The 57,671-nt window shown below is 45.4% G+C and carries 38 protein-coding genes and 1 pseudogene (1 of these 39 cut by a window edge); 21 read left to right on the top strand and 18 right to left on the bottom strand.

Features of this window, described 5'->3' with window-relative positions:
• Both ligA and QUA38_RS01815 read left to right on the top strand, forming a co-directional pair.
• A protein-coding gene (gene ligA, locus QUA38_RS01820; protein ID WP_333158692.1) for an NAD-dependent DNA ligase LigA crosses the window boundary here: on the top strand, window positions 1–575 show its 3' end. The gene continues 1,576 nt to the left of window position 1, outside the view; 575 of the gene's 2,151 nt are visible here — the last part of the coding sequence; its start codon lies beyond the left edge, outside the window; it ends in the stop codon at window positions 573–575.
• A gap of 379 nt (window positions 576–954) precedes the next feature.
• The gene (locus tag QUA38_RS01815) at window positions 955–1,368 is read left to right on the top strand and encodes a hypothetical protein (RefSeq protein WP_333158690.1); all 414 of its coding nucleotides are present in this window, start codon (window positions 955–957) and stop codon (window positions 1,366–1,368) included.
• A 285-nt stretch (window positions 1,369–1,653) separates the two neighbouring features.
• Here QUA38_RS01815 and QUA38_RS01810 read toward each other — a convergent pair whose 3' ends face one another.
• Entirely contained in the window at window positions 1,654–11,076 is a 9,423-nt protein-coding gene (locus tag QUA38_RS01810; protein ID WP_333158688.1) for a CHAT domain-containing protein, read from the bottom strand.
• Window positions 11,077–11,987: 911 nt separating this feature from the next.
• Here QUA38_RS01810 and QUA38_RS01805 point away from each other — a divergent pair.
• The 3 genes from QUA38_RS01805 to atpC all read left to right on the top strand — a co-directional run bounded on the left by QUA38_RS01805 (window position 11,988) and on the right by atpC (window position 14,975).
• Complete coding sequence (locus tag QUA38_RS01805; RefSeq protein WP_333158686.1) at window positions 11,988–12,788, top strand: PEP-CTERM sorting domain-containing protein; 801 nt, start codon at window positions 11,988–11,990, stop codon at window positions 12,786–12,788.
• Between the two features lie 138 nt (window positions 12,789–12,926).
• The gene (atpD, locus tag QUA38_RS01800; protein WP_333143861.1) at window positions 12,927–14,384 is read left to right on the top strand and encodes a F0F1 ATP synthase subunit beta; all 1,458 of its coding nucleotides are present in this window, start codon (window positions 12,927–12,929) and stop codon (window positions 14,382–14,384) included.
• Window positions 14,385–14,567: 183 nt separating this feature from the next.
• Complete coding sequence (gene atpC, locus QUA38_RS01795; RefSeq protein ID WP_333158683.1) at window positions 14,568–14,975, top strand: ATP synthase F1 subunit epsilon; 408 nt, start codon at window positions 14,568–14,570, stop codon at window positions 14,973–14,975.
• Window positions 14,976–15,066: 91 nt separating this feature from the next.
• Here the strand turns inward: atpC and QUA38_RS01790 are convergent, their stop codons facing one another.
• The gene (locus QUA38_RS01790) at window positions 15,067–15,366 is read right to left on the bottom strand and encodes a DUF7734 family protein (protein ID WP_333158681.1); all 300 of its coding nucleotides are present in this window, start codon (window positions 15,364–15,366) and stop codon (window positions 15,067–15,069) included.
• Window positions 15,367–15,775: 409 nt separating this feature from the next.
• Between QUA38_RS01790 and QUA38_RS01785 the strand changes: the two genes are divergently transcribed.
• Together QUA38_RS01785 and QUA38_RS01780 are read left to right on the top strand one after the other, a co-directional pair.
• On the top strand, window positions 15,776–16,081 hold the full coding sequence (locus tag QUA38_RS01785) for a hypothetical protein (protein WP_333158679.1): 306 nt from the start codon (window positions 15,776–15,778) through the stop codon (window positions 16,079–16,081).
• Window positions 16,082–16,367: 286 nt separating this feature from the next.
• Window positions 16,368–19,352 carry an ATP-binding protein gene (locus QUA38_RS01780; protein WP_333158677.1) on the top strand — a complete coding sequence of 995 codons (2,985 nt, stop codon included), beginning with the start codon at window positions 16,368–16,370 and terminating at the stop codon, window positions 19,350–19,352.
• Here the strand turns inward: QUA38_RS01780 and QUA38_RS01775 are convergent.
• Window positions 19,349–20,419 carry an IS630 family transposase gene (locus QUA38_RS01775; protein WP_333158676.1) on the bottom strand — a complete coding sequence of 357 codons (1,071 nt, stop codon included), beginning with the start codon at window positions 20,417–20,419 and terminating at the stop codon, window positions 19,349–19,351. The genes QUA38_RS01780 and QUA38_RS01775 overlap by 4 nt on opposite strands.
• Window positions 20,420–20,507: 88 nt before the next feature.
• Between QUA38_RS01775 and QUA38_RS01770 the strand changes: the two genes are divergently transcribed.
• Window positions 20,508–20,942, top strand: coding sequence for a hypothetical protein (locus QUA38_RS01770; RefSeq protein WP_333158674.1), 435 nt, complete (start codon window positions 20,508–20,510; stop codon window positions 20,940–20,942).
• Window positions 20,943–20,990: 48 nt separating this feature from the next.
• On the opposite strand, the gene QUA38_RS01765 is transcribed toward QUA38_RS01770, so the two are convergent.
• From QUA38_RS01765 to QUA38_RS01745, 5 genes are all read right to left on the bottom strand, one after another.
• Complete coding sequence (locus QUA38_RS01765; protein ID WP_333158672.1) at window positions 20,991–21,263, bottom strand: peptidoglycan-binding domain-containing protein; 273 nt, start codon at window positions 21,261–21,263, stop codon at window positions 20,991–20,993.
• Window positions 21,264–21,483: 220 nt separating this feature from the next.
• Entirely contained in the window at window positions 21,484–21,765 is a 282-nt protein-coding gene (locus QUA38_RS01760; RefSeq protein ID WP_333158671.1) for a peptidoglycan-binding domain-containing protein, read from the bottom strand.
• Window positions 21,766–22,280: 515 nt separating this feature from the next.
• A complete protein-coding gene (locus QUA38_RS01755; protein WP_333158669.1) occupies window positions 22,281–23,735 on the bottom strand; it encodes a hypothetical protein in 1,455 nt (484 codons plus the stop codon).
• 268 nt (window positions 23,736–24,003) lie between these two features.
• Window positions 24,004–24,624: a DUF3177 family protein gene (locus QUA38_RS01750; protein ID WP_333158667.1), complete on the bottom strand. Its 621-nt coding sequence runs from the start codon at window positions 24,622–24,624 to the stop codon at window positions 24,004–24,006.
• A gap of 402 nt (window positions 24,625–25,026) precedes the next feature.
• The gene (locus tag QUA38_RS01745; RefSeq protein WP_190662788.1) at window positions 25,027–25,263 is read right to left on the bottom strand and encodes a Calvin cycle protein CP12; all 237 of its coding nucleotides are present in this window, start codon (window positions 25,261–25,263) and stop codon (window positions 25,027–25,029) included.
• Window positions 25,264–25,567: 304 nt separating this feature from the next.
• Between QUA38_RS01745 and QUA38_RS01740 the strand changes: the two genes are divergently transcribed.
• Together QUA38_RS01740 and QUA38_RS01735 are read left to right on the top strand one after the other, a co-directional pair.
• On the top strand, window positions 25,568–25,816 hold the full coding sequence (locus QUA38_RS01740) for a hypothetical protein (RefSeq protein WP_333158665.1): 249 nt from the start codon (window positions 25,568–25,570) through the stop codon (window positions 25,814–25,816).
• 190 nt (window positions 25,817–26,006) lie between these two features.
• Entirely contained in the window at window positions 26,007–27,260 is a 1,254-nt protein-coding gene (locus QUA38_RS01735) for an FIST N-terminal domain-containing protein (protein ID WP_333158663.1), read from the top strand.
• Window positions 27,261–27,423: 163 nt separating this feature from the next.
• Here QUA38_RS01735 and QUA38_RS01730 read toward each other — a convergent pair whose 3' ends face one another.
• Window positions 27,424–29,529, bottom strand: coding sequence for an iron uptake porin (locus tag QUA38_RS01730; RefSeq protein ID WP_333158661.1), 2,106 nt, complete (start codon window positions 29,527–29,529; stop codon window positions 27,424–27,426).
• A 1,000-nt stretch (window positions 29,530–30,529) separates the two neighbouring features.
• Here QUA38_RS01730 and QUA38_RS01725 point away from each other — a divergent pair.
• Window positions 30,530–31,474, top strand: coding sequence for a hypothetical protein (locus QUA38_RS01725; protein WP_333158659.1), 945 nt, complete (start codon window positions 30,530–30,532; stop codon window positions 31,472–31,474).
• A gap of 141 nt (window positions 31,475–31,615) precedes the next feature.
• On the opposite strand, the gene QUA38_RS01720 is transcribed toward QUA38_RS01725, so the two are convergent.
• Together QUA38_RS01720 and QUA38_RS01715 are read right to left on the bottom strand one after the other, a co-directional pair.
• The gene (locus QUA38_RS01720; RefSeq protein ID WP_333158657.1) at window positions 31,616–33,703 is read right to left on the bottom strand and encodes a hypothetical protein; all 2,088 of its coding nucleotides are present in this window, start codon (window positions 33,701–33,703) and stop codon (window positions 31,616–31,618) included.
• A 128-nt stretch (window positions 33,704–33,831) separates the two neighbouring features.
• Window positions 33,832–35,403, bottom strand: a complete 1,572-nt coding sequence (locus QUA38_RS01715) for a CHAT domain-containing protein (RefSeq protein WP_445305019.1) — start codon at window positions 35,401–35,403, stop codon at window positions 33,832–33,834.
• 250 nt (window positions 35,404–35,653) lie between these two features.
• Here QUA38_RS01715 and QUA38_RS01710 point away from each other — a divergent pair, with 250 nt between their 5' ends.
• From QUA38_RS01710 to QUA38_RS01680, 6 genes and pseudogenes are all read left to right on the top strand, one after another.
• Window positions 35,654–35,827, top strand: coding sequence for a hypothetical protein (locus tag QUA38_RS01710; protein WP_333158653.1), 174 nt, complete (start codon window positions 35,654–35,656; stop codon window positions 35,825–35,827).
• Between the two features lie 723 nt (window positions 35,828–36,550).
• Window positions 36,551–38,254: pseudogene (gene ltrA, locus QUA38_RS01705) on the top strand (group II intron reverse transcriptase/maturase).
• Between the two features lie 562 nt (window positions 38,255–38,816).
• Entirely contained in the window at window positions 38,817–40,817 is a 2,001-nt protein-coding gene (locus tag QUA38_RS01695; protein ID WP_445305017.1) for an FAD-dependent oxidoreductase, read from the top strand.
• A 292-nt stretch (window positions 40,818–41,109) separates the two neighbouring features.
• A complete protein-coding gene (locus QUA38_RS01690) occupies window positions 41,110–41,796 on the top strand; it encodes a class I SAM-dependent methyltransferase (protein WP_333158647.1) in 687 nt (228 codons plus the stop codon).
• Window positions 41,796–42,866 (top strand): aromatic ring-hydroxylating dioxygenase subunit alpha, encoded by a 1,071-nt coding sequence (locus tag QUA38_RS01685; RefSeq protein WP_333158645.1) that lies wholly within the window; start codon window positions 41,796–41,798, stop codon window positions 42,864–42,866. Before QUA38_RS01690 ends, QUA38_RS01685 begins: the two co-directional genes overlap by 1 nt.
• A gap of 159 nt (window positions 42,867–43,025) precedes the next feature.
• Complete coding sequence (locus QUA38_RS01680; RefSeq protein WP_333158643.1) at window positions 43,026–44,708, top strand: DUF262 domain-containing HNH endonuclease family protein; 1,683 nt, start codon at window positions 43,026–43,028, stop codon at window positions 44,706–44,708.
• A gap of 102 nt (window positions 44,709–44,810) precedes the next feature.
• On the opposite strand, the gene QUA38_RS01675 is transcribed toward QUA38_RS01680, so the two are convergent.
• On the bottom strand, window positions 44,811–45,284 hold the full coding sequence (locus QUA38_RS01675) for a hypothetical protein (protein ID WP_333158641.1): 474 nt from the start codon (window positions 45,282–45,284) through the stop codon (window positions 44,811–44,813).
• Window positions 45,285–45,467: 183 nt separating this feature from the next.
• Between QUA38_RS01675 and QUA38_RS01670 the strand changes: the two genes are divergently transcribed.
• Window positions 45,468–45,848, top strand: coding sequence for a transcriptional regulator (locus QUA38_RS01670; RefSeq protein WP_333158640.1), 381 nt, complete (start codon window positions 45,468–45,470; stop codon window positions 45,846–45,848).
• 16 nt (window positions 45,849–45,864) lie between these two features.
• Here QUA38_RS01670 and coaBC read toward each other — a convergent pair whose 3' ends face one another.
• From coaBC to QUA38_RS01645, 5 genes are all read right to left on the bottom strand, one after another.
• Window positions 45,865–47,064 (bottom strand): bifunctional phosphopantothenoylcysteine decarboxylase/phosphopantothenate--cysteine ligase CoaBC, encoded by a 1,200-nt coding sequence (gene coaBC / locus QUA38_RS01665; RefSeq protein ID WP_333158638.1) that lies wholly within the window; start codon window positions 47,062–47,064, stop codon window positions 45,865–45,867.
• Window positions 47,065–47,208: 144 nt separating this feature from the next.
• The gene (gene isiD / locus QUA38_RS01660; protein WP_006632739.1) at window positions 47,209–47,421 is read right to left on the bottom strand and encodes a protein IsiD; all 213 of its coding nucleotides are present in this window, start codon (window positions 47,419–47,421) and stop codon (window positions 47,209–47,211) included.
• A gap of 45 nt (window positions 47,422–47,466) precedes the next feature.
• A complete protein-coding gene (locus tag QUA38_RS01655; protein WP_333158636.1) occupies window positions 47,467–48,090 on the bottom strand; it encodes an alpha/beta hydrolase in 624 nt (207 codons plus the stop codon).
• A 508-nt stretch (window positions 48,091–48,598) separates the two neighbouring features.
• Complete coding sequence (locus tag QUA38_RS01650) at window positions 48,599–50,689, bottom strand: CHASE domain-containing protein (RefSeq protein WP_333158635.1); 2,091 nt, start codon at window positions 50,687–50,689, stop codon at window positions 48,599–48,601.
• Window positions 50,690–51,064: 375 nt separating this feature from the next.
• Window positions 51,065–52,975: an ATP-binding protein gene (locus QUA38_RS01645; RefSeq protein WP_333158633.1), complete on the bottom strand. Its 1,911-nt coding sequence runs from the start codon at window positions 52,973–52,975 to the stop codon at window positions 51,065–51,067.
• Between the two features lie 358 nt (window positions 52,976–53,333).
• Here QUA38_RS01645 and QUA38_RS01640 point away from each other — a divergent pair, with 358 nt between their 5' ends.
• Complete coding sequence (locus QUA38_RS01640; RefSeq protein ID WP_333158632.1) at window positions 53,334–53,531, top strand: hypothetical protein; 198 nt, start codon at window positions 53,334–53,336, stop codon at window positions 53,529–53,531.
• Between the two features lie 537 nt (window positions 53,532–54,068).
• The gene (locus QUA38_RS01635; RefSeq protein WP_333158630.1) at window positions 54,069–54,914 is read left to right on the top strand and encodes a cyanophycinase; all 846 of its coding nucleotides are present in this window, start codon (window positions 54,069–54,071) and stop codon (window positions 54,912–54,914) included.
• Between the two features lie 161 nt (window positions 54,915–55,075).
• On the opposite strand, the gene QUA38_RS01630 is transcribed toward QUA38_RS01635, so the two are convergent.
• Window positions 55,076–55,324: a hypothetical protein gene (locus QUA38_RS01630; RefSeq protein ID WP_333158628.1), complete on the bottom strand. Its 249-nt coding sequence runs from the start codon at window positions 55,322–55,324 to the stop codon at window positions 55,076–55,078.
• 845 nt (window positions 55,325–56,169) lie between these two features.
• Here QUA38_RS01630 and QUA38_RS01625 point away from each other — a divergent pair.
• Window positions 56,170–57,671 (top strand): alpha-amylase family glycosyl hydrolase (locus tag QUA38_RS01625; RefSeq protein WP_333158626.1); only part of this gene is annotated, 1,502 nt, incomplete at its 3' end.

The following is a 57,671-nucleotide window of genomic DNA, read 5'->3' as shown; positions in this document are numbered from 1 at the left end:
TGAGTTTGGAACGCATGGGTAAGAAGTTAGCAGAAAAGTTGGTAAGTGCGATCGCCCAATCGAAAAATCAACCTTATTCGCGGGTACTTTACGGCTTGGGCATCCGCCACGTCGGTAGCGTCAACGCTCAATTGCTGACAGAAAGGTTTGCAAATGTCGAAGAGTTAGCAGCGTTATCGGCGGCCTCGATTGAGGGGGTTTACGGCATCGGCCCGGAAATTGCTCAAGCTGTTTATCAGTGGTTTCGAGTTCCGGCAAATCAAAGTTTAATTGCACGGTTGAAAACTGCAGGCTTGCAATTGCAGTCAGAGGTAAAAAATCAAAATTTAGCCAGCACAAATTTACAACTGGCAGGCAAAAGTTTTGTGCTGACTGGAACTTTACCCACCTTGAAACGAGATGAAGCTAAAGATTTGATTCAAAAAGCAGGAGGTAAAGTCACAAGTTCTGTGAGTGCTAAAACAGATTATGTGGTTGTGGGAGAAGATGCGGGTTCTAAGTTGGAAAAGGCTCAATCTTTGGGGATAGAACTCCTTTCTGAAGCTGAGTTATTAGAACTGCTATCGACACCATAAAGGATTGGCAAAAGTCAAGATATCTCTCTTTTCTCTTTCTGTGCGCCCTCTGCGCTCTCTGCTGTTCGCAAAAAAAGCGGTGATTAACTTCAGCCGTTTTCAAATAAAATCCCCAACAATTCTATTACCGTCGATGCAAAATAGCCGATCGCGAATTGGGCAATACGTCAAAAGGAATAGAAATCGCGTTAGCGAAGCCCGCCCCTACGGGGGCTACGCCAACGAAGAGGATCGCACTTGCTGAATATACATACTTCCCGGACGGTGCTGCCCAAATCGGTTGTCGGTACAGGCTAGTTTTGCTAAAATTTGATAAAGTTTGCAATAGCGATGGCAATTGCCAGGTTAGCCAAATCCCAGCAATCATAGGAGATACATTATGTCTGAAATTCCAGCAGAACAAACACAAACAAACTTGACAACTCCAGAAATAACTACCGAAAGCTCAATTTCTGGGGTGGAAAACGTGAAAAACAGTTTGGGAAATGTCCTAAATAGTTGGAAATTGAAAGTAGGATTAGGAGTTGCTGTACTGTTTGCAGTGTCGCTATTTGCATTCTACTGGCAGCATATGATTGCAGTCGTAGGCATGAAGAGTTGGTCGGCGCGATCGGGAGCTAACCCGATCGAATGTATGGTAAGAGATACTAATAACGACGAGTATGTCAGTTGCAGCGCCCTCCTCGACCAGCAGATTGTCCCTCTTGAGTGCAGTTCGAGTTTGTTCAATATAGGCTGTCGAGTCAATTACGGAACTGCGGCTCCAAATCCGAGACAGACCAACCCTAGATAGAGCATCTCCGGGTTTCTGAGAATTTTTGACTTGCTCTGACTGAAATACGGATACAATCCCCACAGGAGTCGCGGTGAGAAAAAAAGTTTGGACGTTAGTTCAAGCCCCCAGATTCATCTGTGGGGTTGTATTTAAAATCTAAAATTTAATTAATTGCCCGTAATAACCCATCATAAAACCTCTTCGTATTGAGGACTTTAGTCCTCATAAAACTCGCTAGGACTTTAGTCCTCATTTCAACCTAGAATGATTAATTTTACCCAACACGAACTAAAGTATGGCAGCTTACCAAGGACTTCCAATTAGAGTGAAACTGCTCCAGTAGTAAGGATGAGAAAAATCTTGGTTTTCTTGTTGTAGGTTAGTCGGTAAATTCAAGTTGCCCGCTGTTGTAACTAACTGCCCGTTTGCGAGCCGAACTTTACGAGCAATCATCGCCTGTTGAGCAAGTTGCAGAGTTTCTGCCTTAGTTGTGGCTCCTCGCAACTGGTGGTAAAATTCGCTCATCAACCCCAAAGTGCCTCCATCGTCAACATACCACAAACTCCCTAAAGCAGATTTTGCGCCGGATTTGACTGCTAAACCTCCAAAACCTAACTCGGCTTCCCGATCGCCCAAAGCAGTTCTACAAGCACTTAATACTAATAAGTCTACCTGCGGATTGCGCCAATTTAAACTCTCCATACGATCAATCGGCAATTTGGAATTCCATAGTTGAATGTAGGAATTGCTTGGTTTTCCCGGCTGGAATTCAGCGTGAGTTGCTAGGTGAACGATCCGAAATCCTCCCTTGGCGTGTGCTGAGTTGAGATTATCTAAAGTGAATGTGGAATTGAGGAAAGATGGGCTCTGCCACTGAGCCGAAATCGCCTGCAATTCGATCGGCACACTGGGCAAGGGGTTCTGATCGACAAATTCAGACCGTCCCATTGGTAGCACTGTGGCGTCTCTAATTGCTCTATAATCGGTATTAGTCGAACTAAAACTCGGAATTAGGCTAAAATTGTATTTTTCAATCAAGAAGCCTTTACCGTCGTGCAAAGCGGCAAAGGGCAGGCTCCGCAACCCCGGATCGACTGATAGTAACAAAGTCTGAATTCCTAAGTTTTGTAAGTCTGTTTCTAGGGGTGCGATCGCCCATTTATATAATTGCTGGGCGGTGGCTAGATAAGTGGTAGTAGTGCGTTTTGCGGGATTCGTGATTTCATTGCGAAACTCCTGGACTGTGGGGAATAAAGCTGCTCTATTGGCTTCTGTAACGCTGTAGTGAATCGGTCGCCCGACGGGAGGAACTAAAATTAGTTCCAGTCGATCTTCTCGCGAGACTATGTAGATAATACCAGACCGCTTGCCGATTTGCTGTTCAATATTTTTTAAAGTTTGTTGGAAGGTCGAAATCAAGACATTTTCCTCTGGCAGGTTGGGTTTTACCCCCAAGTATTCTCCAAATTCTTGATTCCTCATTTCTTCAATTCCCCAGACTATATTCTGTATGTCGTTGACTTCAAAAAGTCGATCGGGAGACGGAAGATATCCCAGAACTAAATTAGCAGTAGGGTTGACTATTGATCCTTGTTTGGATGCTGGTGAGGGTGGTACTAAATCGCTGGGTAATTTACTGGTGATAGTGCGATCAATGGTTAAAATTCGATCGGCTACACTACCGGGCTTGTCTAGCGATGAATTTTTGCCACGGCGTTGCAAGTCTCCTGCATCTAGGGTTGATGGTTGCCGTGCCGGTTTTGCTGTGGCTGCGGGCGATGCTGGTGTTGCTGGTGTGGGGACGGGTGCGATCGGGTTTAAGGACTCTTGTACAGATTCTAGGGCTGACGTTACCTGCTGATTTTCCTGCTGAATCCTCGGCTGATTGATGACCGTTTGCTGATTTTCCTGCTGAATCCTCGGCTGATTGATGACCGTTTGCTGATTTTCCTGCTGAATTCTCGGCTGATTGATGACCGTTACTTGCTGATTTTCCTGCTGAATTGCTTCCGTTACCTGCTGGTTTGTTCCGGTTGTCCGGGGAATTGTCGGGGGAATTGTTTGTGGAACGGTTTCCGTTGTCAGGGGAATTGTTGGCGGAATTGTTTGTGGAACGGTTTCCGTTGTCAGGGGAATTGTTGGCGGAAGGGTTTCCGTTGTCAGGGGAATTGTTGGCGGAATTGTTTGTGGAACGGTTTGCGGAATTGTTTGCGGAACGGTTTGCGGAATTGTTTGCGGAACGGTTTGCGGAACGGTTTGCGGAATTGTTGGCGGAATTGTCAGGGGAATTGTCGGCGGAATTGTTTGTGGAACGGTTGGCAGAACAGTTGGCGGAACGGTGGGCGGAACAGTTTCCGTTGTTGGCGGAATTGTTGGCGGAATTGTTGGCGGAATTGTTGGCGGAATTGTTGGCGGAATTATTGGCATCGGGTCGATCGCGTCATCAGTCGAAAATGCAATATTACCAACACTACTAGAACGCGGAAACGACTGCGATGTAATGCTAGATTGTCCCGTTGTAATTGCACCCGCCGTACCGTTGCTAGCAGCATCCCCCACCACAAACGGTTGAATCGGCGTCCCTCCATCTCCCCCAGCGTGTGTAATTGCGATATTTCCGTCACCTGTGCCGCCTGCAGTAGAAATGCTAGCAAATCCCGTCGGCGAAAGTGGTGTGGAAAAAGCACCCGTAGCGCGGAAAAAATTGCCTGTTATTGCTGTGACATCGCCACCGGTGCCACCAGTGCCGCCTTGGGCATTGATAAACTCTACTTGAATATCGCCGATCGGATCTAAGAATACATTGCCGGCATTTCCGACTATAGCGCTAGAGTTAATTTGTGCGGCCGTAATTGAAGTTATCGCCTTAACCGCTATGTTTCCGCCACTGTTGCCCGATGTATTCAAATTGCCTGCGGTGAAATTGTTACCGCTTGTAAAGAGAATTTCGCCGCCATTAGTAGTAATATTTTTAACACTTATATCGCCCTTGGCAGTAATATCGACTTTGCCTGCGGTGACATCTCCCGATAAGTTAACTTTTTCCGTGTTTGGTGCTGTCAATTGTTGCGCGTTAATTGTCGAGTTTCCTGTCACATTGCCAGCATTGTCGATCGCAACATTTCCTAACTTGCTGGTGGCGCCCACCGAACCGTTGAAAGTGATGCTGCCACTACCGGAGGCTAGAGTTAAGTTGCGGGCATTAATGCTGTCACTGTCGATCGCCCCCAAAGCAATATTTCCCCCTGCGGTACTAAATACCGCATCCTTTGTCAAAACCAAAGTATTGCTAATATTAATGTTGCCGTTATTCGTCGTAACATTTCCGCCTAATTTAGTATTTAAAGCCGTAACGTTAAAACCAGAATTGCTTTTAACATTTCCGATAAATTCCGCATTTGCTGCCGCAACATTCAAAACAGACAATGGCGTTGTTTCGCCGATATTTCCTTGCAGCAGGACATTACCATTCGCGGCATCTAAGCCCAACAGATGATTGCCGTCGATCGCACCTTTTATATTAATACTACCAACGCTGCTTTTGAGATCGATCTGGTTTCCTAGTTGAACGTTGCCAGTCAAATCTATATTGTTAGTTGTATTGATGCCATAGTTCAAATTAATGCTTGAACCTTGGAGAGCAACACTGCTGTTGTCAAGTGCGGTGATAGTTCCATCAAGTGCGATCGAACCAGTTCCCGTTTGAATATTTACTGGGTCTAAAAATGTGAGATTATAGGGAATACTAATATTGGCGCTGCTATCCGATCGCCCGATGGCGATCGAGCTAAATCCATTTTGAATCAAATTAAGTTCTGAGGCAGTCAAATCTAAAGCGCTAGTATTGTTATCAATTCCGCCAACAACAATATTTTGTCCGGCTGTTGCGGGTTGCAGCGTTAGCGCGCTAGTACCCGAAACATTCCCAGAAAAATCAATTTCACCTGCAGTTAAAGTCAGCGGGCTAGGACCTGCCGATAAACTCGAACCGAAAGCAATAGTTGCATCTCCGAGTGTAAAATTTACAGGAGCTTTTAATGTCACCGTATCGCTAAAACTAATGTTATCATTAGTTGTGGCAATATTTCCGTTAACCGCAACAGTTCCACCGCCACTTTGAATAAATGCACCATCTAAATTCAGGTTATTCTCAATATTGAGATTTACCTTATTGGTGATTGTGAGCGTGCCGTCATTGGTGGTTGTTACAGTTCCTTTTAGATTGACATTATCAGCCGCAATACCCAGATTACCAGCTACGTTAACTGTATTGTTGAAAGTAATGTCGCTGCCTGAAAGAATCGAGTTTTTGGCAACAGTGACAGCATCTGCATAAGTTTGACTGCCGGTTGTAGTGACATTGCCACCTAAAGATATCTTGCTGTTGGCAGTTAAATTAGTGAGAGGAGTTGTTTCGCCGATCGCACTTTTGAAGGTAAGATTACCGCTAGCCGTCTTCACCGTCAAATCGCTGGTACCGTCTACAGTATTATTGAAAGTAATGCTGTCACCTGAAATAATCGGATTGTTAGCAATTGTAACTGCATCTCCGTAGCTTTGACTGCCGATTGTAGTGACATTGCCCTTGAGTTGAGTTGTGCCGCCAGCATCTGTAGTCAAACTCGCGGCATTGACTGTTTGATTAAATGCGGTTGTTCCTGTAGAGTTAGCTGTTAAATTGCCGATCGCACTTAAACTCCCAACTTCACCATTGAAGGTAACATTACCGCTAACCCCATTCGCCGTCAAATCGCTGGTGCCGTCTACAGTATTATTGAAAGTAATGCTGTCACCTGAAAGAATCGGATTGTTGGCAATTGTGACAGCATCTCCATAAGTTTGAATGCCGGTGGTAGTGACAGTTCCATTCACTTGAGTTGTGCCCCCAGCATCTGTAGTCAAACTTGCGGCATTGACTGTTTGATTAAATGCGGTTGTTCCTGTAGAATTAGCTGTTAAATTGCCGATCGCACTTGCAGCACCAACTGCACCATTGAATGTAAGATTACCGCTAACCGCCTTCGCCGTCAAATCGCTGGTGCCGTCTACAGTATTATTAAAAGTAAGGTCGCTGCCTGCGATAATCGGATTATTGGCAATTGTAACTGCATCTCCGTAGGTTTGAGGGCCGGTGGTTGTCACATTGCCATTTAGTTGAGTTGTGCCACCAGAATCTGTAGTCAAACTCGTGGCATTAACTGTTTGATTAAATGCGGTTGTTCCTGTAGAGTTAGCTGTTAAATTGCCGATCGCACTTGCAGCACCAACTGCACCATTAAATGTAAGATTACCGCTAACCGCCTTCGCCGTCAAATCGCTGGTGCCGTCTACAGTATTATTGAAAGTAATGTCGCTGCCGGAGAGAATGGGATTGTTGGCAATTGTAACTGCATCTCCATAAGTTTGAGCGCCAGTTGTAGTGACATTTCCCTTGAGTTGAGTTGTACCCCCAGCATCTGTAGTCAAACTCGCGGCATTGACTGTTTGATTAAATGCGGTTGTTCCTGTAGAATTAGCGGTAATATTTCCTAATGCCTTGGTATTGCCAAGTGTACCATTGAATGTAACATTGCCAGCACCCACATTTACAGTCAAGTCGCTGCCAATGTTATTGGCATCAACAGTATTATTGAAAGTAACGCCGCTGCCTGAAATAATCGGATTAGTGGCAATTGTGACAGCATCTCCATAAGTTTGACTGCCGGTTGTAGCGACATTGCCTTTTAGTTCAGTTGTGCCCCCAGCATCTGTAGTCAAACTCGCGGCATTGACTGTTTGATTAAATGCGGTTGTTCCTGTAGAGTTAGCGGTAATATTTCCTAATGCCTTGGTATTGCCAAGTGCACTATTGAATGTAACATTACCAGCACCCGCATTTACAGTCAAGTCGCTGCCAATGTTATTGGCATCAACAGTATTATTGAAAGTAACGCCGCTGGCTGAAATAATCGGATTAGTGGCAATTGTGACAGCATCTCCATAAGTTTGACTGCCGGTTGTAGTGACATTGCCATTGAGTTGAGTTGTGCCACCTGCATTGGTGGTGACGCTGGCTGCATTAACGGTATTAAAGGTAGTTGTACCTGTACTATTGGCGGTGAGATTTCCTAACCCTGTGGCATTACCAATTGCACCAGTAAAGGTGAGATTTCCTACACCCGCATTTAAAGTGAGATTTTGAGCGCCTGCTGTTGTAGCCTCAAGCTTTTGATTAAAGGTAATATTACCACCGCTCGCGGTTCCTGAAGTGTTGATGGTGGTATTGGGTTGAGTGAGGATGACGTTTGTTGGGAAACTGATATTGCTACCACTTCCAGTTTGAGCAGAGGCATAAATATCACCACTAAGGGTAATATTGCTCGTACCCGGATTAAAAGTAATTGTTCCTGCATTACTGCTGCTAGAAGTTGAACTTGTACGGGAATCGATCACACCTGTAGTAATCCCATTTGGAGCAGTTAAGGAAATTGCTCCTCCATTTCCTGACTGAGAATAGGAATTCACAAATTTGCCAGTGGTGTCAATCGCCCCTGTTCCTCCGGTAACAGTGAGGCTGATATTCCCTCCCGTACCTGCACCTGATGAAGAGGAATCTAGATTACCAGTAGTAATGTTACCACCAGCAGTTGAGAGGGCGATCACTCCTCCATTTCCTGAATTGTTGGAGAAGGAATCCAGAAAGCCAGCAGTGGTATCAATCGCGCCTGTTCCTCCGGTAGTGAGGCTGATATTCCCTCCCGTACCTGCAGCACCAAAACCTGTTGCTAAAGAATTCACTTTGCCAGTGGTAATGTTACCGCCAGTCGTTGAGAGAGTGATCGCTCCCCCACTGTTTCCAGTAGCCCCTAGAGAGCCAGCAGTGGTGTTGATGTCACCATTTCCTCCAGAAACCGTGAGGGTAATGCTTCCTCCCGTATTTATACCTGCTGAAAAGGAATTCAAATTGCTAGTGGTAATGTTACCGCCAGTCGTTGAAAGGGCGATCGATCCCCCTTTTCCTGGAGCGGCTGTAGTGGTAAAAGAATCGAGAGGGCCAGCAGAGGTGTTGATGACACCATTTCCTGCGGTAACTTTAAGGGTGATATTTCCCCCCGCAATCCCTAAGTTGGAGGAAGAAGAATCCAAATTGCTAGTGGTAATGTTACCACCAGCAGTGGAGAGGGCGATCGCTCCCCCACTTGAGGTGAGAATGCCTGTAGAGGTGTCGATGGCACCATTTCCTCCAGAAACAGTGAGGGTAATGTTTCCTCCCGTAGTCCCTGCACTTGATGAAGTGGAATCCATAGAGCCAGTGGTAATGTTACCATTGGCAGTTGAAATGGCGATCGCTCCTCCATTTCCTGAAGCTGAAGTGGCATTCAAATTTCCAGGAGTAGTGTTGATCGCGCCTGTTCCTCCGGCAGTGAGGGTGATGTTACCTCCCGTACCTACACCTGATGAAGAGGAAGTTAGATTAGCAGTAGTAATGTTACCCCCAGCAGTGGAGAGTGCGATCGCTCCCCCATTTCCTGATAAGGAAGAGGCATCCAGAGAACTAGCCAAAAAACTCGTGTTAATAGAACCATTTCCTCCAGTAACAGAAAGGGTAATATTTCCTCCTATACCTGTACCATTGGAATTGGAATACAAATTTCTAGTGAAAATGTTACCGCCAGCAGTTGAGAGGACGATCTGTCCCCCATTTCCTAAAGTGGAACTGGAATTGAGATTGCCAGCCAAGGTACTAATAGAACCTGTTCCTCCGCTAACACTGAGGTTGATGTTGCCTGCGGTACCTGTACCCTGAGCATAGGCAAACAAATTTTGAGTAGTAATGTTACCACCAGCAGTTGAAATGGTGATCGCACCTCCATTTCCTGAAACGGAATCAGAAGCCAGACTTCCAATAGTAATGTCACCTCCAAAAGTGGTGAAGGTGATGTTTCCTCCTGTACCGACACCAGTGGAAAAGGAACTCGTGTAGACATTAGGACTGCTAATGTTACCGCCAAAAGTGGTGACGCTGATCGCTCCCCCATTATTCCCTGAACTGGAATAGGAGCTCAGACCAATACTGAGGTTAATATCACCATTGGCTGTCAGAGTAATATTTCCACCTTGGACGTTAATGGATTGATTGACAAATATTTGATTATTGGCATTCAGGGCGATCGCCCCATTTCCACCATTACTAATCTGCTGATTAACAGTAATATTGTTATTCGCTTGCAGTGTCAGCGAGTTGCTATTATTCCAGAAAACGGGAGCATTAACTGTAATGTCTCCTGCACTGGTAGAACCCGATGCAGTAGAAATCGTAACATTGCTTGCTCCCAGTTGCGTTTGCAGCGTTCCGTTATTAATCGTAGAAGTGGGGCCAGCCGGAGCAAATGTTCCGAGTGTGAAAGTGCCACCGGCATCAGCGGCGGCACTGATAGTGATGTCTGTAGGATCTAGCAATAGCGTCCCTGCAATGCCACTCGGCGATCGCAAATCAACTAATCCTTGAAAATCCAGCGATTGCTTTCCCGACACTTCCGCAAAGCCGCCATTCCCAGAAAATAAGCCACCTCTGGCCGTAATATTCCCATTAAAGCGAGTAGTTTCATCCGCCCAAACTATAACTCGCCCGCCATTCCCATTACTAATAGCATCAGCATTAATCGTCGAGTCGCCGCTGACAAAAGTCCGCGAAGCATTGGGCACTGTCCCCAAACCCTGATAATCTCCGCCAATCAGTACATTGCCGCCGCCGTTAATCCCAGAAGCATCGATATTGCCCGCAATAACTCCTACTTTGTCGCCTAAAATATTTACAGTACCGCCAGTGTTGCCAGAGACATTGAGACTGCCAGATGCGATCGCAGTTCCCGCAGTTCCCGGCACAGAAACATTCCCCGTTAACACAACTTCACCATTGGGATTTACCGTCAAACCGGTTGCCTGTGCCACACCTTTTCCAGTCAGTAACTCCGGCAAAGATAACACTAGCTGCGTCCAATTATTCGGCAGCGAACTTTGATTTGCTGTCGGCTGAATATCCAAGCTCAATAAATTTCCAGCTTGACTAATGCGTACCAAATTGTTACCAGGTACGGCGCTGATGAGAACATTGCCGTTAGGCGCAGTTAGCTGACCCGTATTGACAACCGTACCGCCGATCAAACTTAAACTTTGACCGGGTGTCACCGTCAGATTGCCTGCATTAACAATGCTTCCCCCTGGAAAATTTGTAAACGCAAAACTATTCGGTGTCCCGATTAAAGTTGCCCAATTGTTATTGCCGATCGCACTAAACCACTGATTGTTCCCAAAACCAATCCCTGTCGCTGTAGTAGCATTAAAAGATCCCGGCACGTTCAGATTCGCATTCGGTCCGAAAATCATGCCGGCCGGATTCATCAAAAATAAATTAGAATTGCCACCCGTAACTTGAATTAAGCCATTTATTAAAGAAGGATTACCTCCAGTAATCCTTCCCAAAATATTTTGAATATTGGGATTTGTCAGAAAGTTAGCCGTTTGAGCCTCGCTAAGGCCAAACTGAGTAAAACTGTGAAAAAGATTAGCCCCATCTCCGCTGAAAGCCCCCCCGGAAATGTCGTAGCGGTTGCCGTTGGGAGTAACAACTGTGTTAGTGCCATCTGGTGCCGGGGCGATGGGTTGCGCGTTGGCAGATCCCGTCGCTGCACTCAGCCAGCTAACAATGAATAACCATCCGAGCAAATGTAGTCTGTTGGCTGTCATTGTGTTTAAAGATTCTGCTTAAAGTGCGATTGTATTTATTTATTTATCCTATTTTTACTCATAAAAATTACTCATGTCAATAGGAGCCACCTATTTTGGGTTGCCGAATAATTAGGATGGACAAGGAAATGTATGTGTTTAATTACTAGGATTTACGTAGAAACATTTTTTTTCTACAAGTCAGGCTCGGCCAATGAAACTTGGTTTATTGTTTCGACTTTCACTGCTTCCCTCACGCAATTATATTAAAAAACATGGTTTATGCGTCCGGGACTGTGGGGGAAAATATGGCGCGGAATGCGAGGGTTAGGGGTTTAAAAAAAATTGGAATTTTAGTCAATACTACGTAAGTACCGATCGCCGGTTATACAGCTTGCTTAGAGTCGCAAAAAACTCGATCAAATCCCTAATCGCGGTCGCCGCCGCTTCTTTCTGCATAGGCCGAGCAGCTTGCAGCCCGCTTTCAGGAACAACGAACCGAACCGCACACTTTCTCTCAAAAACTTTATATTTTATGGATGAACTTTACCAAAACTTTATAAAGGTTGAGTAAAATTTTTATGTATTTTTGATGAAAGCCAATAATTGTAAGTCTTGCACTCAACTTTAGACCGTTACCGAAACGAAGTAAATGTAGTAGGTTGGAAGTCTAGGCAGGATGAAAATCTTGCTCTGACAGATTAAACTGTGCCAATCTGGTGTCAGTGAAAACTCTTAGAAGAAGCACTCATTTACTCCAAAACACCCTTAAGTGAGATATGTATGTAGACTCACTGGTGTGGAGCGTCTTCTTTAGGTTTGACGATCGTCCTAAATATAGCAGGGTCGCGATCGTCGATTCGCGTCACGGGAACATGGCATTTTGTGCATTTTGTGCCTTACTACCTAACAATACTGGAGGAATCAGGGTTATGACTACCTTAACGCTAGTCAAAAAAACATCTTTTACAGTCGTCAGCTTGGCAACCACAATGTTGCTCAGCATCTGCACGCCCGTCCGAGCTTTCATGTTTGGCACTGGCGGCATCCAGTTCGATCAAGATACAAAGATCAACTTTAGATTTAACAACTCTCGCAGCCCTTACCAGTCAAGCTTGTGGGTGGCCCAAGCTGAGTCAGGAAACAATGGCTACACCAACATCGCCCGACTGTTTTACGAGACTCAACCCTCAGATAACGGCTCTGCCAACAACTGGGAAGCAACCTTCGGCAACGCAGTCACCTCGGACAACGGCTCCATCACCCAAAGCTTCACATTTTTGCAGGATCAAATTTATGCCCTGCTACTGTGGAGCGACACAGGTACTGGCAAGCCTTTCGAGCAATACGTCTCCTCGAGTACCTTCATGAACAGCCCCCAATGGTGGGCCGCCGGCACCCAGTTCCGCAGAGAGGAATGTCTGGTAGCGGGATGTCAGCTTGCTGTGTTTGGTGACTTTATGCTCGACTACAACTCCAGCGACTCATTTGCCAACGTCAACGGCGGTAAAGGCCCAGAGCAATTTTCATCGCTCATAATGGCCGAACTGGCTAATGGCACAAAAATCTCCTTCGACGATGCCCAACCAGGAACCGAGCTTGACTTCAAAGACTTCACCGTGTCGGCTGAGTTAGTCCCGGAATCTGTCCCCGAACCTCTCACAGTGTTCGGGACTATACTGGGGATCGGAGCTTTGGCTGCAGCTCGCAGGAAAAAAAAGCGAGGGCAGTAACCATAAAAATGACTATTAACCAGCCCCATACAAATCTAAATAGTGCGTCTGTTCAGTGGTACTCTGAGAAATAGCATTTCTAAATGTTAAGACTTTTTCCATAACGGGAAAAATAGCATCCTAACAAAGGCACTATTCATGGTATCCACCGCAACAAAAACGAACGTAGGCTACATCACCCAAATCATTGGGCCGGTTGTAGACGTAAAATTCCCAGGCGGCAAACTGCCCCAAATCTATAACGCTCTCACGATTTCCGGCAAAAACGAAGCAGGTCAAGACATTGCCGTTACCTGCGAAGTTCAACAACTGCTCGGAGACAGCCAAGTGCGTGCAGTTTCCATGAGTACCACCGACGGCTTGGTGCGCGGCATGGAAGTAGTAGATACCGGGGAATCGATCCAAGTTCCCGTCGGAATCCCAACTCTCGGCCGGATTTTTAATGTCATCGGCCAACCCGTAGACAACCTCGGCCCGGTCAATACTTCCGAAAGTATGCCCATCCACCGCAACCCGCCGGCTTTCACCGAACTTGAAACCAAGCCTTCGGTGTTTGAAACTGGGATCAAGGTGATTGACCTGCTGGCCCCCTACCGTCGCGGTGGCAAAATCGGTTTGTTCGGCGGCGCAGGCGTCGGCAAAACCGTGATTATGATGGAACTCGTGAACAACATCGCCAAGGCTCACGGCGGCGTGTCCGTGTTCGGTGGTGTGGGCGAGCGCACCCGCGAAGGTAATGACCTCTACAAAGAAATGATCGAGTCTGGGGTTATTAACGAAGAAGACCGCAGCAAGTCAAAAATTGCTCTGGTTTACGGTCAAATGAACGAGCCGCCTGGTGCTCGGATGCGCGTGGGCCTGTCGGCTCTGGCGATGGCCGAATACTTCCGTGATGTCAGCAAGCAAGACGTGCTGCTGTTCATTGACAATATCTTCCGGTTTGTGCAAGCGGGTTCTGAGGTATCGGCTCTGTTGGGTCGGATGCCTTCGGCTGTGGGATATCAGCCGACTCTCGGTACAGATATGGGCGACTTGCAAGAACGGATTACTTCGACTACCGAAGGTTCGATTACTTCAGTTCAAGCTGTGTATGTACCTGCGGATGACTTGACTGACCCCGCACCGGCTACGACTTTTGCTCACTTGGACGCTACAACTGTGTTGTCTCGCGGCTTGGCTGCGAAGGGGATTTATCCGGCTGTTGACCCGCTGGATTCTACGTCTACGATGTTGCAAGTTAGCGTTGTCGGCGAAGAGCACTATGGTGTTGCTCGTCAGGTGCAGTCAACTCTGCAACGCTACAAAGAATTGCAAGACATTATTGCAATTTTGGGTTTGGACGAGCTGTCGGAAGATGACCGCTTGACAGTTTCTCGCGCTCGCAAAATTGAACGGTTCTTGTCTCAACCGTTCTTTGTAGCAGAAGTGTTCACCGGTTCCCCTGGCAAGTACGTCAAGCTGGCAGACACCATTAAGGGCTTCCAGATGATTTTGGCTGGCGAACTTGACGAATTACCGGAACAAGCTTTCTATTTGGTGGGCGATATCAACGAGGCGATCGCCAAAGCTGAAAAAATGAAAGCTGACGCCAAGTAATTTTAGTCATGAGTCAGTAGTCAGTAGTCATGAGTCATGAGTCAGTAGTTATTAGTTATTTGTTATTAGTTATTGGTTATTGGTAACAACTGACAACTGACAACTGACAACTGACAACTGACAACTGACAACCGACAACTGACAACTGACAACTGACAACTGACAACCGACAACTAACAATTTATGACATTAACTGTGCGCGTAGTGGCCCCAGACAAAACTGTTTGGGATTCTAATGCTGAAGAAGTAATTCTGCCGAGCACCACAGGCCAATTGGGTATCTTGAGCGGTCACGCTCCGATGTTGACAGCTTTGGATACCGGAGTGATGCGCGTCCGTCCTGGCAAGGAATGGGTGTCTATTGCTCTGATGGGCGGCTTTGCAGAAATCCAAGAAAACAAAGTTACTATTCTTGTCAACGGCGCTGAAAAAGGCGAAACCATTGATAAAGAAGCTGCTCGTACTGCTTACACCGAAGCAGAAGCTCGTTTGGACAAGGCTACTAGCGGCACTTTGCAAGAGCAAATTCAAGCTAAGCAAGCAATCAAACGCGCGAGAGCTCGTTTCCAAGCTGCCGGCGGCACGCTCTAGCGCTAAGGGTAACGACATAGTGCTTTTGTAGTAGGGACACAACAATGTTGTGTCCCTACTGTTTTTCTCGCGTTGTGTCCCTAATGTTTCGCTAAACTCCCGCCTCGGACAATAGAGATTGCATTGTTTGCCAAGATAACCCCTGCTGAAGATAGCGGGGGTTATTTGGATTGTAGGGGCTCTCCAGGCGATCGACACTGACAATTTTTGCTTCCTCCGGCAAAACAGGAACTTCTGGATCGAAAGCGGTCGATCGCGTCAGGGAACTAGAAAAGCCTTTAAAAATAGCAATTTCATCGAATTCGCCGTCAATTTGGGCTTTGACGATCAAAACTTCGTGCGATCGTTTTACCGTGTATTGTTCCAAGCGACGAGCAATAGAGTCAGCCATAGCAAATCTCTCTTTCCTGAAATCTGCTATAATATAGCTTAATTTTGCGGCTAATTTCAGGGACAGCCCGCTAAAATCTTATTTTTAATTCTACCTTTTTTAACAGCAGGAAGTAAGCGGACAGAATATAAATCCTGTAAAAAACATCCGCAATATTTTCATCCGCCCAAACGTACTTGTCCGAGATTTTATGAGGCACAGAAACACTACGTTTCAATTATCCTTGTCAGTAAAAATATTATTAAATGGCGTTTTTTTTGGGGATGTACGCTGCTATTTATGCTAGTTTTTTGCTTGAGATTAGCTCTGGTAAGTGGCAATTCAAAGCTAATAAATAACTACTGTTTACGGGGCGGTAATTATAGTTATTGACTCTATTTTAGAGCCTTTGGGCGAGCCAGAAAAATATATGTGCCGATTTGTCGATCGAGCCACAGTAAAAGGGAAAAAATCTGCCGCGTCGGTGTTTGAAATTTATGATGCAGAAACAGAACAAAGCATTGAATTAAAACAGGAAACTGCTGCTGAGTTTCAAAAAGGTCGGGAGCTTTATCTCGAGCAAAATTTTATTGGATTGCAAAAATTATTCAGTAAGATTTGCGAAAGAAATCCTCAAGATAAGTTAGCAGCAATTTACTATCAGCGCTCTCTAAAGAATGGAATGTATGGAGTGCCTGAAGGATGTTCGGGGATAGAAGCTTTGGATGAAAATTAGTACAAATAACCTTTATTATGAAAAGTAGTGATACAGATATATTGTATGTGAGCATCGGTAGGGGCAGGTTAATGTCTTGTCCGGCGCGGGGAATAGGACACGGGAATGCCGTGTCCCTACAGTTCGCTTTGACGTTTAATAATTTGGTATAAGATTGAGGATTGTAGAAACGATATCACGTCTTCCTTGCGTAAGTTGTGTTTAAGTACAAAATGGTTTATAATACTTACCTGCGGTAAGTCTTCGCTCCAAGTATTCCCTGGGTTGTTCAACCTAGACTAATGTTATGTCCACTCTTTCTCTCAAGCACTTAGTGGCAAAACTTTCAAGAAAAGCAACGCTGCAAACCGTACTCATAGTTCCGTTTGTCTTGCAAGTATTTGCAGCGGTCGGTATTGTAGGATACTTATCATTTAGGAACTCTCAAAGAGCAGTGAATGACCTTGCGGATCAGTTGATGGGCGAGGTGAGCAATCGCATTGAGCAAAATTTGAGAACTTATTTGCAAACTCCGCACCAAATCAATCAAAGCAAGCTGGATGCAGTGAAACTGGGTTTTGTGAACATGAAAGACTTGTCAGCTTGGGAAAAGTATCTGTGGCGACAAGTGCAATTATATCCTTATATCAATTTTACGTCGATCGCTAATCAAGATGGAGAATATCGCACAGGCGAAAAGATGTCTAACGGCACTTTATTGATTAACGCATCAGGTCAATCTAGAGGTTTTGATTTTTATTCTTACAATACTAATGATAGGGGCGATCGCACGACAGTAGCAGCCTACGTCAAAAACTTCGACATCCGACAGCACCCTTCCTACAGCTATGCGGCTCTAGAAGCCAAACCAACTTGGAGTTCAGTGTATGTATCCTTGCTAGAACCCACATTGATTCTCAGCGCGCTGCAACCAGTTTACAACAGCCAGAAACAGCTAGAAGGAGTATTAATTGCTGCTTTGCGTCTCGACAGTATCGGTCAATTTTTAACCAGCCTCAAAATAGGTAAATCCGGTCAAACTTTTATTATCGAAAGAAACGGCACGCTGCTGGCAACTTCCACACCCGAAAAACCTTTCCGCACGCAAAACGGTAAAAAAGAACTGTTTAAAGTGACAGAAAGCAGCGATACCGTAACGCAAACAACAGCTAAATATTTAGCAAGTCACTTTCAAAACTTGCACCAAATTACCAAATCCCAGCAAATCAATTTTGAGATAAACGGGAAGCAGCAATTTTTAAAAGTCCTGCCCTTCCAAGACGGCAAAGGTTTAGATTTGCTGATTGTTGTCGTTGTTCCGGAAGCCGACTTTATGGAACAAATTCATACCGGCAACCGAACTACAGTTTTGCTATGTCTGGCAGCGTTGGGCATGGCAACTGTGTTAGGAATTCTCACTTCTCGCTGGATTATCCAACCTCTTATAAAATTAAAAAATGCAGCCATAGCTTTGTCTGAAGGACAATTTGACCAAACTGTAAAGCTCGATCGCTCCGATGAGTTGGGCGTACTTGCCGCGGCTTTTAACAGCATGGCAGCACAACTCCAAGCATCTTTTACTGCCTTAGAAACTAAAAATACCGAATTGCAGCGACTCGACAAACTGAAAGATGAATTCTTAGCCAATACTTCCCACGAACTCCGCACTCCCCTCAACGGCATTATTGGGATTGCAGAATCTTTAATAGACGGTGCTACCGGACAACTGCCAGAATCCACAAATTTTAACTTAGCTTTGATTACATCATCGGGAAAAAGGTTATCTTCTTTAATTAACGATATTTTAGATTTTTCTCAGCTCAAACACAAAACTATAGAACTGCAAATTAAGTCCGTCGGTCTTCGAGAAATAGTCTCTGTAATTGTCACTTTGTCTCAGCCATTAGTAGGAAAAAAAAACTTGCAATTGATTAACTCAGTTGCTCCTGAATTGCCGCCAATAGCAGCCGACGAGAATAGGTTGCAGCAAATACTTTACAACTTAATCGGCAATGCGATTAAATTTACCGAAAGCGGCCGAGTTGAAATTTCAGCAGAATTGGTAACGGGCAACGCACAATCATCGCCTAATTCCCAATTAGCCATTACTGTATCCGACACGGGTATTGGCATCCCCGAAGATAAATTAGAGCGAATTTTTGAATCCTTTGAACAAGCTGACGGTTCCACGGCTAGAGAATATGGTGGCACTGGTTTAGGGTTAACGGTTGCCCAGCAATTAGTGGAATTACACGGAGGTAAAATTTGGGTATCTTCAACTGTAGGCGTCGGTTCCCAATTCATCTTTACTTTGCCCGTATCTGAGAGTCAGCCGGATTTTAGCAGCAGGCAGTCGTCTTTAAGCGAGGCATCTCCCATTTTTATCACTCCTGAATTAGCCCGCCAATCCTCTCTAATAAGTTCTCCTGTATCAGAGAATAGCGGCTTCCTAGAAAGTGAAAAAATAAAAGTTTTAGTAGTCGATGATGAACCAATTAATATTCAGGTGATCATTAACAGTCTTTCTATAGAAAACTACGAGATTACTCAAGCGAGCAACGGCTTAGAAGCTTTAAATCTGATAGAATCAGGATTTAAGCCGGACTTAATTTTACTCGATGTAATGATGCCGCAAATGACTGGTTATGAAGTCTGTCGAGAAGTTCGCAGAAAATACTCGCCTTTAGAAATGCCGATTCTGATGCTGACCGCCAAAAATCAAACTACTGATTTGGTAGAAGCTTTTAACTTAGAAGCAAATGATTATGTAACGAAACCTTTTATAAAAAAGGAATTGTTGGCGAGAATTAACACGCAAATTTGCCTAGCAAAACTGAATGCAGCCTACGGCAGGTTTGTGCCGCACGATTTTCTAAACTTGCTGGAAAAGCCGAGTATTATTGAAGTGAAACTAGGCGAAAATCAGGAAAGAGATATGACAGTGCTGTTTGCTGATATTCGCTCGTTTACGGCGCTTTCAGAACAGATGACACCGCCTGAAAATTTTGCATTTATTAATACTTACTTAGGCAGAGTTAGCCCGGCTATCAGGAAAAATAATGGTTTTATTGACAAATACATTGGGGATGCAGTCATGGCACTTTTTCCTACATCTCCTGATGATGGTGTACGAGCAGCAATTGATATGCAAAAAGAAGTGAATAGCTACAACCAGCAGCGAGAAAAAAATGGCTTGTTTCCGATCGCGATCGGCGTCGGTTTACACGCGGGCAATTTGATGTTGGGTACTATAGCAATCCTAAATGATTTTCTCTATCTAGATCAATCCTAAATGATTTTCTCTGTGTAAGTATATTGACGTATTTTGGGGAAATCAAATTTATGTTCGTTAGTAAAAAACTCAAACAAAAACTTGACAATCTTAAAAGATCTACATAAATACCAATACTTTCTTAAAAAGTTTTTAGCTTGTAGCCAAATATCTTCAACGGGATTCTGTTGGGGAGCATTGGGAGCGAATAAAATACAAGTAATTGACCAATTCTCAGGTTCTTTGTCACCATTTATTTCTAATAAAAAGTCTCTAAATTCTCCATATTTATGATAACTAGCTCCATCCCAAATCAAGATAATCTTGCGATTTTCATATTTATTTTGTAAGTATTTTATGAATTTAACTGTGGATTCTCCATCACCAGATGGATGGCTCTGAATATGGAATTCTTTGCTTTGATAATTGAGGGCGCCAAAATAAGTTTGTCTATCTTTTTCATTGGTAATTGGGACTTCAATTCTGATTTTTGATTGACCCCAAACATTACCAGTTAGATCACCATGAAGTAGATGACATTCATCTAAAAACAATACTATTATTTCCCCAGACTCAATACTAGCCTTGTTTTTAAATAAAATATTGTTAATCTCTTCCGTCTTTTTTTTTACCAGTTTTTTATCAAATTTAGGATTAGCTTTTTGAGTTTTTTTCCAACTTATTTTCGCCCGGTCGAAAAGTTCATAGTAACTCTGTTTTGATTTATACATCACACCAAACTCTTGAGCTAAATAAGTAACCAACTCATCTAAATCCCAATATTCTTTATTCTTTAACCACTCGATTACTTCAGTATTTTGTCGAGCTGTTAAATACCCTTTTGACCCTTTATGTCCTAGTTTGATTCCAGCGATGCCTTCGGTTTTAAATTGTTTTTTCCAATAACCAATAAAAAATTTACTTACACCTAATATTTTGCTGATTTCATGGTAAATATTACCTGAAAGCGCCATCCTTACAGCTATTGCTCGTTTTAGTTCTCTTGCATCGATATCGCTTTTAATGAAATCTTCTAATTGGGCTATTTCTTTTTCCATATCTTTTTCTTGCACTTGTAAGTTATTCATTTTTTTATGGTCACAATCAAGTATTGCATATAATTGTAGCATAGTATTGATAATGATTTAGGATTGCTATATTGGCGAGCGAGAACGGATGGAAAGTACGGTGATTGCTGATGCGGTGAATCTCGCGTCTCGTTTGGAAGGATTGACTAAGGTTTACGGCGCGGGCATTATAGTTAGCGGTGCAATTATCGATCGCCTAGACGATCCAGAAAAATATAAGTACAGATTTGTCGATCGAGTAATGGTGAAAGGAAAGACAAATGCTGTGTCGGTGTTTGAAATTTACGAGACAGAAACAGAGCAGAGCATTTTACTTAAGCAGCAAACGGCGGAGGTTTTTCAAGAAGCTCTCAATTTTTACTACGACCAAAAATTTGTTGCCGCCCAAAAAGTGTTTCAGAATATTTTACAAATCAATCCGGACGATCGGGTAGCAATGCTGTATTTCAAACGAGCTCGCAAGTATCGAATGTACGGAGCCCCGGAGGGGTGGTGCGGGGTGGAAACTACGACGGAGAAATAGGGCGCGCACTGCACGCCCTAATCTCTTTAAAAGATGCTTGCACCAACTTTAAAATATAGTTGTACAAACTCCTAATTTATTCCAACTTTTTGGGCCGACAATGCCATCCGCAACGATTTTTTGTTGCTTTTGAAAATTGATGACTGCTTGTTCGGTTTTCGCACCGAATCCTCCATCAGTAGTTACGGAAAATCCGTTGGCGTTCAAGAGTCGCTGGAGGTAGCGAACGTCCTCATTTTGCGTGACGCCATCGTTGCGTTTGAGTATGGGAAAATAACGGCAGGAAGGTAATTCCATGTGAATTGCATTTGTGGTTTGCATAGTTTGAGTCTCCATTAGTTGTTTGCAAGTTGTTTAAAAGCAGGACAGCGGGAAAAGATGTTAATTAATAGTCCTGGATGCGCTTTTGACGGGCATAAACGAGGTTGCGGCTTCGCTCAACCACCAGATTTTTTAGCGTTTCTGGGGGCGTAAAGGAAGTATTGCTGTGAAAAAAACCAGTTTCTTGCTACCCGTGCGCCTAGGATTAGTTAACTTGGATTTAACATCCGGGTTCACCTGTATAACAAGCGCCTAATAGACTCCAAGTTTGAGGGCCGACAATGCCATCAACACCAATCTTATTTTCCTTTTGAAATTTGATGACTGCTTGTTCAGTTTTTGGGCCGAAGAATCCATCAGTTGCGACGGGATATCCGTTTTTAACTAAGGATTGTTGGAGATAGCGCACGTTTTGATTGGCAGTGGTGCTATTATTTCGTTTCAGTGTGGGCAGTGAAGAGCAAAGAGGCAATTGAGCGTAAATTGAATTTGTGGTTTGCATGGTTTGATTGGGGATTAGTGGTTTGCAAGCCGTTTGAACTTGCTATTCCCCAGTTGTAGCTGTGGGGGGAAGTGCTTTAACAGTCGCTTTTTATAGTGACGCTTATCTGGGGTAGCTCAGATGAGTGACAGCCCGCTATCCAATCCGTCTTGTACAAAGTAATTGTCAAAGGCAAACAGCAGCAAATTTCCATTTTTTATCAACTTTTAGCATCTTTGCCAGCAGCCCCACACTATAAGTAAGTCGTCGCCAAAAAACGCCCCTATGTAAACGAGGGCAAAGTCTCCAAAGGCTCTCTACTGGCTGACTTAAATCTGTTTACATAGTGTTACATTATGCGATTTAATCCCGTATACCCACTTACCTGTACGGCTGTTGGTGTCGGGATGGATAGGCAGATTGACGTAGAGAAAGCGAGGCAATCAATCCTGTCACGGTGTAATCGCTGCACTCTTATACAAGCTGAGTAATAGTTTTTTATATAGAGGAGGCAAAAATACTGTATTTAAAGCTAGTTAACCATGTGAGCGAAAAGGGCGATTGGGAAAATTTCTCTGGGGTTGCGACTTTAACTGAGAAGTGATATCATAGTATCGGTAAATAGTAGATTTCCGGCTGTCAAACAACTTGAGAATTGAATCAATGACAATTTCTGTAACTATAGGGTTAAAGTCGGAAATAAAGTCGTCGGCGTTTAGATTTTCTCCAAAAAATTCCTTAGCTCGATCGCACTGATAGCGCATTTCGTCAAAGCCAACAATTTTCACCACAAATGTTGTCAGGGGCGAACTCTCCAAATCGGTATTAGAAGTGCTTTTAGCCCGCCCATTTTCTAATAAATTCAATACTTCCGTTTCTAAACCAATTTTAGGTTGATAAGGTTTGTCTATTTCTGGAAAAAAGCTTTCTAGGCGCACGCAGTTAGGAGCCTGCTCCGGAATTCCTCCCATCATCATCGCCAGAGACACCTCAATCCCCAAATCCGAAGATAGAGCTTCTAGCAGAGCGAGAGCAGGTAGTTTACACCCCAAATAAAGCTTCGCAATTTCGAGATTGTACTTAGCAGTAGTTTCCCAGCGCTGATATGTGCGATCGTCTGGATATCCCTCAAACTGTCGGAAAATTATTTCTGGCTTGAGATAATTCAGAAAACCTTCCATCTTGACCAAAGCAACTCGGTAGTCGCGAATCGTGTAAAAACCGCAGCAGATGAGATTGTGATTGGTTTCCGGCAGTAAATTCCAGGTATTTGCCAAAAAATGGGCTGAACTATGGTGAGCAAAACTCATCACATCCCGGTTAGAAATTCGCACAGCTTTTTTGACCGTTTCCCGCATTTCCTCATCAGTCAAACTGAGGTTAAATAGGCTATTTATTGCTTGCAAACGGTTATAAAGGCGCTGGCTTACTGTTACTCCGGACTCGGCTGCGCGAAACGGAATGGTTGCTTCAATGCAGCCTGCAACTTGAAGCAATTGCTCGCGTTTGAGAAATGGTTCTAGAGCTTTTGCTGCTACCACAGCGCTGAGAAATTCGTTTTGTCCGGCGAAAGGATTCAGGACTTCGCCCGGTACAAAATTGAATACCAGCATTACCATCTCGAAGATAGCATCCGCCGGCAGCTCCGATTGATCCCGAATTTGTAGTTGTTTGTTAACCTCTTTTGCAACAGGAGTGATGTAGTAGCTGACGTTAAAGTTAATGCTGCGATCGACTTGCACGTAGACGGTATCGTGAAATAAAGCTGCCAAAACCTCGATCGCGTCTTCATCTCCCCCCACCTCAAAAATATGTTCGGGAGTGTGAAAAAACCGCCAGGGCCCCACCATCGGCTGAACAATCAGTTCGGCAATCCGAGCGAGTTCACTGGGTTCGACTTTTGCTTCCAGGCGATCGAGCGCCCAAATCAGCCTTTCTAAGCACTGTAAGTAGGCTTGTTTGCTATCCATCACAGTCTTTCCCCATAACATTGCTGTCAGTCGATTTCAGATTTTAGATTTTAGATTTTAGATTTTCTCGACAGATGAATCTGGAAGCTGGAACCTTAGTCTAAAATTTTTAGATCTCCACGACTGGAGTCCACGGCTTGTATCCGTTTTTGGGGGGTCACGTCAGCCACCCTGCTGTTAGTTTGATTTTGTCCTAGATGCGCCCCGGCTATTTTTATTTGAGATTTATGAGCCTTTTTTGGAATACTTTAGCTGCAATTTAGGATGGAAATACTAACTTAAACTACACTTAATTTCCGGTAGCTGACCTCCCCTGTTTTCCTAGTCTAATTAGCACAAAGTATGACAAGTAAATTACATAGATTACTAAACCTATTAGACCCAACAATCCCAAAAACTGAGGGGTTGCCGTAGGGTGAAACATTTGTTTGTAGAACCAAGGTGGGTCTAACCAAATGCGGCAAAAAGGTTCGTCAATTACCTGAATTTGCGATTTAAAAGCACAGCTTAAGAAGGGAAGTTGAGCAAGAGCGCCCAAACCGCTGTAAACAGTAATCGCCCACCGCCAAGCTGTAAAAGCCAGTTTCAAGGGCGACTGCGGTCGATCGGCAATTTCTTCGTTTAAATCCTCCCAAAACCACAGACTAGCAGGAATTAAGGCCCTCCCAATCACCGACGATACAAAGCTCACAGGCAGGGCAGCCATCATCAGGTAAAGTGTAATTGCCAGCAAACTCGCCACCCGCCAATAAATAATCGACAAACGGACGATCGCCTCAGATTTTGCCACAACAGCCCAAATCAGCACTACCAGCGGGATCGAAATTGTTAATAACACAGACAACCGATAATCCATCCAGACTAGCGGTTGAAACCAAGGCCCGGTGGCTGCCAATAAAAGACTCAACATCTTTGGGAAAATATACTCACTTATTTGTCACAAATTTTACTACAAAAATGCTAAAAAATCAGCAACCAGAACACGGTCTTAATGTTTTAGTTACTACTACCTTTTCTAAGGTGCTTGGCGCGCTTTAAAACGTACTTGAGACACGATAGACGGCAATATGCTGGGATTAAAACTGTTTATTCCTCGAATCTCGCCTTCCCATCCCCCGAACCAAGGGGGGACGCCAGAGCAAATTATTGTCTCCCTTGGTTCGGGGAGTGGAGAGAAGCTGGCAGATCTGAAGCATTGGGATAGAGGCCAAATCTCGCCAATATTTCAAGGCTCAACCCCTCAAATAAAATTCTCCCGCGCCAAAAGTTAGATTTCGGCGCGGGAGGCAAGGCTTAGAGCTAAATGGCTCGTTTATTCCTCGTAGATGCGGCACTCAGCAGCGTCAGGATTGTCGTCGCAAAATTTTTCAAAAGAATTCTTAGGTTTGACTTGCTTTTGGTGGGAAGCTTCTGCTTGCAGTTCTTCAACTGCGTCCCACGCCGCCGCGCATTCCCCGGAAGTGGCGCCCTTGAGGTCACAGACGGTACGAGCGCTTTCTAGTTCTTCTTCAATTTTTTCTTGGATGTTGCCTGCGGGTGTTGTTGTCATAAAACTTGTTGGTAGGAAAGTGTAGGAGAATATGGTTGTCCCCGACCTATTTCTAGGTAATGTTAGCACGCGCCTTTGTTTAGTGAGCTTGTTCGGCTAACGGCACGTCCTTAACCCAAATAAAGATGTTTAACCGTTAACGACAGAGCAAGGGACTAGCTAAGCAGCCACTTGGTGTCATAACTCAAAAAACCTAGACTTCTAAAGTCTTAGGCGGGTCAACTGTGGTTTAAGTCTTAGGCTCGAAGCGAGCGTGTCTTTAGACCTGGGTCGTTGACCTTATTAAGTAAGAAAGGTTTTCTTTTTGGATGTTAGTTTGGGTTGGATTTGCTGTTCCGGTCTGGCGACCCCAGCTAATAATAGCTTGAGATGCGCTGCTGTTGCAGCAGCCCAGAGACAAACCATCCATAAGTGCGATCGCAGCAGCCGTCTCTACTTCCTGCTTTACTCTACCCCGTCGGCGGGGGAAGAGTCCACAGGCATCAATGTAGGTCGAGCTGACCTTACTTTTGATGAAAACATTACACGAGGTTGGTGTGTCAAACTGTATTGAGCTTTATCTTTTAAGATTTAGCTGAATACGGCATTTAACACTAAACAGATTAATGGGACACTCATGTTAACTTATGTTAACACAAGAACGGCAATCGATGGGGAATCGATCGCCCAACAATAGCGTCCCCCCAGTGGCCAGTTCCAGTTAGCCTAATGTATAGAGATAGTTTTATAGAGAAGTTTGCCTTATGTACACCCAAAACCAAATGCAATGGGTCAGCGCTTTATCAACCCGTCCCTCTTTGGAATCCGCCCTCAAAGAAGTTATAGAACAAGCAGATCGCGACCTAGAAGGCCCGGCTGATTTAGCGCTGATATTTATCTCGTCTGCCTTTGCCAGCGAGTATTCTCGGCTGATGCCTTTACTCCGAGAACTGCTGCCAGTACCCGCGATCCTGGGCTGCGGCGGGGGAGGAGTCATCGGCACGAACCGGGGCGGCCTCACCGAAGAAGTCGAGGGAGCTCCGGCAGTCAGCCTCAGTCTGGCCCGTTTGCCGGGAGTGAACGTCAGAACTTTTCACGTCGGTGCAGAAGAACTGCCGGACTTAGATAGTCCCCCGGATACTTGGGTGGATCTCCTGGGCGTGCCTGCCCAGGAAGAACCGCAGTTCATCATCTTGGCCGACCCCTTTTCGGCAAAAATTAACGATTTGCTCCAAGGGCTCGATTATGCCTATCCGGGCGCGGCTAAGGTAGGGGGACTTGCCGGGGGGGACGGTGCGGGCAGAGGCGCGGCGCTGTTTTGCGACTATCAGCTTTACCGAGAAGGGACGGTTGGGGTAGCTTTGAGTGGCAATATAGTTTTGGAAACGATCGTCGCTCAAGGCTGCAGGCCGATCGGGCATCCTTATCGGGTGACGGAAGGAGAGCGCAATATTTTGTTGAAACTCGAAGAACAAACCGACGATACGGGCAGCGCGGGCATCGAGCGATCGCCCTTAGAGGCTTTGCGAGAGTTAGTTCAAACTTTGAGCGAAGAAGACCGAGAATTAGCCCAGCACTCGTTATTTGTAGGCTTAGTTAGCGATGAATTCAAGCTGACATTAGAGCCGGGAGATTTTTTAATCCGCAATCTGTTGGGAGTAGATCCGAAAGTGGGAGCAATTGCGATCGGCGATCGAGTCCGTCCCGGACAGCGCATCCAATTCCACCTGCGGGACGCGCGCACCTCCGCAGAAGACCTAGAAATGCTGCTCGATCGCTATCAGCGGGCTGCCGAGTACAGCGGTACATCTAGCGCCGGTGCCTTAATGTTCTCTTGTCTGGGGCGCGGCGAAGGGCTTTACGGCCAGTCGAACTTTGACTCCCGACTGTTTGGCCGATACCTCAAAAATATCCCCCTGAGCGGCTTTTTCTGCAACGGCGAAATTGGTCCCGTCGGCGGCAGCACATTTCTGCACGGCTACACATCCGTATTCGGGATTTGCCGCCAAAATTCATAATTGGTGAAATGATGAGTGTTAACTGTTGACTGATGAGTGTTAACTGTTGACAATCTAAAATCTAAAATCTAAAGTCTAAAATCTAAAATCTAGCCACTGATGACCAATAAATAAAAGCGGCAGTCGCCTGCCGCTTTTACCTGTAACTAGATGTCTGGAAACCTTAGAAACTAAAGGTAGTACGGAGGAGTCCGACCCAGATATCCTCGTTGTTGTTGTTGTGTTCCGGATTCAGAATCACGTAAACGCCCGGTGTCACCGAAATAAAGTCATTGACTTGGAAGCGATAGAAACCCTCTAAGTGATAAGAGGTGTTGCGATTTCTGGCGACATCGCTCTCGGTAACTTTTGGCGGTACACCAAAGACGAAGCCGAGGACGTTGCCTTGTCGGGCAAAATCTCCCAGGGCCACAGTGATAGCACCATTCTGGATGGTAGCGTCATTGTTGCCACCCCGCAGTTGTTCAGCCTTCGTATAACCGTACCAACCGCCAATCTGAAAGCGACTGCTGGGTTTGAAGTTAACTTGCACGCCATAGTTATCTGATGCGGTAGGTGATTGATCGAAGGGCCGATTAGCCAACAAACTGCCGACGCCGCCCATGAGGTTAACATCGCCTGCCCGATTGTATTTCCGGGTGTAAGTCAAGCCCAAGTCAAACGGTCTGCTAAAAAAGCCGATCTGACCCAGAGCGCTGAAAGAACCGTCGAAAACGCCCCTGCCATCTGCGGGGTTGGGAGCATCGCCGTCGCCTGCGAGATAGCCCGCGGTAGCTCGGAAGCTGCCCAAGTTGAAACTCACACTTGCGCCTGCTCCCTGCGGGCCGCGGAATACGGCCGGGTTGCGAACTCCAAATCTGGAAAGTGAACCGTTACTCGTAGAGTTACCAAAGGTAGAAGCCTGGTCTGCAATTTCATCTAGGTCAAGCCCTTTAGGACCGACAAAGACTGTAGCTTTACCCATCGGGAACCGATAGTACAACTCGTCTAGTGTGAAATTGCTGTTCTCAGCTCCATCAAACGCTAGGCGAGCCATGTTAGTGCCCGTAGCTGTTGCTGCTGAGTAGTTGGCGACGTTGAGGGCTTGCAAGCGGGTTCTGAGCAAGTCTCGACCGGTGAAGCTGGTGTTGAAGTTCAACCGCACCCGGTAGCCGAAGTTGGTAGACGTTTGGTCGTCGCGATCGCGGATATGATTGCCGTTGGCGTCACGAGCTTGTATAGGATCTCCGAAGGTGTCGCTGACAGCAAAAATGGCTTCTCCAGCCAGTTTGGTGGTGGTGGAGAACTGGTTTGCTTCGAGTTCTGCAGTGCGAGCTTCTAGGCCGTCTACTCGTCCGCGCAGGGTAGCGAGTTCGGCTGCAAATTCTTCTTGCAGGCGTTGCAGGATGGCTAAGTCATCTTTGGTAACTAAGTTACCTGTTGACCCAATTAGCTGGGTTATCTGGTCTAAGCAAGCGTTGACGCCGGCTGCAAATTCGTAGCGAGTCAGGGCGCGGTTGCCGCGGTAGGTGCCGTCGGGATAACCTACGATACAACTGTAGCGTTCGACTAGGGATTGCAGGGCTTGGAATGCCCAATCTGTCGGTCGCACGTCGGAGAGCTGAGTGACTGATGTCACCTGGGACATGGTTCCGGACGGTTGGGCCGGCAGCGCTTGGGGAGCGACAGGGACGATGGGGCCGCCCATTCCGGCGGCTGGTGTCTGAGCAATTTCTACCTTAGTAGCTGGGGTAGTAGCTGGGGTAGTAGCTGGGGTGCTGGCGACTGCTGGCACTTCAATTTTCCCAGGGGCGTCTGTCTGGCTGATTCCCACTGCCAAGTCTGATGCTTGGGGCGAGGATTCGGCTGTGCCTGCTACTGCTGCTAGGGGTTCAGTTGTTGCTGCGGCGCTGGTCGGAGCGATTGGGGCTGCTAAGCCAATGTCGCTCCCTGTTGTTTGCAGTGTTGTTTGCACTGCTGCTTCGCTGGTTTCTGGTTTGATTGAGGCGAGTTTTTCAGCGTCTGCTTCGTTAACGACCGGGGTTTGGGCCGCTTCGACGCTGCTGTTTAAAGCCAGGTTTTCTGGGGCAGCAGGGGCTGCTGCAACTGGTTCTGCAACTATTTCTCCAACTATTTCTGCAATTTTTGACTCAGATGACTGAGCTGTAGCTAGCTGGTTGGCTTCAGCGGTTGCGGTCACTTCTGCGGCGATCGCAGCGGTACTCATGACTGATGATAGCCCCAGAATTGCCGGGGATACTAGCAGTAAATTCCAAAAAGTTCTGTTCATTTTCCTCACACCTTCACACTCTATTCAACTCGACGAGCAGCAATTCCCAACTGCTAATTTTTGTGGTTGCTTGCCTGTTGACAATAAATGCCAAAATAGAACATATCCATAACTGTTGATTCACAGTAGGCGTGTCTACTTCTGCTTGAACTTAGGGGGCTGAGCCCTTATACCGCCCAGGCATCAATTCAGGTCAAGCCCACATTACATTACAGTTGATTATACCATCACGTGCTAATTTCATCTCTCGATCGCCCGACTTGCTTGAGTTGCTCTGCGGGCGATCGACAACTGGTTCTAAGGGTTCGACAACAATCTGCCTTTAACTGAGCAACTGCCCAGAGTCCTCGGTTACGCCAGACTTAACAGACAGTTATAGGTAGGATTGTGGCTGCTTGTCGCATCCCTTATACAGCTTTATATCCTATAATGTCAAGCTTTTTAAGCTAACTTTAAACCTCGCGACCCGGCAGGGGCTATTTTCCCGCCATGAGTGGGGAACTGAAACTTAAAGGCTGGTAGATAGACCCGATCTAAACCAAAGTTCAGGCTTGACCAATTTGGTTTTTTTGATGCCCGCTGCCGTCGGGACTTGCCAGGGCGATCGCCTTTTTTGAGACTAACCGTCGGCGGGTTTAATTTCCCGCTATTTTAACACAACTTTTTGTTGTTTGAGTACGACTGCAACTGGGTGGTGCTTGACCCGCTGTTGGCCCAGGGAAAGCTCACTTGCTTGACAGACCAACTATGCCCAAGATTCCTAGTGGTTTTAACGATGTTTTTACCTACGGACGATCGCAGGAGTTTAGTGTTAAGCTGGCGAAAATGCAGAAGTCGAAAATAGAGCTGCTGTCAGAACAAAAAACCCAAACGCTGGGGGTAAGCAAGTTATACCATTTTCGATTAAAGAATAGGGAGTAACTGATGACATAAAGGTTTGGAGCTTGCCTACAGTCGGATTATTTTGGGTAACTGGTATTAGTATAAAGAGTGAGGGTTTATGGAAGATTTTGGTATTATTATTGCCTGCTGCGACCAAGATTATCTGTTTGCTAAGGGTTGCTGTGCTAGCATCCGCTATTTCCTGGGAGATGTACCGATTTGTCTGTTGATTGACGGTACGTTTTCGGTGAGTGCTTTGGAAAAGTCATATGGGGTGCGAGTTATCAACCGCACAACTGTTTCTGAAGAAGTTCTCAGAAAAAGAAGTTTTGGTTGGGGCAAAACTAAAATGATCGCTTTTTGGGAAAGTCCTTGGTCAAATTTTATGGTTTTGGATGCCGATACGATCGTCTGGGGCGATGTTCTCAAATTGGCTAACTTTCAAGACTTTGATTTTATTGTAGACAAGCCTTGTTACGATTACCCGGATGCGGATGTTTCGGAATTTTTCTTTGACATTCCAGGCATTGAGAAGCATTTCCCGAATTTTCGTTGGTCGGAATCGCGATCGCACTATTTCTGCACAGGCACTTTCTTTGCTAAACGCGACGTTTTTAGCTTGGAAGAATACGTGGAAATTTTAGATTTTACGGCGGCAAATCCGGGGATATTTAAGTACGGAGAAATGGGGTTTTTGAACTTTATGATTTTCCGGGCTGCACAAGAAAATCGACTGCGGGTGCAGAATGTGGATATGCAGTTGTTGGTGCCGGATTTTGATCGGGATTTGCTCAGAAAGCGGTTTCCGGTGGAAGAAAGCGGGCCTGCAGGCGATCGCACTGAGGCAACTGTGATTCACTGGTGCGGGCCGAAGCCAACTTTATCGAGTGGGAAAGTTTACTCGGAACCGATGAATTTTTGCCGCCGCAAGTGTGAGGAGGATGTTTGGAACCGCACGGGTTTGGCTGCCGAAATGTCCCTACAAGTTGAGGATTTACAGCGATCAATCTACGTGTATAAGAATAAGTTTAAGAAGAAGTTTCGGCAGTTGACTGGTAAGTAGATTCAGAGTGGCGCGCGGGCGAGAAACCGGGAATATCCCTCGATTTCTCGCCCCCCAATCCAGATTTTTTTAATAGTCTTAAAGAGGCTTTTTTTAACCGCAGATGTCAGCGGATGAACCGGGAGGCACGCGGATTTTGGCTTACCCATCAAGGGGTAAAGTTGGTCCGGCAGGGGGCAAAACTTGGCGGTGAACGCTTACTTTGTGGCTTTCCCGCTGAGTTTGCATTTCGACGGCGATCGCCTCAAATTCGACTTCCATGCAGCCGTAGGGAATCTCTAACTCGACACTTGCTCGAACATTTCCCAAGCCGTTAGCTTGAAATTCGGTAATCCAGCGCGGCCCGTCAAGAATCAGGTAGGTTTGTCGATCGTACACCCAAACTTTCACATAAATCCGGGGCATTAATTCCGGCAGTTGCACTTGCACTTTTACAGCCTGGCCCGCGATAATTTCGGCGCGCGGCAATTCCAAAATCGGCATCGGTACTAACTCGTCTTCTGGCAAAACGTAGGGAGTCGGGGGAGTGTCTTCTGCAGCGACAGTTCTGGTTTGTTGAGCAACTTGTTTCGGTTGCAGCGGTTCGTCAAAAACCACAAATTCTCTGGCTTCCGGGCTAGTGGATTTGGGGTCGGAAATTGTTTGGGTGGTTTCGGGTTGCTGGTGGGTTGCGCTGCTTTTTTCCACAACGGCAATTTCGTCGCTGCTATTTGCGGGTGCTGTTGGAGTTGGTGACAGGGTGGTTGCTTTGAGCCAGTCGGGGGATTCGCCGTTGCTGGCTAAGGAACTCAGTCGCGACCAAAATCGACTTTCGACGTTTAAGGTTTGAAATGCCTGTTTTGTGGGTGCTGGCTGGGTGTCTGGGGCTTTTTTTTCTAATTCGACGTTGTTTTCTGGTTTTTGGTCGATCGCTCCGGTTTCCGCTGTTTGAGGGGGAGTTGGGGTGTCTGAGGGTTTGGTTTGTGGGTCACTCGACTCTGCGACCGTTCGAGGCGAATTGGAGATTTCCGACAGCAATTGCGATCGGCTGCTGTCGGGCAGTTTGTTACCAAATGCGGGCAGTTCTAGACCGCCTGCACTTGGAGTGTGACGCGAAGCCAGTAGGGGGGGTAAGGCTTCAGTAGTTGGGGCTTCGGCGGGGGAGGGAGGGTCTAAGGATTTTTCTACTAGCTTGAGGAAGGATATATTTTTGGCGCTTCCAGACGGTTTTGAGGCTGTTGGGGAAGGTTCAGCTTGATGCTTTTCTTCGATGAAATTGTCTTTAATTTCCTGTAGAAGGTGCTCTAAACGAGCTGTAATTGTGAATAGTTTGGTGGCTAGGGTGACGCCGCCGCTGCTAAGAATTGCTTCTCCTAAAATGAGGCGACTTTTGCATTCGGTTGGGATATAGGTGACGCAGGCAAAGATGCAGGGGGGAACTTGTTCTGGCATTGGCTGCTGGATTTCTGCGAGAATTTTTGAGGTTTGGGGGTCACGCAGGTAAATTTGTAGTTGTGCTGAACCGATGAGTTGTTTGAGTTCTCGTGCTTCTGATTCGGGGATGAGAGTTGCTGTTTTTCTGGTTTTTTGCGGGGGTTGGGGAATGTCGATTTTGCCGGAAATGATTAAGGGGCGACCGAGTTGGGTGACGAAGGTTTCTTGATCGAGGACGAGTTCGAGTTTGACGCCCGGTTTGGGTTCGGGGGTTTGGGGAATGGGGAATTGGTAGATTTTGGTCTGCTGCGGTGCTGAAGCTGCTGCTGGGATTGGGGTTGGTGCGGGGCGAGCGACCGGTGCTGCGATTTGTGGGGCTGCGCGATCGACCGGTGCTGCCTTTTCTGAGTGTGAGAGGGAAGTTGCAGGTTCGATTTGGTCGATCGGCGGTAGGGGTTCGGAGGTTTCAGATTCTGCGGGCAATACTTCCAACTGAACGCCGTACTGCCAAGGTTTTAATGGGGTTGCTTTGGGATCTGGCAAGCAGGAGAGTTCCCACAGCCCGGGTTTGAGCCTGGTGTAGGGAATGATCACGACTAATCCTTCGGGGTTGGTGCGGGCCGATCGGCTTTGGACTTTCCGCTGCGCCCCTGGGTCGAAGGAGGTATGGGTAACGCGAATTTCGATGTCGGTGTTGGGGTGCTGAATGCGAGCAACAACACGGTATTTACCTTCTAGAATTTCCACGTCGGAGGTTTCTAGGGGCAACCAGGCGCGATCGCCTTCTTTTTGTAGCAAAAATTCTAATTTTTTCATTTTAGTTTCCCCTTGAAGGCTCCCGCTTGATTCGTCACAGCTTGGCAGCGGGCTGTTGAGCGACAGCTACAGGCACTGAATTACTTTATGTTTTATAGCCTATCATCACTCTCGGTCAAGAGGCCCACTTACCAAGGACTGCCGATAATGCTGAAAGCTGCCCAGTAGTAAGGATGGGATAAATCTTTGCTGTCGAGTTTCGAGATGGACGGGGGCAAGGGAGTTTCGCCCCGGGAACTTCGCAGTTGACCGCGTTCGATCGTCACTTTGCCTTCGATCGCACCAATTTGTGCTTGCCTGAGAGCTTCAGCTTTAATGATTGGAGGGTCTTGTGGCCTGCTGATTTTTAACTGCTGGTAAAACTCTGTCATCAGGGCGAGAGTCCCCGCATCGCTGACGTACCACAGGCTGGCGAGGGCTGATTTTGCCCCCGATTGCAGTGCTAAACCAGCAAATCCGAGTTCTGCTTCTTTGTCTCCCAAGGCGGTTCTACAGGCGCTTAATACTAACAGTTCAAGAGGGGGATTGTTCCATTTTAACTCTCTCATTTGATCTAGTCTAAGTTGCGTGTCCCAAAATTGAATGTAGGAGTTATTTGGGGTCCCGGGGCGAAATTCGGCGTGGGTGGCAAGGTGGATGATTCCATATCTTTGTTGCAGTCGCTGGGATTGCAAGTTTACTATGGTGAAATCTTCGTTGAGAAAGGATTGACCGGGCCACTGTCGGGCGATCGCGCCCAATTCTAACGGCACTGCTGGCAGCGGTTCTTTGTTCGCCGTTTCTGCGAAATCTGATGCGCCCATTGCTAGAACTTGCACGTTTCTGAGGTCGATGTAATTGCTGTCTGTGAGTTTGAATGCGGGGATGCGGGCAAGGCTGTATTTTTGGATCAGAAATTGCTGTCCGTCGTGCATTGCTGCTAGGGGTACGGTTCGCAAACCTTCGCCGACGCAGAACAGCAAGGTTTCAATTTTTGCTGTTTGCAAATCTGTTTCTAGGGGTGCAACTATCCATTTGTAGAGTTGTTGGGCTGGTTCTAGATAGGTGGTGGTGTTAAGTTTTACGGGGTTGGTGATTTCGCTGCTGAATTCTTTGACTACTGAGAGCAGTTTTTCTTGTTTGGCTTGCGGGACGCTGCGAAGAATAGGCGGGCGATCGGGCAATATTAAGATTAATTCTAGTTGGTCGGTGCGGGGGATAGCGTAAATTAAAGCAGGTTTTTTCTTTGTTTGAACTGCTAGGCGGGAGAGAGTTTTTGATATTGCTTCGGCGGTTTTTGCACGGGTTCCAAAGTCTTGTTCAAAGTATGTTTGATAGTCTTCTTCCCAGCTTTCTTCGATTCTGGTTACGGCTTCGGTGAGGTTGCCCCGATCGAGTAAATTTCTCATTTCTTGCCCGTTAAGCCCGCCCTGGCCTGTGTTTTGGGCAATTGTAGCGAGGTTCGCGGTACTCCAGCAGAAAAATATTGCTATCAAACAGTAAAAAATAGCTTTTTTAATTTTTTTCTGAGTCGTGTGTTTTTGGCGTTGCTGCTGGGGTTGGTAGTGCATGATTTTGGGGCGGTTAAGGGCGCCGTTGGCGGCAGCAGTTGGCAAAAGTTGGGATGTGGGTGGGAATTTTGACTGTGCTGGCGATCGCCGTACGATTCTAGCATTCAAGACCAACCGCCAATATCTACCGTAGGGTGTGGGCACGAACACTAACTGAGTCCCCGCACCAAGAAATTCGCGATTTATGTAAAAGCTTGTAAATTATGCAGGGGTTTTGCATAAACAAGACTTACACAAAAACCCGGTTTCTTCAAGTAAGTCCTGTTTTTTACCTAGCAGCCAGGTGGATTTAACTGAGATGTTGCACCATTCTCAATAATCCTTTGATGAACAGACTTTCCGGCCTGTTCCACAAAAAATTGATCTCTTATGGAATGGGCCGGAGATCCCGTTCTTAAGAATGGTGCAAGATGTGAGTTTAATCGGCATTACCTCTACGGGCGTCTTTGACTTTTTGCGGCACATCCGCACTTGTCCAGTTGAATCGGGTTTGCTCTTGGTGTTGAATGGGGAATATCATGAACCGATCGACCCTATATTGAGTGATTTCAGTAGATATATTCTCTGTATTTAGTTGTTTTAAAATAGTTAAGTCTTTTCGCGTCAACTTACTTAAACCTCGACTGATTAATTGTTTAGCCTCGGAGATATTTCCAGTTCTTTCGTACAATTAGTCGAGACTGGTGCGATTCGTTTAGTCGAAATGAGTGACAACGCTCAGGGACGGCTAGTATGGTTATAAAAACCATAACAACTAGATACACATCTAGGTGCAGGACTCACAAGCCTTAGTCCTAGTCCGCAAGTGCAGCGGTTAAAGCGTATCCCCTACCCTGTTAAGTAGCAACTAACAGGGTAAAGCGGGGATAAAAAGCAGACTACTGGCAGCCGAAGCTGGTAACTGTCAAGCAAGAGTTCATGTGTAGGAAACAAAGATGTGTCTGAACCACCGTTAACTAAGATGGTCTAACGGCTGAATCAGGTATAAAACCGTTGCAAAACACGGTAAAGACTGATTAAGACCAAGCCAAAAGGCAAGGATAGGGCATAGGCGATTCTCTCTGCGACCTATAAGCACCGCCCACAAACCCGGTGGATAGCATCACACTAAAAACTCAATCAATGTGTATTTGGAACGAAGTAACTCTCGTATATTTCTGGAATCAGGTTGATTTTCAGTAAGTAGCTAACGAATAATATACGAAAGAGGGATTGTATCAGAAGCCAATGCTCTGCTGTAATAACAGAGATATGCAGACAGATACACGGTAACTTCAAGGATAGAAATTTAGTAGCAATGAATATGTCTAAAACGCGGGACAACCCGACGGTGGAATGGAATAAAATCAATTGGCGAAGAGCCGAAAGATTGACATTCAAGTTGCAAAAACGTATCTATCGAGCAAGTGAGCGTGGCGATGTTAAAGCAGTTCGGAAGCTTCAGAAGACCTTGATTAATTCATGGTCTAATAAGGTCTTAGCGGTACGACGGGTCACTCAAGATAATACTGGCAAACGTACAGCAGGTGTGGATGGTATTAAATCACTAACCCCAAAGCAACGCTTCAAGCTAGTAAATCAACTCAAAGTAACTGGCAAATCACAACCGACACGTCGGGTAATGATACCAAAACCAGGAACCAGTGAGTCAAGACCATTAGGCATACCCACAATGTACGACCGCGCCTTACAAGCAGGTGTGAAAGCAGCTCTTGAGCCAGAATGGGAGGCAAAATTCGAGCCGAACTCATACGGTTTTAGACCAGGGCGGTCATGTCACGATGCAATGGAAGCTATCTTTGACAGTATTAGATATAAAGCCAAATATGTGCTAGACGCTGATATTGCCAAATGCTTTGACCGCATTAATCACAAAGCATTACTTGACAAAATCAATACCTACCCAGGACTACGAAGACAAATTAAGTCCTGGCTTAAAAGCGGGGTATTAGACCAAGGTGAAATCTTTCTGACCACTGAAGTAACCCCACAAGGAGGAGTAATTTCCCCGTTATTGGCGAACATAGCCTTACATGGAATGGAAGAACGGGTTAAACAATTCGTAGGTAACAATATAAACCAACGAAGAGAAATCAGTCTAATCCGATATGCCGATGATTTTGTGATTATTCACAAAAACATTGAAGTAATAATAGCCTGTCAAAAGATAATTGCGGAATGGTTAGGTGATATTGGCTTAGAATTAAAACCAACCAAAACAAAATTAACCCACACTCTCAACGAATACAATGGAAATGTTGGGTTTGAGTTTCTAGGGTTTCATGTACAACAACACAAGGTAGGTAACTATCGAAGTGCCAAAAATACACATGGAATACCACTTGGTTTTAAAACATTAATCACCCCGTATAAACAAAATATCAAAGCCCACCTTTTAAAGATTGAAGAAGTAATAGACATCCACAAGACTGCCCCTCAAGCTGCTCTAATTAGTCGGCTAAATCCAATAATCAGGGGATGGTCAAACTATTACTATACGGTAGTAAGTAAAGAAACCTTCTCAAAGGTTGACCACCTTACCTACAAAAAACTAAGAGCCTAGGCTAGAAGACGGGGACAAGGTAACATCAACAAAAACAAATACTGGCGAACAGTAGGCGAAAGAAATTGGTGTTTCAGTACAGAAGAAGGTATAGAACTAACCCAACACCAAGCAACGCCAATAATAAGGCACGTTAAGGTAAAAGGCAATTCAACACCTTACGACGGTAACTGGATTTATTGGAGTAAAAGACGCGGAGAATACCCTGAAACACCAACAAGAGTGGCAACACTTCTTAAGACACAAAAAGGTAAATGTACCCACTGTGGTTTGTACTTCACACCTACAGACATTGTAGAAATTGACCATATCCAACCCCGCTCTCTAGGTGGCAAGGATGAGTACAAGAATCTCCAACTTCTACACAAGCATTGTCACGACACAAAAACGAAAAATGATGATTCCCTTAACAAGAATCATGATAATAATCCGTTTTGAGTTGTATCCATAGAAAGGATGAAGATATCGAGGAGCGGAATGAGGCGAAAGTTTCACGTTCCGTTCTGAAAGAGAGGTAGGGGTAGAAATGCCTCTATCGACTCTACCCCTTTGGCATAAAATTTTGGCTGAAAATCTCTTAGTTTTTTAACATCATTGGCGGCGGTTCCCAAGAGCTGAGCAACATAAATAAAAACACTTAATTATTTAGAGGATTTTACGCTCTGGGGTCGGTCGCTTTTTCCTTTTTGATTCTTGGTTCTCTGCTAGATAACTAAAGCCTGCCTCCTTCCACTATACATTGTGTGCGATCGCACTTGACCGAAAGCATCCAGGATACAAGCCACCGGATTCATTCCGAAAGCAGACTCAGGACCCAGAAATAAAAAACCTGTATCCGATGAAACTTGCCCCCCGAATTTATCCGTGAAGTCAAGGCTTCAATTCTTTAATCTCAAATCTCAAATCTCAAATCTCAATCGATTGACACGGTGCGATCGCGATCGGATAGAGGAATGTGTCTTAGTATTTCTTCACACATCCTGCTTTCAGTCTATGATATATGCCTTATGGCGTATTTGTGTTTAAAGCCCGTTACCGCGTACCGCTGATGAGTCAATCAACCAATTCACCGCTATCCCAACCAGTTTCTCGACGCACCGCCCTCAAATTCCTCGGAGTTGGTGCCGCCGGCGGGCTGCTGGGCTACTCTCGATTTTCCAAGCCAGAGCCCACCATTTTTGTGCAAGATTCTCTTGACTTGCCGCGAATGCTGAATAACCGCAAAACCGTTGCAGTTGTGGGGGCAGGCTTGGCCGGGCTCGCCTGTGCTTACGAACTCTCCCAGCGAGGTTTCGCCGTAACATTGCTCGACAAATCGCCCCAACTCGGTGGCAAAATTGCTAGTTGGCCAATTCAAGTCGGGAACGAAACTTTTATGATGGAACACGGTTTCCACGGTTTTTTTCCGCAATACTACAACCTCAAAAGTGTGGTTGAAGAACTAGAAATTACTGATAACTTTGTATCTTTAGAATCCTACGCCGTTCTGTTTCGAGACGGCAAATACAAACCCGAAGTTTTTCGTCCCAACCATTCAGCTTTTCCCTGGAATATAGTTGACTTGGGGATATCTTCTCCCAATCGGCTTAAGTGGGGAATCAATCTGACAAAACCCGCTCACTGGCAAGTATTTCGGGAAATCGGCGGTTTTCAGACTCAAAAAAGTTTTGAGAGACTAGACAATATATCCGTTGCCGACTGGGTAAAAGGTGAATTCCCGCGCGGACTTTATGACTTGTATTTTCTGCCTTTTGCCAAATCTAGCCTCAACGCTCCCGACGAACTGAGCGCGGGAGAATTAATGCAATTTTTCCACTTTTACTTTTTCGGAAATCCAGAGGGTTTGGCTTTCAACGGCACACGGCAAGATATGGGCACGAGTTTGGTGCAGCCTATTGCCAGAGCCATTGAAAGCAAAGGCGGCAAAGTATTGACAGATGTCGCAGTCAGTCAGATTCGCTGGGAAAACGGTCAGATTGATTCTTTGACTTATCAATCGGGAGACGTGCAAAGTAAAATACCTTTTTGGGTGAAGCGAAATGCACTGTTAACTGACAGCAACTCGACCGAATATTTCGGCGCTGGGGACAGCGTATTTGCCACCGCGCCGTCGGGAAAAGAGGCAATTTTTCTGAGTTGCACTCACCAAGGCTGCACAGTTCAGAAACAGAACGACGGTCAATTTCACTGTCCTTGTCACGGGGCAGTTTTTGATGCCGAAGGGCGAGTTGTCAGCGGGCCTGCTCAGCGGGATTTGCCTCGATTTAAGGTAGTCGATGAAAAAGCAGATGAAATACAGTTAGCAGCAGCGGTCAACCAATCGCAGCCTCCAAATTTGGGAGAAACATTGAAGGCTGATTACTATGTTTTTGCGGCTGATGTTCCGGGGATGCAGCATTTGTTTAGTTTGGCTAGCGGTGAAGTGAATCCGCAAGTGTACAGCCGGATCGAGAGCTTAAAAATAGCCGATCCGTTTGCGGTGGGCCGTTTTTGGTTCGATCGCGAATTTCCCTGGGAACACAGCAATTTCAGTTCGCTTTCCGGCTACAAACTGACTGACAGCATTACGCTTTACCACCGAATTCAGGATCAGTTCATCGAGTGGAATCAGAAAACTGGCGGTAGTGTAGTGGAACTGCACGCTTATTGTTACAAGGAGAAGGAGTTTCCCAACCAGGAAGTTTTACTGGCAACTTTTGAGCAAGAATTGTACGAAATTGTACCGGAATTGAAAGAGGCAAATATGCTGCACCGGGAATTAGTAAATCAAAAGAATTTCTCTGGATATCCGCCCGGTAGCTATGCAGAACGACCAGAAACTTGCTGCGCTGTTCCCAACCTTTTGTTTGCGGGAGATTGGGTAAAAATGCCGTTTCCTTGCGGTTTAATGGAAAGGGCAGTTAGCAGCGGTTTGTTGGCAGCTAATGCTATTTTATATCAGGAGGGTTTGCAGAGGCGATCGCTCTTGACGGTGAATCCCGAAGGCGTGTTAAAAATCTAAGGTTTGCAGCGGGGGCGGGTTTTATAAATCGTCAATTATCGGCTGCTCTCCTCGGTGAAAACCGCCCCCAGCCATACGATTTTAGATTTTAGATTTTACGCAATGAGAATGACTGATTCAATAAGGGCTTGGAGGTTTCCTACAGTTATATTCTTTTGTTAAAATGAGTTATGGTTTGTGGGTGTGGTTTACCTTAAGAGAAAAGGCAGAGCTTGCGAACAAAAAAATATCTGTGTTGAGGGGGGTGGATATACGGTTAAAATATTATTGAATAAGTATAAAGCAATAATAGATGCTGAAGAGTAACTGCAAAATTCGCCATAAATCTGTAATGTTTGATGCTTTTGCAACAGAATACGATTTCGCCGCCACCTTGCAAAGCCAGAACGATTTCTTTACTAAAAATCTATCGACCAGCAAAGGTGCAGTATTAGATATTGGCTGCGGTTCGGGAATTCTTGCTTTTGAATTAGCCCAGTATTACGATAATGTAGTGGCCGTCGATTTATCAGCAAAGATGCTGGACATCGCCCGTCAAAAACGCTCAGCACCCAATATCGAATACATCGAAATGGATGCTAGTCAATTAGCGCTCGATCGCAAATTTGATTTAATAGTTAGTGCTACTACTTTTCACCACCTGCCCAACCTCCCTGCCTCCCTCGCTGCAATTAAAAAATTGTTAAATCCGCACGGAAAAATCGTCTTTTTAGATAATATATCGGAAGTCGAAACACCTGCAACAATAGGCTACATCTTAGGTGCGGCGAGAGATTTTAGACCCGACTGTTCCACCTACGGATTGCGCAATGCTTTAAGATTATTAAGATTTAGACTTTCGCCAAGTTGGTTGAAACATTTAGCTAGCGACAGGTATTTGTCAGAACGGAGATTTAGAAAAATTTACGGTCGTTGCTTTCCGGGCTGTTATTTTGTAAAATTGGGTTGTTTTATGGGCGTAATTTGGGAACATTTGTAATGCAAAACAACGCGATAAAATCGGTATCTGCAAGGGGAGAAAAAACTCACATCCGCCAGTTGGGTATTAATCTCGATCGCTGGTATGCGATCGCCCGCAGCACCGAGGTGCAAACTCAGCCCGTCGCTGCGAAAATCTGGAATCAGGCGATCGTACTTTTTCGCGATAGTGCAGGCAAAATCAACGCTTTAGAAGATAGATGTCCCCATCGGCAAGTTAAACTCAGCCACGGCCAAGTTAAAGGCGATTTAATCGAATGTGCTTACCACGGATGGCGGTTAAATGCAAGGGGAGAATGTGCCGAAGTCGATTATTTAGCAGAAAATCAAAAGCTACCCAACTGCAAAATTCGCTCCTATCCTGTCAAGGAACAAAACGGTTTTATCTGGCTGTTTCCCGGCGACGAAACGCAAGCAGAAAAAACTCATTTACTGGATTTACCAGAGTGGGAACATCTCAATTATATTGCCACTGTTTCAGTCATCGACTGTCAGGCCCACTATTCATTTTTAATTGAAAATTTGATGGATATGTACCACGGACACTTGCACGATGATTGGCAAGCTTGGGCAAATCCGGTGCTAGATACTTTAGAAGAAAACGAGCATCAAGTAACTGCTCGATATCAGGCACAAAGTTATTACAAAATAGATAAAATCTGGTCAATTTCTCAGTTATTTTTTAAATCTCTGCGCCGACTGCACCCCGAACCGCTGGAGGTGAGCTATATTTACCCGCACTGGGTTTCAACTTTGGGAAGCGACTTTAAGATTTACTGCTTGGTTTGTCCGGTCAGCGAGACAGCTACTCGCGCTTATTTAATTCACTTTACCTCATTAAATGCGTTTTGGCGACTGCACAAATTGCCGATTTGGTTTCGCAGGTTTATCAAAGATAGTTGTTTCGGTGCTGCTCAAAAGTTATTAGATGGTTTGGTGCGGCAGGATGTGTTAATGATTGAAGAAGAACAGCAGGCTTTTTTGCAGAATTCAGAAAGAAAGAGTTATGAATTAAATCGGGCCTTAGCCAGCGTGCAAAAGTTGATGAGAAGTCAGGCCGAAAATGGATAATTCAGGATCAGATTGAAACCTACGGCGGGACGAATGAAACCAGCCTGCACAGGCTAAGTTGAGAGTTAGCTCTTCCAAGCTTGAGCATGGTATTCTTGTAACAGAGAAAATTAACTTTCCAGAAGCAATTACCAACCACACCTAACACAGGAACCCACCATGAACCGTGTCAGCATCAAGGGTGAGGAACACCCCATTAGAAAAATCTTTAGCGATGACTTTATGTTCACCATTCCCCTCTACCAGCGTCCTTATGCTTGGACAAATGAGCAAGCTGGAGAACTGCTGGAAGACCTCCTAACATCATTGGGAGATGGTAACGACACGATTGATCAACTCAACCCGTACTTTCTAGGCAGCATTGTTTTGATCAAATCTGGGCCGCCAGATGCTGAAGTTGTAGATGGTCAGCAACGTCTAACAACTCTCACCATACTACTAGCTGCTCTCCGAGCATCATTGCCAACACAACACGCCAATGACTTGACCACTTATCTATACCAAAGAGGCAGCTTAATCGCGGGTATAGATAATCGTTACCGTCTGACTTTGCGCGAGCGAGATGCAGAATTTTTCAAGGAATATATTCAAAATGAAGGTGGTATTAACAAGCTCCAAAAATTGAACAATGCTGAGCTGATGGATACTCAGAAGCTTATTAAAGAAAATGCACATTTATTCTTGCAACGTTTGCAGACGATCGCGGAATCCCACCGTATACGTCTTGCCCAGTTCCTGATTACCCAGTGCTTCTTGGTAGTGGTTTCTACGCCTGACTTTGACTCTGCATATCGGATATTTTCTGTGTTGAACAACAGGGGATTGGATCTCTCCCTAACTGATATCTTGAAAGCGGACATTATTGGAAAAATACCAGAAGGGCAAAAAGAAAAATATACTAAAAAGTGGGAAGATACCGAGGAGGAGCTGGGACGCGAGTTATTCAAAGACTTGTTTTCTCATATTCGGATGATTAAGGAAAAGAAAAAACTTAGCAAGAGTATCCTTAAAGAGTTTCAGGAAAACATCAATCCTGCCGCAGGGTCTCAGCAATTCATTGATGAAATTTTAGATCCTTATGCTAAGGCTTTTTCCGAAATTCAAAACTTAACCTATGAAAGCGAGCGGCGTGCCGAGGAAATTAATCAACTATTTAAATGGTTAAACAAAATTGAGAATGTTGACTGGATACCGCCTGCGATTCTCTACCTGTCGCGCAACCGTAATAGCCCCGATAATTTGGTGCGTTTTTTTACAGATTTAGACCGCATAGCGGCAGGTTTAATGATTGTCCGCGCCAATATCAATGAGCGCATTGAACGTTACAGCAGATTGCTTACTGCTATTGAACAAGAGGAAGATTTATTCAATTCCAATTCACCGCTCCAGTTTACTCCTGAAGAGTCAAACAATATCCTTAGAGTTCTGGATAGTGACCTTTACCTAATCCAAAAAATTCGTCTTTATGTTTTGCTGCGCTTAGATGCTGCTCTGTCAGAAGGTGAAGCATCTTACAACTTCTCCAAAATTACTGTCGAGCACGTACTTCCCCAAAATCCCGGGGCTAATAGTGAGTGGATGAAGTGGTTTCCTAGTCAGGAAGAGCGCGATCAATATGTACATCGTCTTGGCAACTTAGTTTTACTATCTGGTGCGAAAAACACTCAGGCAAAAAATTATGATTTTGATGTGAAAAAGCAGAAGTATTTCACTACTAAAACGGGCGTTTCACCCTTTGTGCTTACTACCCAAGTGCTGCGGGAACAGGAATGGACGCCAGAAGTAATCGCTCGACGACAGAAAGAGCTGATTAATGTTCTCAAGAATCTTTGGCGCTTATAGGATAATTGAATTTGATATCAAATTCCTATTATCTGTCCCTCAGCACAAAACCATCTGCGTCCATCTGCGGTCAAAAAAATCTAAATTCCGCCAGCACAAACTTTACTTTTTAGGTTGCTGCTTCTGGTAAACGCTGATAACTTTATCGGCATAAGTAGCAGTTGCCCCACTTTTGCAAGCTGCGGAGTCCCCTGTCATCCACCAGCAAGCTGCGCGGCGTACAGCGGTTAATTCATTGTTGCTGCTAGCTTTGTATTCGTCGCGCAGCAAATCGCCCACGATACAGGTAACAATTGATTTGGCTTTTGTCGCGTCGGCCTCAAATTGTTGGGGTGTTAAATCTTGTTTGGTACAGAATTTTGCCCAGCGGGAAATATTGTTCGGTAAAACTTGCCACTGACTGTACATTCCGTCATTTGCGGCTTGTGGCGGGGCGGCTTGTCGCAGCGCTTCTACAAGGGCGGAAACTTGCGCGTCGGTGACTGCTTGCGCTGTGGCTGGAAGTGATTGCAATCCGAGGCTAATTATCAGGCTGCCGAATAGTAGATTGGTTTTTGCGATCGACTTAAAATTCATTCACAATCCCCTGTTAGATTTAAACTGTGTTTCCTGAAACAAGGTTTACTATTTTGTGGATAGAATACCTCTGTCTTAAGTATGATTTGCTTGTTGAATGGACTGTCGATCGCACTTACGAGAGAAATTGCCGATCGACTGCGATAAAATTATGGAAGTAGAACCCTAGGAAATTCAATGAAAATGCCTACCAGCGATAGCGACCGCGACTCCCTAATTGAATCTCTCAAAGATGCCGAACACGCTGCTGGTTTTATTGGGGCTATCTTCGGAGAAAAAGACCCTGAACCAGCACTTTTGAGAAATGCCATCAGAAAGGTGATTGAGGCTCGAATCACGATGAATGGTCTTTCGGAGTCAGCAAAACAGAATCACGAAAAACTTGACAAGATGCTGACTGAAAGCGGCGGTTCGGAAATTTACAGCTTTGTAGAATTGCTCGAAGCATTAGGATTTAAACTAGAAATTACTGTCGCAGAGACTGAGTTGTCGGCTGACTCGGAATCAACGGATTTTGGGGAATCAGAATTATCGCCCGAACCAGTAGTAATTAATCCCAGTTAATGAGTAAATCGCGCCCTCACCCTTTCATCACAAAATCTAACAATCGGTGAGCCATTTCTAGCTTGCTGCAAGGTGCTATTTCTACTTGCTTTCCGGCGGCATTAATTAATATTGCTTGATTTGTATTGCTGCCAAAACCGGCACCTATTCGATCGATCGGGTTTGCGGCAATTACATCGAGTTTCTTCGTCCGCAATTTCTCCAAAGCAGGCTTGACAATATCCCCAGTCTGTGCAGCAAACCCGATTAATTTTTGGTGCGGCTGTTTCAATTTTCCCAACTCTGCCACAATATCCGCTACCGGTGCCAACGGTAAACAATTCGGGAGCGATCGCTTCGGCAATTTCTCACTACTGTACTCAGCCGGCTTCACATCCGCTACCGCCGCCGCCATCACCGTCAAATCCGCCTCGTGAAAGCATTGCAGCATCGCCTGCCGCATTTCTTGTGCACTCGCAACAGCGATCGCCCGCACACCTGACAGCGGCAACTCGCCAGTTATACTGTGTACCAGCGTCACTATCGCGCCGCGGTGTTGTGCAGCTTGCGCCAAAGCTATGCCCATTTTGCCCGTGGAAGGATTGCCAATAAACCGCACCGGATCGAGGTGTTCCCGCGTTCCTCCCGCACTGATCAACACCCTAATGCCCGCTAAATCTCGATCGCCCTTCGCATACAACAGCGATTCAATATGAGGCAAAATCTCATAAGGTTCTGCCATCCGGCCGACACCCGCGCGATCGCACGCCAGCATACCCGCCCCCGGATTCGCAGCATGATAGCGCCCATAACTCAACACTTCACGCCAATTCCGCTGCACCGCCGGCTGTTCCCACATATCCGTATTCATCGCCGGTGCCAGCAAAATTGGGCAATTAGAAGCTAAGACAGTATTAGTCAACAAATTATCAGCAAAACCCCCCGCTAACTTAGCCAAAGTATTAGCTGTCAAAGGAGCAATTACAAAAACTTCCGCCCATTCTCCCAGTTGAATATGCAGGGGGCGCCCGTGACTTGGTTGCCAAAAATCTTTGTCAGTAAAAGCAGGATGGCGGCACAGAGTAGCAAAAGTCAAAGGCGTCACAAACTCCCCGGCCGCATCAGTAAGAATAGCTTTAACTTCCGCTCCAGCTTTCGCTAAAGTTGAAACTACTTCGCAAACTTTATAAGCCGCAATCCCGCCACTAACGCCGATTAAAATTCGTCTGCCTTTCATGTCATTTTTTCAAAAAAAAGAATCAAGAAAGAAATTAAGATAAAAACAGACTCAAATCTCTAATTCATCTGTTTAATCCGCAACCAAATATGCTGCTAACTTCTTCCTCAATTCCGTCGAATTTTTTGACCTAGATTTTTAAGTCTATGCTTCGTCGTAGGCTTCCATATCCAGAAGGTGGAGATAAGGTTCAACCAGCTCCGGCCGCTGAAAGGCAAGCGATCGCAACAAATGCCAATCATTCAATCCCTCAAAAGGATCTGTATAATCGTCAACTTCTAAACGGACAGCCAATTCTGCCACGTCCTGAGAAGTAAGTACAGCAATATCGCGCGATGCTTTGGTTAAAGTTTTCATTTTTTTCCCCTGCCCGAGACTTCCGCCATACTATATACTAAACCTTTAATCAGATTTCGACACAGTTTCTACAACAAAACTTCGTATTACCTCTATAACTTCCGGCAGAATCTCGTGTCCCATGTTAAATTCTCGATACTGCACCGCAGCTCCCCAAGCCGTCAAACTCTCGCGCGATCGGACAGCAGCACTAACAGGCACAATAGTATCTTGAGTACCGTGTACGATTAAAACAGGTGGCAAAACACTCCCCGCAACTGGTGAAATCTGGTGTAAATAACCGCTCAGACAAATTAAACCAGCTAGGGGCAAAGTCAATCCCACATCTAGAGTCATCGCTCCGCCTTGAGAAAAGCCACTTAAAATCGTGCGAGACAAAGGCACGCCCGTGCTGCTTTCCAAAGACAGCAAAAATTCCCTCAGCAATTGCCGGCTTTCTACCAATCCCTGAGCCTCTTTGGTTTGAAGGTTATACCACGCTTTGCCGCTCGTTACCTGGGGATGGGGAAAGGGGGCATCGGGAAACACAAACTGATAATCCGGCAAATTGAAAAAGGGTGCTAAGGAAGTCAAATCCCCAGCATTAGCACCCCATCCATGCAAAGCGACAATCAAAGCGACAGGTTTGCGATCGGTTGTGGGCGGAATGCTAATAGATTGTAAAGACATCGTAGTTAATAATTGGTAATCTGGGCTTGCTACAATTATAAATTGTCACGACGGGTAAAACCCCAGATATTTGTTTTCGGCAATATTCCACTTAAAATTAGCACGCGCTTGCCAACAACTATAACTTTTGACTGTTGACTGTTAACTGTTGAAAGTAGAGTGCGAAATCCGAAACTTTTCCCATTCTAGTGCGGATAGTTCACCTTTTCTCAACAGGAATTAGGGAGCATCTCATATTTGTAAAAACACTTCTCCTGGCTCCTTCCGTCTTCATATTTCCTCCGGCCTCCGGTCTCCTGCCTCGAAACTCCAATTTCTAACTGGGCTGCAAAAGTGATATCGTTTCCGGTTGCATCGGAATAATAAAATCGAGTCAACAGTTAACAGTCAACCATTGAGTTTTTCCACCCTTGCTTCAACAGTCAACAGTCAACAATCACGGACGGTGCAACCGGAATTGATATGAGATGCTCTCAGTAAGACTCAGCTAGAAGCGAGATTTCTCCCGCTAATTCCAACTGGCACCTACTGCAGGTGCAACCTTAGAAACAGATTGCTTAGACTGCTGCCGCACCGGCACCTCAATCCAAAATTCAGTTCCCTCTCCCGGAGCCGATAGACACCTGAGCGAACCTTGATGTTTGTCCACTATTTGATAGCAGATCGACAATCCCAAGCCAGTACCTTTGCCTACAGGCTTCGTAGTAAAAAACGGATCAAACAAACGTTTTTTTACATCCTCCGTCATGCCCGCTCCATTGTCAGCAATTCGCACGCATACACAATTATAACTTAAAAGTTCAGTACGAATCCGAATCCTAGGTAAAAAAGCCGCATCATAGGGATTTTCACTATTTGGTAAAAGGTGAGTCCTTTCTTCATGTAAAACATCAATGGCATTAATCAAGACATTCATAAATACCTGATTCAATTGTCCCGCCCAGCACTCCACTAACGGCAAATTCCCGTATTCTTTGATGACTTGAATGCCCGGAAAACCAGGTTGGGGTTTCAGCCGACTATCCAAAATCATCAAGGTGCTGTCAATGCCTTGGTGAATGTCAACCTTTTTCATTTCAGCTTCATCCAAGCGCGAAAAATTCCGCAGAGAAAGGACGATTTGGCGGATGCGTTCAGCTCCCATATTCATAGATTTTAGGATTTTAGGCAAGTCTTCACTGATAAACTCCAAATCGATCTCTTTTTGTTTGGCTTGCACTTCTGGTGTTGGGTTTGGATATTGCTGCTGGTATATTTCCACAAGTTCCAGCAAGCTTCGAGTATATTCGCCTGTATGGATCAGGTTGCCAGAGATGAAGTTGACAGGATTGTTAATTTCGTGGGCAACTCCAGCCACCAATTGCCCCAAGCTGGACATTTTTTCAGTTTGGATTAGTTGAAATTGAGTTTCCTGCAAATTTTTTAGTGCGGTTTCTAGTTCAGCGGTGCGCTGTTTTAGTTGAATTGTCCGATCGTACACTTGCTGTTCTACTTTTGCAGTACGTTCTAGAGACATCAACAGGTAAATCGTCAAGCTGCCAGTCATCAATAGCCCGATCGCGCCAATTGCCAGGGAACCCTGATGCGTCCTCATACTGTTGTACCCCTTCCCGGGCAAAACTAGCAGCCTCCACTGGCGGTCTGCTACGTTAAATAAGCGAGTGCAAGCACTCGGATATTGACAGATTTTTCCCCGCAAATTAGCTAACTCTGGCTTTTCGTGTTTTGGGTTATCTATCAACTGCTTAGCTTGTGAGTCGTAGCGCACCAAAAAGCGTTCTTTCTCTATAGCAGAGTTGTCATAGAGGTAAAAATTAATGTTATCTAAATTTAGCGATTCTAAAGAGGAATCGACCATACTGGTGATCTGAAACAGACCCGCAATAACTCCCCTTAGGTTTTGGCGGCCCTTGACCGAGTTATCGGGAGAATTTGTGGTCTGGGGTACTGGTAGAAATACTTGCAATCCCGGTTGATTGTTGCTGACTAATCTAATCCGCGCGGAAGCAGCTATTTTCCCGGTATTCACCGATTTCTCTAAAGCTACTTTGCGATCGCGGCTGGAGGCAACATCAAAACCGATCACTTTGTTATCTTCTTCTAATGCTTCTCTGTAAATAATGGGAAAGTATTCCGATCGCACTCTTGCTTTGACCTGCTTTTTGTCAGGAGTTCGTTCATAAATTTGAAATGCGGGAAAATCGGCGGCTCGAATTGTCCGTTCGTAAGCTGCTTTTTGGGCAGCCGGCACGTGCCGAATCCAGTTAACAGAATGTATAGCAGTATTTCGGGCAAGTGCAGGTTGAGTGAATTGCTTAAAATCTTCTCTGGTAACTTCAGTAGATGCCCTGTAGAATCCTTCAAGTGAGTACAGAACTTCTAAATTTTTATTGATGCTTTGCTGCAATGTCACATTCAGGCGATCGGCTTGCTGATGAAATTCCGCTTGCATTCGTTGGTTTTCCGAATGCCACACGAGGGCTGCGGCTGCCAATGACAAACTCGTACCGATGCAAAGAGCCAAGGCTGCTGGAATGTAACTACGGCGCGACATTAAACTTTCGGTCAGCGAATTAAACCTCTTGCTTTCAAAATTCATATTTTTATACCTTCTGCCACCAGAGTGCAATTTTTTAAAGACTTGTAAAATTCCTTGATAGCACGAAGGACAGCCCACAAACCAGATTGTCTAAAAACTTATGATCGCAGGAATAGAATTTCGCCTGAGAAACCCACTTTCTACAAAAATATTGGTGTGTTAACGAGAAAGTGGAGAAGAAACAGGCTGTTTATGAATAGTGCATCCACGACTGAGGAATTGAAACCAATTGTAACTAAGTGTAACGAAGCCAGTTTCCATCTGGGTGCTCCCAAGTTCCTGCCCCGGAAGAACCTGGTAACGACAAAAAACCTTAATCTGGTGGGGCGGGTACTCAATACCCGCCCCACAAAGCCAACTTAAATTTGGAACAGCTTACAAAACAGTCCCTATTTCCTTCAAATAAACCCGTGTAAACGGTTCATCATCCCCCAGAGTATACTGTTCGATCAACCCCTGGCGGCGAATAGAAATACTACTTCCTTCCCTCACCACAACAGTATCGTCATCAGTGCTTTCTCTAACCAACATCATCTCCGTTTCTCCCGGATTGTCCAGCACCACCATATTGCTGCCCCGATAAAACATTCCCTCAACTTCCAAAATATCTTCGGGATATTCAGCAATTAACAAATCGAGTTTGGGATTCCGCAGCAAACTTTGCAAGTTCAGGTGGTAATTCTTATTCAAAACTTTTTCAGAACGGTTAACAAAAAGTCCACCGCGACAAACAGCACCAATTGTCCAATCGGGATGCTGCAACAGAATATGGTCGATAGTTTCTTGTAGGTCATGTACCGAAATTCTGTTGAAAGTAATAATCGGAATTCGGGCTGATTTTCCCGATTCAAAGAAAGTTTCGATAATATGGGAAGGCACATCAACTCCTTCACCGACAGCGGGGTTGAGGTGCATAAAAATTCCCGGCGCGGCATTGATCTCGATAATCCCAAAATTGCCTGTTTTCCAAGATTTGGTGAGAGTTTCTGTTACCACATCAATGCCCAAACAAGTTAACCGAAAATGTAGGGCGATATCTTGAGCCAAAACAATGTTATCCGGGTGAATAGTGCGGGTAGCGTCGATGCTGACGCCGCCTGCAGAAAGATTAGCAACTTTCCGTAGAGACACAGTGCGATCGCGCTCTAGCACACTATCCAATGACAGCCCTTGTTCTTCCAGATACATTTCCATTGCTTCGTCGGACTGAATTTTGCTCATCGCCGAAGTTGGCGTATCCAAACGTTCAGGTTTGCGGTTTTCACGGCGGATCAATTCGCGAATTGTTGAGTCGCCATCACCTGTTACCCAAGCCGGTCGGCGTTCAGTTGCAGACACAAACTTGCCGTCAACGCATAGCAGCCTAAAATCCGATCCTTTGATGCTGTTTTCCACAATTACTCGCACCGGGTCTGTTTCGGGAATTGCCTTAACTGCTCTTTTAAAAGCTGCCTGCAATTCCTCCCCATCTCGGACATCTGCTGTTACGCCAATTCCTTTATGACCGACTACTGGTTTGATAGCAACAGGGTAGCCAATTTCTCTAGCAACTGCCAGAGCTCCGTTTTCTGTGGAGACGATATCGCCTTTGGGAACAGGGAATCCTAATGTAGCGAGAAAAGCTTTACAATCGTCTTTGCGCGTGGTAAAATCTGAGTCTAAGTGGCTGTCAGAATCAAAAGTAGTTGCAGAGCCGCGAACCAGTTTTTTACCGTACCCATATTGCATTAGTCCTTCATCCCACAAATAAAATGCGGGGATGCCTTTTTGGGATGCCGATCGCATTAACGAATAAACTGTCGGGCCTCCGTAGACTGACTGCCGGAACATATTTTGCAGCGCGCCCATTTGTGCTTCCAAGGGAAAGTCTTGATTTTGATTGATGGCTTCAAACCAATCCCAAACTGCGTAAACTACGGCTCTGGCGGTGCGGGCGTGAAGTGCTTCTATGCTGATTCTGTTAAAGTGAGAAAATGGCTTGACGTTCCAGTGTTGGAAGTGCAAACCCATGTCGAGTTTTGCTACTTCTGAGGCGGTACGCCCGAACAGTTGGGCATGGTTTGAGAAATTTTCATGCAGCAGTTGGGGGTAGCGATCGCTAATAATTTTATGGTAATGTGCGATCGGCAAAGGTTCGCTCGCGCCCGTTACCGCTAAATCGAAAACTAAAGCTGCGGTGTCTAAATAAGGGTTTGGTCCCATATAGTGTTTGAAGTTGAAAACATCAAAAACATCGGTTTTTCGAGCATTGACGCGGGCTGTTTCGGTGCTTTTTTCTTGCAGCATTTTCTAACCTCCTTTGAGTTAAATTTTTACGGTAACTTTATAGTCGCCGCATGGGATACTACCTGCGGGCATAGATATTCCAGCAGTGAGACAAATACTCCGAGCAATTCTGTATTTAGTATTGCCAGAGAGGGGGAGTGAGATAGTAGGGGAGAGGGTGAGAGGGTGAGAGTGGGAAAATATTTCTTGTTCCTTCAAGATCTGACTAAGCATTGATGACTAAGCATTGATGACTAAGCACTTATGACTAATGACTACTTCTTTCCCCCCTCCCCAAAAAAGCTATAACTTTTGAGAGGTACAATCTGTACTTATAATTGTTTATGACAGTGAAAGAAAATTTAAGAGGCAGCAAATTATGAAGATCGCACAAACTGCTCTCAGGGACAAAGTTCACCAATTAGCTGAGGAAGCATTTCACCGGAAGCTAATTTCTGGCTACGGCGATGGTCAAAACAGCAACGAATATCAGATTGTCTGGAACGGCAAACCCAGACACCTACCTTTAGAACGGGCGAGTACCATATTGAGCAATTTGATCGAGCGATCGTACTAAGGGGCGATCGGACCAATTGAAGACTTACGCTCATCAACCCGATTTCTACGAGCAATCAGAGGAGGATTAGCGAAGAATCGGAGCAGAAACCGGATTGATCACCGCGCGCGCGTCAACCCTGTAATTTAAGCTCATTTCTTGACCCCTCCTATCTCCTGTTAGGGGGGGGTAAGTTTGTTTTATCGATCGTCGAGGATGAGCTAAATAGATAGTCCTAGACGCAGAAACCGGTTTTTTTACCAGTCCCGGACGCAAAAGCTTTCTCAAAAACCGGGGTTTCTCAGTGAAGGTTTTCCGTTCACACGCAGAATTTTCGTTTCTATTTCGGGTTTTTTTAGCCTAGTACCTCCAGGACTATTTAACAAAAACATCGTTACAGCCACGAGCAAGAGTAAACACCCATATCACCCTTGCTGTCTGCGTCCTGGAGGGGTAGCAGTCTGAGATTTTTTTGTATTTATATATACCTTTTGGCAGTTTTCGGAAAAAGGAATTTTGTGTTTTAGTAAAATTTAATAAATTAAAAGTGGAGATAATATGGCGAGCAACGAAGTTCAGGGGAAGTTGCTAATTATTGGTGGCGCGGAAGACAAAGAGGGGGACTGCAAAATTCTGCGGGAATTCTTGCGCTGCGCCGGAGGCACTAAAGCCCGCATTGTAGTGATGACGGCTGCAACAAGCCTGCCGGGAGAAGTAGGAGATAATTACATCCGAGTTTTTGAGCGACTCGGCGCTGAAGATGTGCGAGTTGTTGACACCCAGAGACCCGAAGATGCCAGCAATCCAGATTATTTAGAAGCGATCGAACAAGCTACGGGCATATTCTTTACCGGCGGAGATCAAGCGCGGATTATTAGCTGCTTGAAAGACACAAAACTCGACGCAGCTATGCACAAACGCTACTCTGAAGGGATTATCATTGGCGGCACCAGTGCCGGCGCGGCAATGATGCCAGACATGATGATTATTGAAGGAGACTCAGAGACAAATCCCCGCGTTGATGTGGTAGCAATGGGCCCGGGGATGGGTTTCCTTCCGGGAGTTGTCATCGACCAGCATTTCGCCCAGCGAGGTCGTCTGGGACGCTTAGTTTCGGCACTCTTGCTGCAACCTGCCGTGTTGGGATTTGGTATTGACGAAAATACAGCTATTTTAGTCAGCGGTGACGAGTTGGAAGTGATTGGGGAAAGCGCTGTAACTGTCATCGACGAGTCAGAAAAACTCCACGACAATCTGGAGGGATTGTTGAAGGATGAGGCTTTGGCGATTTGCGGGGCTAAGTTGCACATCCTCCCCCACGGATACCGGTTTAACTTGAAAACTCGCCAGCCGGTGCTCCATAACGTAGCAACTACAGCCGAGAGAGAAAGGGCGATCGCCTAATTTACTTGCAACTGGCAAACATCTTAAAATTATGTAAGGTGAGCAATTTACACCTTACCCCTTCTACCAACTAGGATGGTTAAAAGCCCAGTTTCTGTCTCCAAAACTAATAAAAAGAAGAGGATTTTACCTCTTCTTTTATTGCTGCGGTTTCAGATTTTTTAAGCACTTTTCTGTTCGCCAAAACTCGACTGCTGCCCTTCTTCAGTCGATATTAAATTCCACCCTTGAACTCTCAGCTTCTGAAATGTTGCCCATCCCTTAGAACCGCCCGGTTCCCGGTAGTCGGATATAGCAAACTGGGGAAAAGCTGTATAAGGCCGCCACGCCTGACGGGCATCGGTACGCAAGTGCAATATCTTTTCTCCATTGCCTCCGAGTCTGGGCAACCAACACATTTGTTTTAGCATTTTTAACACTCCAGAGTTTTACAGTAACGGTAATTCGCCAACATCCCACATTAAACTTTTAGAGCCTTAGAGCCACTGCTCGGAATATCTAACGGGTAACAGGGACGAATGAGATTTTCACCAATTACCAATTACTGAGGTAGCAGCAGTCGTTAAAGCTGATTTTGGTTCTACAAAGTTTACCAGTCAAAAACTCTAAAACAAGTGCCACCCAGACATAAGCAAAAATAATCATTGCTATTCTCGGCTCAAACTTGGCTTAAAGTCGCAGGAAAACCCAGTTGAATAAAGAATTCATTTTTCTGGTTTCCCTTGCCTTATAATTACACGCTCATCCTCGCTCTTTCCGCATAAAATGACATCTTTCTACGGTATTACCCCTGTCGGCTAAAAAATGTTTCTTTAGTTACAAATGTTAAATGTTCACCACGATTTATTTAGTTATCAAAAGTTAAATTACTTTTCATAAAATACTTCGGACCGTTTTGGATAGCCAACCGTAGAATAAGGGTTCAAGGCTCCAAGGCAATTGAGCTACCAACGGTAAATCTTGGGTTTCAGGCTACCAACTCCAAACAGCCCGGACTATTTTTCATAAATAGCACTTAATAATTTTTAGTTACTTTAACTACATTTTTGATTAAAATCAGGTTTCTGGGTACCTACTAGGGACGAACCTTACTCAATCGCTAGGGTTCGCATTACTCTAAATCTTCCGGTTACACCCCCAAGTACCTTACAACATAAGAGTTACAGGTTTAACTCTTAAGAACGATGGCGACAGATTTACCAAATTGTAAAAATCAATACTAATCACACTTATAAGTTCTCCAAACAAGATATTCATGGCCGCTGCAATTGAATTCCAACTCTTCGCTCCCAACAACAAAGCAGCTACACTGCTCGGCTCCTTTTCCCAATGGGCAGAAATTCCCTTAGAAAAAGATGACAAAGGTTATTTCCGCACTAACATTAAGTTAGAAGACGGTATTTATCAATACAAATTCCGAGTTCAGTCGCAAAGTGCATGTTTTGAACCGGATGAATGGGTAGAAGTCAATGACCCCTACGCGACTGAAATTGACCGCACTACTGATACAAGTACAGTTCGCATCAAAGCAGGCGCACGAATTATTGATACCTATGTTTGGCAGCACGACGACAAAGAACTCCCCAATAATGAAGAATTAGTCGTTTACGAAATGCACGTTGCTGATTTTTCCGGGTCGGATGGTTCCGACAGTTGCAGTAAATTCCAGCAGGTGAAGGAGAAATTAGATTATCTCTGCGATTTGGGGATAAATGCGATCGAACTAATGCCAGTTAATGAATATCCGGGCGATTATAGCTGGGGCTACAAAGTCCGCGATTTCTTTGCCGTAGAGTCCAGTTACGGCGCAACCGCAGATTTGAAGCAATTGATTGACGAGTGCCACGGACGGGGCATTCGGGTGATTCTGGACGGGATTTACAACCACTGCGATGAAGAATGTCCCTTATTGCTAATCGATCGCAATTATTGGTACTACCGCGACAAACACTATCCCGAAGATCCGGCCAACTACTGGGGCCCGGAGTTTAACTACGAAAACTTCGACCCCAAACTCGGCATTCGTCCTGCTTGGAAATTCATCGGCGATGTCGTTAATTTCTGGATTCAAGAATATCATATCGACGGCATTCGCTACGATGCTGTGCGGCAGTTGGACAATCGAGATTTCCTACACTGGATAACTCGTGAAGCGAAAAAAACCGCCGGTAACAAGCCATTTTACAACATAGCAGAACACATTCCAGAACTTCCCGAACTCGTCGCGGCAGACGGGCCGATGGATGGCTGCTGGCACGAAAGTTTTCGCATTTTTGCCATAGAAAATCTCGCGGGGAATACTTTCGATATCGAAAAGCTCAAGCAAGTTCTCGAACCCAAACAACAAGGCTATCAAACCACAACTAATGTGATCAATTATTTAGCCAGTCACGACCGTGACCACTTGCTGGCCGAAGCCAGCTTTCGGACTCTCGACCCCGAAGGGGCTTTTAAACGCGCTAAATTGGGAGCGGTTTTGTTAATCACAGCAGTAGGAATACCGATGCTGTGGATGGGCGAAGAGTTTGGACAATCCACGGGGCAAACTCCCAACCAGCCGAATAAACTGCAATGGTCTTTGTTGAAAAATCAGCCAAATAATGAGTTGTTGGAATACTACAAACAGGTGATTCGGCTGCGGGAAAAAGTTCCGGCACTTTATACCGAAAATATTGAATTTATCCACGAAAATCCCGAAGCCAAAGTGCTGGCTTACTATCGCTGGAGTGATGAGGGAACGCGAGCAGTAGTTGTCGC

The organism is Microcoleus sp. Pol12B4, from assembly GCF_036701385.1.
In the GTDB taxonomy this organism is placed as follows: Bacteria; Cyanobacteriota; Cyanobacteriia; order Cyanobacteriales; family Microcoleaceae; genus Microcoleus.
The sequence above is the reverse complement of the archived record's forward strand: the minus strand, read 5'-3'. Positions and strand labels throughout refer to the sequence as shown.

Excerpts from the sequence above, each read along its gene's own strand:
- QUA38_RS01815 (WP_333158690.1), top strand. The coding sequence starts at position 955 with ATGTCTGAAATTCCAGCAGAACAAACACAAACAAACTTGACAACTCCA.
- QUA38_RS01810 (WP_333158688.1), bottom strand. The coding sequence starts at position 11,076 with ATGACAGCCAACAGACTACATTTGCTCGGATGGTTATTCATTGTTAGC.
- QUA38_RS01805 (WP_333158686.1), top strand. The coding sequence starts at position 11,988 with ATGACTACCTTAACGCTAGTCAAAAAAACATCTTTTACAGTCGTCAGC.
- atpD (WP_333143861.1), top strand. The coding sequence starts at position 12,927 with ATGGTATCCACCGCAACAAAAACGAACGTAGGCTACATCACCCAAATC.
- atpC (WP_333158683.1), top strand. The coding sequence starts at position 14,568 with ATGACATTAACTGTGCGCGTAGTGGCCCCAGACAAAACTGTTTGGGAT.
- QUA38_RS01790 (WP_333158681.1), bottom strand. The coding sequence starts at position 15,366 with ATGGCTGACTCTATTGCTCGTCGCTTGGAACAATACACGGTAAAACGA.
- QUA38_RS01785 (WP_333158679.1), top strand. The coding sequence starts at position 15,776 with ATGTGCCGATTTGTCGATCGAGCCACAGTAAAAGGGAAAAAATCTGCC.
- QUA38_RS01780 (WP_333158677.1), top strand. The coding sequence starts at position 16,368 with ATGTCCACTCTTTCTCTCAAGCACTTAGTGGCAAAACTTTCAAGAAAA.
- QUA38_RS01775 (WP_333158676.1), bottom strand. The coding sequence starts at position 20,419 with ATGAATAACTTACAAGTGCAAGAAAAAGATATGGAAAAAGAAATAGCC.
- QUA38_RS01770 (WP_333158674.1), top strand. The coding sequence starts at position 20,508 with ATGGAAAGTACGGTGATTGCTGATGCGGTGAATCTCGCGTCTCGTTTG.
- QUA38_RS01765 (WP_333158672.1), bottom strand. The coding sequence starts at position 21,263 with ATGCAAACCACAAATGCAATTCACATGGAATTACCTTCCTGCCGTTAT.
- QUA38_RS01760 (WP_333158671.1), bottom strand. The coding sequence starts at position 21,765 with ATGCAAACCACAAATTCAATTTACGCTCAATTGCCTCTTTGCTCTTCA.
- QUA38_RS01755 (WP_333158669.1), bottom strand. The coding sequence starts at position 23,735 with ATGTTATGGGGAAAGACTGTGATGGATAGCAAACAAGCCTACTTACAG.
- QUA38_RS01750 (WP_333158667.1), bottom strand. The coding sequence starts at position 24,624 with ATGTTGAGTCTTTTATTGGCAGCCACCGGGCCTTGGTTTCAACCGCTA.
- QUA38_RS01745 (WP_190662788.1), bottom strand. The coding sequence starts at position 25,263 with ATGACAACAACACCCGCAGGCAACATCCAAGAAAAAATTGAAGAAGAA.
- QUA38_RS01735 (WP_333158663.1), top strand. The coding sequence starts at position 26,007 with ATGTACACCCAAAACCAAATGCAATGGGTCAGCGCTTTATCAACCCGT.
- QUA38_RS01730 (WP_333158661.1), bottom strand. The coding sequence starts at position 29,529 with ATGAACAGAACTTTTTGGAATTTACTGCTAGTATCCCCGGCAATTCTG.
- QUA38_RS01725 (WP_333158659.1), top strand. The coding sequence starts at position 30,530 with ATGGAAGATTTTGGTATTATTATTGCCTGCTGCGACCAAGATTATCTG.
- QUA38_RS01720 (WP_333158657.1), bottom strand. The coding sequence starts at position 33,703 with ATGAAAAAATTAGAATTTTTGCTACAAAAAGAAGGCGATCGCGCCTGG.
- QUA38_RS01710 (WP_333158653.1), top strand. The coding sequence starts at position 35,654 with ATGGTGCAAGATGTGAGTTTAATCGGCATTACCTCTACGGGCGTCTTT.
- QUA38_RS01695 (WP_445305017.1), top strand. The coding sequence starts at position 38,817 with ATGCCTTATGGCGTATTTGTGTTTAAAGCCCGTTACCGCGTACCGCTG.
- QUA38_RS01690 (WP_333158647.1), top strand. The coding sequence starts at position 41,110 with ATGCTGAAGAGTAACTGCAAAATTCGCCATAAATCTGTAATGTTTGAT.
- QUA38_RS01685 (WP_333158645.1), top strand. The coding sequence starts at position 41,796 with ATGCAAAACAACGCGATAAAATCGGTATCTGCAAGGGGAGAAAAAACT.
- QUA38_RS01680 (WP_333158643.1), top strand. The coding sequence starts at position 43,026 with ATGAACCGTGTCAGCATCAAGGGTGAGGAACACCCCATTAGAAAAATC.
- QUA38_RS01675 (WP_333158641.1), bottom strand. The coding sequence starts at position 45,284 with ATGAATTTTAAGTCGATCGCAAAAACCAATCTACTATTCGGCAGCCTG.
- QUA38_RS01670 (WP_333158640.1), top strand. The coding sequence starts at position 45,468 with ATGCCTACCAGCGATAGCGACCGCGACTCCCTAATTGAATCTCTCAAA.
- coaBC (WP_333158638.1), bottom strand. The coding sequence starts at position 47,064 with ATGAAAGGCAGACGAATTTTAATCGGCGTTAGTGGCGGGATTGCGGCT.
- isiD (WP_006632739.1), bottom strand. The coding sequence starts at position 47,421 with ATGAAAACTTTAACCAAAGCATCGCGCGATATTGCTGTACTTACTTCT.
- QUA38_RS01655 (WP_333158636.1), bottom strand. The coding sequence starts at position 48,090 with ATGTCTTTACAATCTATTAGCATTCCGCCCACAACCGATCGCAAACCT.
- QUA38_RS01650 (WP_333158635.1), bottom strand. The coding sequence starts at position 50,689 with ATGAATTTTGAAAGCAAGAGGTTTAATTCGCTGACCGAAAGTTTAATG.
- QUA38_RS01645 (WP_333158633.1), bottom strand. The coding sequence starts at position 52,975 with ATGCTGCAAGAAAAAAGCACCGAAACAGCCCGCGTCAATGCTCGAAAA.
- QUA38_RS01640 (WP_333158632.1), top strand. The coding sequence starts at position 53,334 with ATGAAGATCGCACAAACTGCTCTCAGGGACAAAGTTCACCAATTAGCT.
- QUA38_RS01635 (WP_333158630.1), top strand. The coding sequence starts at position 54,069 with ATGGCGAGCAACGAAGTTCAGGGGAAGTTGCTAATTATTGGTGGCGCG.
- QUA38_RS01630 (WP_333158628.1), bottom strand. The coding sequence starts at position 55,324 with ATGCTAAAACAAATGTGTTGGTTGCCCAGACTCGGAGGCAATGGAGAA.